At 57.4% G+C, this 57,671-nt stretch carries 51 protein-coding genes and 2 pseudogenes (1 of these 53 running past the window's edge); 22 read left to right on the forward strand and 31 right to left on the reverse strand.

All coding sequences use genetic code 11. The features are described 5' to 3' along the window. A partial coding sequence (locus tag GA0061105_RS27980; RefSeq protein ID WP_141130240.1) for an NAD-dependent epimerase/dehydratase family protein occupies window positions 1–696 on the reverse strand: 696 nt, incomplete at its 3' end. Between the two features lie 213 nt (window positions 697–909). Here GA0061105_RS27980 and GA0061105_RS27985 point away from each other — a divergent pair. Continuing rightward, the gene (locus GA0061105_RS27985) at window positions 910–1,866 is read left to right on the forward strand and encodes an endonuclease/exonuclease/phosphatase family protein (protein WP_092754118.1); all 957 of its coding nucleotides are present in this window, start codon (window positions 910–912) and stop codon (window positions 1,864–1,866) included. Between the two features lie 21 nt (window positions 1,867–1,887). Here the strand turns inward: GA0061105_RS27985 and GA0061105_RS27990 are convergent, their stop codons facing one another. The 3 genes from GA0061105_RS27990 to GA0061105_RS33110 form a co-directional block, all read right to left on the reverse strand. Continuing rightward, window positions 1,888–2,193, reverse strand: coding sequence for a hypothetical protein (locus GA0061105_RS27990; protein ID WP_064695432.1), 306 nt, complete (start codon window positions 2,191–2,193; stop codon window positions 1,888–1,890). 129 nt (window positions 2,194–2,322) lie between these two features. Continuing rightward, the gene (locus GA0061105_RS33105; RefSeq protein ID WP_208601710.1) at window positions 2,323–3,750 is read right to left on the reverse strand and encodes a mannose-1-phosphate guanylyltransferase/mannose-6-phosphate isomerase; all 1,428 of its coding nucleotides are present in this window, start codon (window positions 3,748–3,750) and stop codon (window positions 2,323–2,325) included. Between the two features lie 39 nt (window positions 3,751–3,789). Next, window positions 3,790–5,214, reverse strand: a complete 1,425-nt coding sequence (locus tag GA0061105_RS33110) for a phosphomannomutase (RefSeq protein ID WP_208601711.1) — start codon at window positions 5,212–5,214, stop codon at window positions 3,790–3,792. Between the two features lie 232 nt (window positions 5,215–5,446). Between GA0061105_RS33110 and ung the strand changes: the two genes are divergently transcribed. The 3 genes from ung to GA0061105_RS28010 all read left to right on the forward strand — a co-directional run bounded on the left by ung (window position 5,447) and on the right by GA0061105_RS28010 (window position 7,832). Further along, window positions 5,447–6,148: a uracil-DNA glycosylase gene (gene ung / locus GA0061105_RS28000; RefSeq protein ID WP_092754121.1), complete on the forward strand. Its 702-nt coding sequence runs from the start codon at window positions 5,447–5,449 to the stop codon at window positions 6,146–6,148. Window positions 6,149–6,283: 135 nt separating this feature from the next. After that, a complete protein-coding gene (locus GA0061105_RS28005) occupies window positions 6,284–7,216 on the forward strand; it encodes a VOC family protein (protein WP_092754124.1) in 933 nt (310 codons plus the stop codon). A gap of 10 nt (window positions 7,217–7,226) precedes the next feature. After that, a complete protein-coding gene (locus GA0061105_RS28010) occupies window positions 7,227–7,832 on the forward strand; it encodes an alpha/beta hydrolase (RefSeq protein WP_092754127.1) in 606 nt (201 codons plus the stop codon). A gap of 183 nt (window positions 7,833–8,015) precedes the next feature. Here the strand turns inward: GA0061105_RS28010 and GA0061105_RS28015 are convergent. After that, window positions 8,016–8,259, reverse strand: a pseudogene (locus tag GA0061105_RS28015) (KTSC domain-containing protein). Between the two features lie 393 nt (window positions 8,260–8,652). Here GA0061105_RS28015 and GA0061105_RS33595 point away from each other — a divergent pair. After that, a pseudogene (locus tag GA0061105_RS33595) lies at window positions 8,653–8,860 on the forward strand (TolC family protein); the annotation flags it as partial. Between the two features lie 115 nt (window positions 8,861–8,975). Then, a complete protein-coding gene (locus GA0061105_RS28025; RefSeq protein ID WP_092754133.1) occupies window positions 8,976–9,743 on the forward strand; it encodes a metallophosphoesterase in 768 nt (255 codons plus the stop codon). 212 nt (window positions 9,744–9,955) lie between these two features. Here GA0061105_RS28025 and GA0061105_RS28030 read toward each other — a convergent pair whose 3' ends face one another. Together GA0061105_RS28030 and GA0061105_RS28035 are read right to left on the reverse strand one after the other, a co-directional pair. Next, on the reverse strand, window positions 9,956–11,275 hold the full coding sequence (locus GA0061105_RS28030) for a UDP-glucose dehydrogenase family protein (RefSeq protein WP_064695425.1): 1,320 nt from the start codon (window positions 11,273–11,275) through the stop codon (window positions 9,956–9,958). Between the two features lie 268 nt (window positions 11,276–11,543). Beyond that, window positions 11,544–12,143: a transglutaminase-like cysteine peptidase gene (locus GA0061105_RS28035; protein ID WP_064695424.1), complete on the reverse strand. Its 600-nt coding sequence runs from the start codon at window positions 12,141–12,143 to the stop codon at window positions 11,544–11,546. Window positions 12,144–12,446: 303 nt separating this feature from the next. Here GA0061105_RS28035 and GA0061105_RS28040 point away from each other — a divergent pair, with 303 nt between their 5' ends. The 5 genes from GA0061105_RS28040 (at window position 12,447) to GA0061105_RS28060 (ending at window position 19,204) form a co-directional block, all read left to right on the forward strand. Then, complete coding sequence (locus GA0061105_RS28040; protein ID WP_092754136.1) at window positions 12,447–13,856, forward strand: O-antigen ligase family protein; 1,410 nt, start codon at window positions 12,447–12,449, stop codon at window positions 13,854–13,856. 302 nt (window positions 13,857–14,158) lie between these two features. Beyond that, complete coding sequence (locus GA0061105_RS28045) at window positions 14,159–15,370, forward strand: SLBB domain-containing protein (RefSeq protein ID WP_092754139.1); 1,212 nt, start codon at window positions 14,159–14,161, stop codon at window positions 15,368–15,370. Window positions 15,371–15,452: 82 nt separating this feature from the next. Next, window positions 15,453–16,172 carry a sugar transporter gene (locus tag GA0061105_RS28050; protein WP_092754142.1) on the forward strand — a complete coding sequence of 240 codons (720 nt, stop codon included), beginning with the start codon at window positions 15,453–15,455 and terminating at the stop codon, window positions 16,170–16,172. A gap of 51 nt (window positions 16,173–16,223) precedes the next feature. Then, the gene (locus tag GA0061105_RS28055) at window positions 16,224–18,500 is read left to right on the forward strand and encodes a polysaccharide biosynthesis tyrosine autokinase (RefSeq protein WP_064695420.1); all 2,277 of its coding nucleotides are present in this window, start codon (window positions 16,224–16,226) and stop codon (window positions 18,498–18,500) included. After that, a complete protein-coding gene (locus tag GA0061105_RS28060) occupies window positions 18,500–19,204 on the forward strand; it encodes a hypothetical protein (protein WP_092754145.1) in 705 nt (234 codons plus the stop codon). The genes GA0061105_RS28055 and GA0061105_RS28060 overlap by 1 nt, the downstream gene beginning before the upstream one ends. Window positions 19,205–19,457: 253 nt before the next feature. Here GA0061105_RS28060 and rapA2 read toward each other — a convergent pair whose 3' ends face one another. Then, entirely contained in the window at window positions 19,458–20,165 is a 708-nt protein-coding gene (gene rapA2, locus GA0061105_RS28065) for a calcium-binding lectin RapA2 (RefSeq protein WP_092754148.1), read from the reverse strand. 654 nt (window positions 20,166–20,819) lie between these two features. On the opposite strand from rapA2, the gene GA0061105_RS28070 reads away from it, so the two are divergent. The 4 genes from GA0061105_RS28070 to GA0061105_RS28085 all read left to right on the forward strand — a co-directional run bounded on the left by GA0061105_RS28070 (window position 20,820) and on the right by GA0061105_RS28085 (window position 26,930). Then, window positions 20,820–22,442 (forward strand): right-handed parallel beta-helix repeat-containing protein, encoded by a 1,623-nt coding sequence (locus tag GA0061105_RS28070; RefSeq protein ID WP_064695417.1) that lies wholly within the window; start codon window positions 20,820–20,822, stop codon window positions 22,440–22,442. Between the two features lie 496 nt (window positions 22,443–22,938). Continuing rightward, window positions 22,939–24,705, forward strand: a complete 1,767-nt coding sequence (locus GA0061105_RS28075) for a type I secretion system permease/ATPase (protein WP_064695416.1) — start codon at window positions 22,939–22,941, stop codon at window positions 24,703–24,705. A gap of 15 nt (window positions 24,706–24,720) precedes the next feature. Further along, window positions 24,721–26,028: an HlyD family type I secretion periplasmic adaptor subunit gene (locus GA0061105_RS28080; protein WP_064695415.1), complete on the forward strand. Its 1,308-nt coding sequence runs from the start codon at window positions 24,721–24,723 to the stop codon at window positions 26,026–26,028. A gap of 206 nt (window positions 26,029–26,234) precedes the next feature. After that, window positions 26,235–26,930 (forward strand): SGNH/GDSL hydrolase family protein, encoded by a 696-nt coding sequence (locus tag GA0061105_RS28085; RefSeq protein ID WP_092754151.1) that lies wholly within the window; start codon window positions 26,235–26,237, stop codon window positions 26,928–26,930. 40 nt (window positions 26,931–26,970) lie between these two features. Here GA0061105_RS28085 and GA0061105_RS28090 read toward each other — a convergent pair whose 3' ends face one another. From GA0061105_RS28090 to GA0061105_RS28175, 17 genes are all read right to left on the reverse strand, one after another. Continuing rightward, on the reverse strand, window positions 26,971–27,447 hold the full coding sequence (locus tag GA0061105_RS28090) for a glycosyltransferase (protein ID WP_064695413.1): 477 nt from the start codon (window positions 27,445–27,447) through the stop codon (window positions 26,971–26,973). Further along, complete coding sequence (locus GA0061105_RS28095) at window positions 27,444–27,902, reverse strand: glycosyltransferase family protein (protein ID WP_064695412.1); 459 nt, start codon at window positions 27,900–27,902, stop codon at window positions 27,444–27,446. The genes GA0061105_RS28090 and GA0061105_RS28095 overlap by 4 nt, the downstream gene beginning before the upstream one ends. Window positions 27,903–28,054: 152 nt before the next feature. Further along, a complete protein-coding gene (locus tag GA0061105_RS28100) occupies window positions 28,055–29,095 on the reverse strand; it encodes an acyltransferase family protein (RefSeq protein WP_092754154.1) in 1,041 nt (346 codons plus the stop codon). Between the two features lie 3 nt (window positions 29,096–29,098). Beyond that, window positions 29,099–30,496: an O-antigen ligase family protein gene (locus tag GA0061105_RS28105; protein WP_064695410.1), complete on the reverse strand. Its 1,398-nt coding sequence runs from the start codon at window positions 30,494–30,496 to the stop codon at window positions 29,099–29,101. A 24-nt stretch (window positions 30,497–30,520) separates the two neighbouring features. After that, window positions 30,521–31,504, reverse strand: a complete 984-nt coding sequence (locus GA0061105_RS28110) for a glycosyltransferase family A protein (protein WP_092754157.1) — start codon at window positions 31,502–31,504, stop codon at window positions 30,521–30,523. Then, the gene (locus GA0061105_RS28115; protein WP_064695408.1) at window positions 31,501–32,385 is read right to left on the reverse strand and encodes a glycosyltransferase family 2 protein; all 885 of its coding nucleotides are present in this window, start codon (window positions 32,383–32,385) and stop codon (window positions 31,501–31,503) included. The genes GA0061105_RS28110 and GA0061105_RS28115 overlap by 4 nt, the downstream gene beginning before the upstream one ends. Then, window positions 32,382–33,356 (reverse strand): glycosyltransferase family 2 protein, encoded by a 975-nt coding sequence (locus tag GA0061105_RS28120; RefSeq protein ID WP_092754160.1) that lies wholly within the window; start codon window positions 33,354–33,356, stop codon window positions 32,382–32,384. The genes GA0061105_RS28115 and GA0061105_RS28120 overlap by 4 nt, the downstream gene beginning before the upstream one ends. 91 nt (window positions 33,357–33,447) lie before the next feature. Continuing rightward, a complete protein-coding gene (locus tag GA0061105_RS28125; protein WP_092754162.1) occupies window positions 33,448–34,416 on the reverse strand; it encodes a glycosyltransferase in 969 nt (322 codons plus the stop codon). 171 nt (window positions 34,417–34,587) lie between these two features. Further along, complete coding sequence (locus GA0061105_RS28130) at window positions 34,588–35,532, reverse strand: glycosyltransferase family 2 protein (protein WP_064695525.1); 945 nt, start codon at window positions 35,530–35,532, stop codon at window positions 34,588–34,590. Between the two features lie 82 nt (window positions 35,533–35,614). Further along, window positions 35,615–36,436 carry a galactosyl transferase gene (locus GA0061105_RS28135; RefSeq protein WP_092754165.1) on the reverse strand — a complete coding sequence of 274 codons (822 nt, stop codon included), beginning with the start codon at window positions 36,434–36,436 and terminating at the stop codon, window positions 35,615–35,617. Window positions 36,437–36,447: 11 nt separating this feature from the next. Then, window positions 36,448–37,479 (reverse strand): polysaccharide pyruvyl transferase family protein, encoded by a 1,032-nt coding sequence (locus GA0061105_RS28140; protein WP_092754168.1) that lies wholly within the window; start codon window positions 37,477–37,479, stop codon window positions 36,448–36,450. 30 nt (window positions 37,480–37,509) lie between these two features. Beyond that, complete coding sequence (locus GA0061105_RS28145) at window positions 37,510–39,012, reverse strand: lipopolysaccharide biosynthesis protein (protein WP_092754171.1); 1,503 nt, start codon at window positions 39,010–39,012, stop codon at window positions 37,510–37,512. Between the two features lie 147 nt (window positions 39,013–39,159). After that, window positions 39,160–40,062, reverse strand: a complete 903-nt coding sequence (pssM, locus tag GA0061105_RS28150; RefSeq protein ID WP_092754174.1) for an exopolysaccharide glucosyl ketal-pyruvate-transferase — start codon at window positions 40,060–40,062, stop codon at window positions 39,160–39,162. After that, complete coding sequence (locus GA0061105_RS28155; protein WP_064695401.1) at window positions 40,059–40,565, reverse strand: acyltransferase; 507 nt, start codon at window positions 40,563–40,565, stop codon at window positions 40,059–40,061. Before GA0061105_RS28155 ends, pssM begins: the two co-directional genes overlap by 4 nt. After that, window positions 40,565–41,716, reverse strand: a complete 1,152-nt coding sequence (locus GA0061105_RS28160; RefSeq protein WP_092754177.1) for a glycosyltransferase — start codon at window positions 41,714–41,716, stop codon at window positions 40,565–40,567. Before GA0061105_RS28160 ends, GA0061105_RS28155 begins: the two co-directional genes overlap by 1 nt. A gap of 31 nt (window positions 41,717–41,747) precedes the next feature. After that, on the reverse strand, window positions 41,748–42,821 hold the full coding sequence (locus GA0061105_RS28165) for an endo-1,4-beta-xylanase (RefSeq protein ID WP_092754180.1): 1,074 nt from the start codon (window positions 42,819–42,821) through the stop codon (window positions 41,748–41,750). Between the two features lie 486 nt (window positions 42,822–43,307). Then, window positions 43,308–44,171, reverse strand: a complete 864-nt coding sequence (locus tag GA0061105_RS28175) for a DUF6030 family protein (protein ID WP_092754183.1) — start codon at window positions 44,169–44,171, stop codon at window positions 43,308–43,310. A gap of 533 nt (window positions 44,172–44,704) precedes the next feature. On the opposite strand from GA0061105_RS28175, the gene GA0061105_RS28180 reads away from it, so the two are divergent. The 7 genes from GA0061105_RS28180 to GA0061105_RS28210 all read left to right on the forward strand — a co-directional run bounded on the left by GA0061105_RS28180 (window position 44,705) and on the right by GA0061105_RS28210 (window position 50,376). Next, a complete protein-coding gene (locus GA0061105_RS28180) occupies window positions 44,705–45,337 on the forward strand; it encodes a class I SAM-dependent methyltransferase (protein WP_064695397.1) in 633 nt (210 codons plus the stop codon). Between the two features lie 245 nt (window positions 45,338–45,582). Continuing rightward, the gene (locus tag GA0061105_RS28185) at window positions 45,583–46,008 is read left to right on the forward strand and encodes a helix-turn-helix domain-containing protein (RefSeq protein ID WP_064695396.1); all 426 of its coding nucleotides are present in this window, start codon (window positions 45,583–45,585) and stop codon (window positions 46,006–46,008) included. 9 nt (window positions 46,009–46,017) lie between these two features. Further along, window positions 46,018–47,862: a peptide antibiotic resistance protein gene (locus GA0061105_RS28190; protein WP_092754186.1), complete on the forward strand. Its 1,845-nt coding sequence runs from the start codon at window positions 46,018–46,020 to the stop codon at window positions 47,860–47,862. A gap of 13 nt (window positions 47,863–47,875) precedes the next feature. Further along, on the forward strand, window positions 47,876–48,088 hold the full coding sequence (locus tag GA0061105_RS28195; protein WP_092754189.1) for a hypothetical protein: 213 nt from the start codon (window positions 47,876–47,878) through the stop codon (window positions 48,086–48,088). 42 nt (window positions 48,089–48,130) lie between these two features. Continuing rightward, entirely contained in the window at window positions 48,131–49,321 is a 1,191-nt protein-coding gene (locus GA0061105_RS28200; RefSeq protein ID WP_092754191.1) for a YcaO-like family protein, read from the forward strand. Then, window positions 49,318–50,025 carry a TfuA-like protein gene (locus tag GA0061105_RS28205; protein WP_092754194.1) on the forward strand — a complete coding sequence of 236 codons (708 nt, stop codon included), beginning with the start codon at window positions 49,318–49,320 and terminating at the stop codon, window positions 50,023–50,025. Before GA0061105_RS28200 ends, GA0061105_RS28205 begins: the two co-directional genes overlap by 4 nt. A 102-nt stretch (window positions 50,026–50,127) precedes the next feature. Further along, window positions 50,128–50,376, forward strand: a complete 249-nt coding sequence (locus GA0061105_RS28210) for a hypothetical protein (protein WP_064695391.1) — start codon at window positions 50,128–50,130, stop codon at window positions 50,374–50,376. Window positions 50,377–50,753: 377 nt separating this feature from the next. Here GA0061105_RS28210 and GA0061105_RS28215 read toward each other — a convergent pair whose 3' ends face one another. The 6 genes from GA0061105_RS28215 to GA0061105_RS28240 all read right to left on the reverse strand — a co-directional run. Beyond that, a complete protein-coding gene (locus GA0061105_RS28215; protein ID WP_092754197.1) occupies window positions 50,754–51,557 on the reverse strand; it encodes a DUF6030 family protein in 804 nt (267 codons plus the stop codon). A gap of 637 nt (window positions 51,558–52,194) precedes the next feature. Next, window positions 52,195–52,401, reverse strand: coding sequence for a hypothetical protein (locus GA0061105_RS28220; RefSeq protein ID WP_004676311.1), 207 nt, complete (start codon window positions 52,399–52,401; stop codon window positions 52,195–52,197). Between the two features lie 1,053 nt (window positions 52,402–53,454). Beyond that, window positions 53,455–54,624, reverse strand: a complete 1,170-nt coding sequence (locus GA0061105_RS28225; RefSeq protein WP_092754200.1) for a glycosyltransferase family 2 protein — start codon at window positions 54,622–54,624, stop codon at window positions 53,455–53,457. Further along, window positions 54,621–56,381 carry an ABC transporter ATP-binding protein gene (locus tag GA0061105_RS28230; RefSeq protein ID WP_092754203.1) on the reverse strand — a complete coding sequence of 587 codons (1,761 nt, stop codon included), beginning with the start codon at window positions 56,379–56,381 and terminating at the stop codon, window positions 54,621–54,623. Before GA0061105_RS28230 ends, GA0061105_RS28225 begins: the two co-directional genes overlap by 4 nt. Beyond that, window positions 56,374–57,447, reverse strand: coding sequence for a glycosyltransferase family 2 protein (locus GA0061105_RS28235; RefSeq protein ID WP_092754206.1), 1,074 nt, complete (start codon window positions 57,445–57,447; stop codon window positions 56,374–56,376). The genes GA0061105_RS28230 and GA0061105_RS28235 overlap by 8 nt, the downstream gene beginning before the upstream one ends. Before the next feature lie 7 nt (window positions 57,448–57,454). After that, window positions 57,455–57,671, reverse strand: the end of a protein-coding gene (locus GA0061105_RS28240) for a trifunctional glycosyltransferase/class I SAM-dependent methyltransferase/polysaccharide deacetylase (RefSeq protein WP_092754209.1). It continues 2,786 nt past the right edge of the window; 217 of the gene's 3,003 nt are visible here — the last part of the coding sequence; the start codon falls outside the window, past its right edge; it ends in the stop codon at window positions 57,455–57,457.

A 57,671-nucleotide genomic window follows, 5' to 3' on the forward strand; every position in this document is an offset into this window, starting at 1 on the left:
CGACAACCTGACGATCGCTTCGATGAGATCGTCGATATAGGTGAAGTCACGGCTCATATTGCCTTCGCCGTAGATCTCGATCGGCTGGCCTTCGAGCATGTTCTTGGTGAATTTGAACAGCGCCATATCGGGCCGGCCCCACGGACCGTAAACGGTGAAGAAGCGAAAGGCCGTCGTCGGGATCTTGTGCAGATGGGAATAGCTGTGCGCCATCAGTTCCATCGACTTCTTCGTTGCCGCATAGATGGTCAAGGGCTCGTCGGCGCGATCAGTCTCGTGGAAGGGGACGGTCGCGTTTGCGCCATAGATCGACGATGTTGAGGCCAGCATCAGATGGCGGACTTCGACCCGTCGGGCGATTTCCATGATGTTCCAGGAGCCTTCGACATTCGAATGTATATAGGCTTCGGGATTCTCCAAACTGTAGCGGACCCCGGCTTGTGCCGCGAGGTGGATCAGAATGTCAGGCTTGGCCGCGGAGACTGCCGCCTCCAGTGCCGGGCGGTCCTCAAGCATTGATATGACAGGCCGGAAGGCCGGAAACTGGGAGAGCGCGGCGTGACGCATCTCCTTGAGCTTGACGTTGTAATAGGGAGTGAGGCCATCGAAGCCCGTCACCTCGTGCCCTTCCTGCAGCAGGCGCCTGGCAAGATGAAAACCGATAAAGCCGGCAGTGCCTGTAATGAAGTAGCGCATTCCCACCTTTTCTCGGCTCCCTCCCGACGGCAAAAAGCCGATTCCGTATCAAGTGGTCCCACTTACAGGATAAAAAGAGGGCGAGTCGATAGGTTTTGACAGATAAGGTCTGAGCGCTGCCGCTGCCGTTTGTTTTCAACGTCATGTTGCGTTGCACCATGAGGATCGTCATGTTATGGCCGGCTCGTCGTCTGCGATCGGAACCAAGGATCGATGAGAAACATAATTTATTGGGTTCTCTCGGCGTTTCTGACCTTGGCCATCGCGATCGTGTCGCTGCGCTATGTCACGAACTTCTGGCTGCTATCCTTCATCTACAGCTTTCAGATCCACCTCGGCGCTGCATTCGTCGCCGCCAGCCTCGTTATCCTGGCCGTCAGAAGACATGTTTACGGCTTTGCCCTTCTGCTCGCCGCGCTGCTTCTCACCGCGCACGGCATTGTCATGCTGAAGGAATTTGGCGAGGATAGCAGGGAGACGGGAACGGCGCCGCTTTTCCGTCTGATGTCGTTCAACGTCGCGATCGACAACTGGAAAAATTCGACCGCCATCGCCGACATGGTGATCGCTTCGAATGCCGATGTCGTGAATCTGATGGAAGCCAAGCCGCTGACATTCCATCTGCAGCGATTGTTCAAGGTCTATCCCTACCACATCGGCTGTGACCACGGCAAAGACAGCTGCGATACGCTGGTGCTGTCAAAACGCCCCTTCGTGACCCGGCAGGTCGCGAGCATTGGCAGCTTGAGAAAAGACAGGCTGGTCGCAGCGGGAGTCGCTTTCGGCGGGCAAACCGTCAATTTCGTATCAGCGCACCTGACCAAACCCTATTACGACGATTACCAGGCCGAAGAATTGGAGGATCTCGACAAGGCGCTTGACTCGCTCTCTGGGCCTCTGGTGCTGTCCGGCGATTTCAATTCGTCATCGATTGCCCCCGCCATTCAGGCATTCCTGCGCAGGCAGAAGCTGAAGACTGTGGCGCCGGAACCGACGACATGGCCGATCGCCTTCGGCCGGTTCGGGATCGCCATCGATCACATATTCGCACGCGCTCCGCTTCATCTGACGTCGCTGAAGCGTCTCGACGACAATCTCGGCTCCAACCATTCAGGCCTGATCGCCGAATTCGTTCTGGATAGCGATGGCGGAACTGCGCCGGCACGATAACCGCTGACGACCCGGTCGAAATCAGAATCTGGTTCGCCCGCCCTTCCGGTCGATCATCTGAAAATTCTTGCCGTCGGTCTTCACGCTGACGCAATCGGTCGACTTGTCGGGAAACCGGACGCACACCTGACCATTCTCGATCTTGTAGCCATTCTCGTTGCCCTCGCGATACTCGTAGCCATTGCTGGCTTCTTTCAGCTCCGAGGTGCCGGGCAGATGCTGGCGAATTTCCGCTTCGCTTGCGGCTCGCATGTTCGCCGTTTGGGCATAGGCCATTGCCGGTAGCACGATTGAAAGAAATCCGGCGAGGGCGGGCAGGGTACGCATCAGAAGACATCTCCTGTCAGGTCTGTCGGCACATTCATTCTACGTGAATGCCGGGAGGGAATTCAACAGGGACGTTGGTCATACGGAAGCGCTGGCGGAGCTGGTCCGCCGGCCGTTCCGGCGCCTGCTTTAGGTTCTTCCGAATTCGTCGACGATGCGAATGATATCGTCCTCGCCGAGATAGGAGCCTGTCTGGACTTCGATGAGCTCGAGGACGATTTTGCCGGGGTTGGCGAGGCGATGAACTTCGCCTAGCGGGATATAGACGCTTTCGTTCTCGCGCAACATCTGCACCTTGTCGCCAATCGTTACCTCAGCCGTTCCCTTGACGACGACCCAGTGCTCGGAGCGATGGTGGTGTTTCTGCAGTGAAAGTTTCTTGCCCGGCGTGACGAAAATCCGCTTCACCTGGAAGCGATCGCCGTTGAAGATGGAGGTGTAGCCGCCCCACGGTCGGTAAGAGGTCGGATGGGTTTCGGTGAATTTTGCCGTCGCCGAGGAGGAGGCCAGCATCTTGACCAATTGCCCGACATTCTGGCTGTCCTTGAGCGGTCCGACATAAACGGCGTCCTCGCTCGCGATGACGGCGACATCCTCCATGCCTTGGACGGCAAGGTGCACGCCATGGGTCATGACGAGGGAGTTGCGGGTATTGACGACAGTCGTGTTGGCAGCGGCGACATTGCCGTTATCGTCGCGTTTGCCGGATTTCCATACAGCATCCCAGCTTCCCATGTCCGACCAGCGGAATGGCGAGGGGACGACTGCCGCCTTCGAAGTCTTTTCCATGATCGCATAATCGATCGATATATCGGGGCTCTTGGCGAAATGGTCAGCGTCGAGGCGGGTAAAATCGAGGTCGCGGCTTGCCTTTGAAACAGCCTTGCTTGCAGCCTTCAGCACCTCGGGCGCATATTCCTGCAACTCGGCAAGAAGTTCGTTGACCGGGAACATGAAGATGCCCGAGTTCCAGTAGAAGCCGCCCTCGGCGAGCATCCGCTGGGCTTCCTCCAATGCCGGCTTCTCGACGAAGCGACTCACCTTGTGAGCACCGTTTTCGAGTGCATCGCCGATTTCTATGTAGCCATAACCTGTCGCCGGCTCGATCGGGTTGATGCCGAAGGTGACGAGGCTGCCGCCAGCAGCGGCCTTGCGGGCGATGCCGATGCAGTCGAAATAGCTGTTGTCGGCGAGGATCTCGTGGTCCGAGGCGAGCATTTGGATGATGGTGTCCTTGCCGAAGAGGTCCGCGGCAAGTGTTGCGGCGGCAGCGACCGCCGCGGCCGTATTGCGTGCGACCGGTTCGAGCAAGACAGCGGCGAGCGGGATGGCGAGCTCGCGCGCCTGCTCGGCGACCAGAAAGCGGAACTCCTCGTTGGTGACGACGATCGGGGCCTCATAGAGACCGGAATCGGAAACACGTTCGAGCGTTGCCTGAAACAGCGTCTTGTCGCCCACGAACTGGATGAATTGTTTCGGGGCGGTGGCACGGGAAAGCGGCCAGAGCCGCGTGCCTTTGCCGCCGGCCATGATCACGGGAACGATTTTCTGCGTCATAGGCGGGTTCCTTGAAATAAACGGCTCATTCGTTGCATGTTAGCGGGCGGCTGCCCACCCCCTTATTCTGTCGAGCCCGGCGTGCAGCAGGTCGAGGGCTGCGGATTCGCTCCCGGCTTCCACGTAACAGCGCATCTCCGGCGCATTGCCGGATGGGCGGAAATGGATGATTCGGCCATCCCTCAGCGTCACCCGAAGCCCATCGATATCGGATATCGTCGCTACCGCGCCAATGGGCTGCAGGAAAGAGGCGAGATTTTCATCCGAGCCACGCAGATATTCCATCAGCGCGGCGCTCGTCTCCACCGGGAAATTCTCCAGGCGATCGGCGGCGGCGAAGGGCAGCTCATAGGAGGCGGCAATGGCAGAGAGCGGCTGTCGGCGAGCGGCCGCGAGCGACAGGATCGCGAGCATGGGAATAAAACAATCACGCGTCGGCAGGGCGCGCAGGTTCTGCCCATCGATATGGAAAGTGGTAGCGGTCAGCAAGCCGCCATTGGCTTCAAAGCCCATGACGCGATCGTCACCGGCCGCCACGGCCTCTTCCATGCCTGATATGACGAAGGGAGAGCCGACACGGGTGCGCTTGACGGCGAAGGAGCCTGCGGCCTCGATGCCGGAATTGGAGGTGACGGGTGTCACCACTGTGCGGGCTCCCAAGAAATTGGCTGCCACGAGGCCGAGAAGGTCGCCGCGCAACGGCATACCGGTTTCATCCGCGACAAGCGGGCGGTCGCCGTCGCCATCGGTCGAAACGATCGCGTCGAGTTTGTGCTTGGATACCCAGCGTCTCATCAGCGTGATCGTCTCGCCGGACACGGCTTCGGTGTCGACAGGAATGAAACTTTCCGACCGGCCGAGAGCGATGATCTCGGCACCGTAATGGGTGAGAACGTCAACCATCAGGTCGCGGGCGACGGTGCTGTGCTGGTAGACGCCGATCTTCAAGCCGGACAGCGCGCCTTGTGGAAGCAGGCCGGCATTACGATCGAAAAAGAGCTGCCGGCAGATTGCCTCATGCTCCTCCATCTTGGCCGGCGCCTCGATGGGCGCTTCGCCGCTTCGCTCGATCTCGGCTGCCTCTGCAGTAATCGCTGCCTCGTCCGATTTATCGATTTCACCGTCCGGGCGATAGAATTTGATGCCGTTGCGGTCCGCAGGAATGTGCGAGCCGGTGACCATCAGGCACGCTGCCTTGCGTTCGAGGCCATAAAGAGCAAGGGCCGGAGTGGGCACATTGCCGCAATCGAAGATCCGGAAGCCGAGCGCCGTCAGCGCACCGGCACAATTTGCCGAGATTTCAGGGCTTGAATCGCGAAAGTCGCGTCCGATCAGGATAACGTCGCCGCTCTGCGCCTTGCCGCTCTGCAGCAGATATTTGCCGAATGCGGTGGCGTAGAGGGCGGAGGCGCGCCCCTTGAGATCGACTGAAAGTCCGCGAAGGCCGCTCGTGCCAAATTTCATGTGAAGACATGCCCCCGATTGCCACCATAAGGTTCTACTCACCCCGCCACTCGGCGTAAATACCGAAGCGGCCATATAGTAAACACGGACGATGACGTCTCGAACAAGCTCTGCTGCTTGCTGCGAGGTCTCGATGGGTCGAGCCGCGGCGAGACCAACAGGCATTGCGACGCCAGCCTATTTTGTTAGAACCGTGTGTCCATTGTTTCGTCTTATGCTGAAGGGTTTTCTGATGAGCGATACATCCGTCAGTCTCGATGAGAGCTGGAAGGCCGCGCTGGCGGGGGAGTTTTCAAGTCCCTATATGCAACAGCTCAAATCCTTCCTCGTCGCTCAAAAGCAGGTCGGCAAGCGGATCTTTCCGAAGGGGAGCGAATATTTCCGCGCTCTTGATCTGACGCCGATCGCCAACGTCAAGGCCGTCATCCTCGGCCAGGATCCCTATCACGGGCTTGGGCAGGCACATGGATTATGCTTCAGTGTCCGGCCCGGCGTGCGCGTACCGCCCTCACTGGTCAATATCTACAAGGAGATGGAGACGGATCTCGGCATAACACCGGCGCGCCACGGTTTTCTCGAACATTGGGCAAGGCAGGGCGTGCTCCTGTTGAACAGCGTGCTGACTGTCGAAGAAGGGCAGGCGGCCGCCCATCAGGGGAAGGGGTGGGAGCGTTTCACCGATGCGGTTATCCGCAAGGTCAATGACGAATGCGAATCCGTCGTCTTCATGCTCTGGGGTTCCTATGCCCAGCGCAAGGCCGGCTTTGTCGATCCAGCGCGGCATCTGGTTCTCAGGGCGCCGCATCCCTCGCCGCTTTCGGCCCATAACGGCTTCTTTGGCTGCAAGCATTTTTCCAGGGCGAATGCTTTCCTCCAGTCCCGCGGGCGAGCGCCGATCGACTGGCAATTGCCGGCAGATCCTCACGGCGCCTGAGGTGAACATGAATTGATCTTCGTTCACTAAAAGGAGACAATGCGTTTTGGTCTAGAGGTCTATTCCGGAGGCTGGGCCAGGCGCATCTATGATCCATCACAAGCCCGCGAACGGCGGGCGAGAAAGGGGTCTCACATGCTCGATCAGATCAAGGGTCTACACCACGTCACGTCGATGGCGGAGGATGCCCGCACCAACAATCAGTTTTTCACCCATGCGCTCGGCCTGCGTCGCGTCAAGAAGACTGTCAATTTTGATGCGCCAGACGTCTATCACCTCTACTACGGTGATGAGACCGGGGCACCCGGCACGATCATGACCTATTTCCCGTTCCCGAAGATGGCGCAGGGCCGTCCCGGCACCGGTGAGGTAGGCACGACCGCATTTTCCGTCCCGCATGGCTCACTCAGCTTCTGGAGCGACCGCTTCGCCACGCTCGGTGTCGGCGGACTGAAAGCCGAGGAAAGCTTCGGCGAAAAGCGTCTGAACTTCTCCGGCCCGGATGGGGACGGCTTTGCGCTCGTGGAAGTCAAGGACGATGGACGCCAGCCGTGGACGCATGGCGGCATCAGCGAGGATCACGCTATTCGCGGCTTCCACTCCGTTGCCATGCGGCTGAGGGATGAAGGTGCCACGGCCGAACTGCTGAAGTTCATGGGCTACGACGTCGCCGAGGAACGGGACGGGGTCAAACGGCTTGTCAGACCGGACGGCAACGGCGCGCATCTCATCGACCTCGAAACCATGCCGAACATTGCCCGCTCGCTTCCCGGCGCCGGCTCCGTCCACCATGTCGCCTTTGCCGTCGAAAACCGCGAAAAGCAGCTCGAAGTGCGCAAGGCGCTGATGGACACAGGCTATCAGGTGACGCCGGTGATCGACCGAGATTATTTCTGGGCGATCTATTTCCGCACGCCGGGGGGTGTCTTGTTCGAGGTCGCGACCAATGAGCCCGGCTTCGACCGCGATGAAGACACGGCCCATCTTGGCGAAGCGCTGAAACTTCCGCCGCAGCACTCTCACCTTCGCGCCTTGCTCGAGCAGCATCTGCAGCCGCTCGAAGCTTAGGGAGGACGATATGCTCGAAATGGGATATGTGCACCGACTGCATGCCGGCGCACCTGACAAACCTGTTCTGCTCGTGCTGCACGGTACTGGCGGCGATGAAAACCAGTTCTTCGATTTCGGCCGTCGGCTGCTGCCCGAAGCAACGATTCTTTCGCCGCGCGGCGACGTTTCCGAACATGGCGCCGCCCGATTTTTCCGTCGCACCGGGGAAGGGGTCTACGACATGTGCGACCTGTCGCGGGCGACGGAGAAGATGGCGGCCTACGTCCAGTCTTTTGCCGACGAATACCAGGCTTCGCAAATTCTCGGCCTGGGTTTCTCGAACGGCGCAAATATCCTTGCCAATGTGCTCATCGAAAAGGGTGTCTTCGACGCCGCGGTTTTGATGCATCCGCTCATTCCGTTTCAGCCCGAAGCCCATTCGTCGCTAGCGGGAAGAAAGGTGCTGGTTACGGCCGGACGGCGGGATCCGATCGCTCCGGTCGCTATGACCGAGGCGCTCTCTGCGCACCTGGAGGGCCGCGGCGCGGAGGTCAGGACGGTCTGGCATCCCGGCGGCCACGAGATCGCCCCGCTTGAGATCGATGCGGTTCGCGAGCTCCTCGGCAATTATTGACGCGTGCGGGGCGATGGCCAAGACGTTGAGCGGGACCGGTCAACACCGGTCCCGCCCCATTGCTGGAACGACGATTAAATCGCCGTTGATTGGCTAGATATCCAAGAGGTCTCGGTTCTTCAGAGACGTTCGCACTTAATTCCGATGTGCGGTCGTCAGACCGCCGGACAGCCTGCGCGGCAGCTATGGGCGAAGAGGATATTTGCCCCTTATTGCCTTCATATAAAAATTCCCCGGTGATTCCGCCATCGTCAAACCGACGACGACCCCTTTGGGGACACCTTCATATTCTCGCCTCTGACCGTTCGTCAGATAGACCCGTAGATGCCGGCTGTCTTCGTCGTAGCTGATCGCCTCGATAAGTTTCGAATCAACCGCAGTTTCCACTTTGCACCCCGCAATTTCTGGATCTGAGATTCTTGATCAAGAATGGTCATTCACGCTCGCAACGCGCCATCTTTAAGTGGCGTCGCAAGCCCGTCAAGCATGATCTGCTTTAACGTTCATTTTTTCCTGGGGCCTCTCGCTTTAGTTGATTTATACAGCTTTTTCGGAGCTTTCACCTGTGGAAAGTCTAAGGTCTTCAGTTCTTCCAGGCGGGGCAATAATGGGTGATGCAGCTAAGGAAGAGAGAATTGCAACAATAAACGCAGGCTTAACCGGAGATTAACCACTTTTCATTAGGATACAGCTTTAATATTCATCGCGCTAACTCCTCAACTATGGATAAGTATGAAGCGCCGTCCGTTGCGATGGGCAATATTGTCTTTGCCGAGGTGCTGCTTTATTCGCGCATCGCCCTTCAGTGGCTCCATTTTGGACCGTTCTGGCGCTTCGCGCCCTGGTGAACACCGCGAAGGAGGCTCTTGCGCTTTCGATCAGGAGCTACAAGGATGGACAATCCTCATTGCTTGATGTGTTGAACCCACAGCGTTCGGTCCGCCACCGCCAAGGTGAGCCTGGCGCAGGCGGTTCAGCAAACGGCGAAGGAATATGTCGTTCTGAATGTGGCAATAGGTTTCGGCTAGGATGTCGACGCCGCGATCAGGCCAACTTCTTATGGACAGTGAGCTTCGCGCCGTTGCAGCGATGGATGAGAAATGGGTCAACCCGCCACTCGGTCGGGTCTCATAAATGGGTTAAATGTTTGATTATCTAGGACCGTGGCGACAACTGGCTGGCAACCGTAAGAAGCGCGCTCGGCTGACATTTGCCGAGGGCGACTTCGCCGCGGTCTATGCAATGAGCGATGTTCACGGATGTTATACCGAACTCGTCGAGGCGCATCGCCGTATCGTGGAGGATGCAGCGCGCATTCCAGGGCCGAAACTCATCGTCATGCTCGGCGATTATGTCGATCGTGGACCGGATTCGAGTGCGGTTCTGGAGTTCCTGAGCAAGAATCCGCCGCCCGGATTTCAGCGGTTGGTCCTTTGCGGCAATCACGATGCGGAACTCGCGAAGCTCTATCGCAAACCGGCGGGTCTTCTCGAATGGCTGGGTTTTGCCGGGACGGAGACGCTGCACTCATATGGTATCGATATCGAGCATCTCCTGCAGTCGGCGGGAAACGAAACGATCACTCGCGTGATACGCAACATGATACCCGAGCGGCATATCCAGTTCCTGGAATCGCTGCCGATCATGCTGCGGATGGGTAGGGTGGTGTTTGTGCATGCAGGCGTCAGACCCGGAATCGATCTCAAAAAACAGAAAGACAGCGACCTCATGTGGATCCGCCAGCCCTTCCTCGACGAAGGACCCCAGCTTCCTGTCCTCGTGATCCACGGACATACGCCCGGTCGAGCCCCGACATTCGGTCCGCAGCGCATCGGCATCGACACCGCGGTTTCGGCGACGGGCCGGCTGACCGTGCTGACGATCAAGGGGACGCGGGTGGGGCTTCTTTAGAGGTTCCTTTTAGGCGTCCGACGTACGGCGCTCTAACGCTATCAATCCACGCATCGTGCTTTCCGAAAAGCGATCCCGAAACACGAGCCGACGCGCTGGGCAAAGAGAGCGTTCATCGAAAAAGTGCTTCGATTTCGGCGGCACGCTCCAAAACAAACGCCGCGGGATTCATGCCCGCGGCGTCAGAACGTTCACATATTTGCCAGGCGCTATCAGGCGTCCTGGTAAAGATTGGTACCGATACCGGTATAGATAAAGCCGTGTTTGCGGATTTCGTCGCTGCGGTAGATGTTGCGCAGATCGACCAAAACCGGAGCGCGCATCGACTGCTTCAGGCGATTGAAATCGAGCGCGCGGAACTGATTCCATTCGGTGACGATGACGAGGGCATCGGCGCCAGCGGCGGCTTCGTAAGGGCCGTTCGCGTATTCGATGTTCTCGATCACCTTGCGGGCATTTTCCATGCCTTCCGGATCGTAGCCGACCACCTGAGCGCCGTTGTCCTGCAGCGTCTGGATGATGGCGATGGCCGGGCTGTCGCGCATGTCGTCAGTGTTCGGCTTGAAGGTCAGTCCGAGGATGGCGATCTTCTTGCCGCGAATGTCTCCGCCGACCGCCGAAATGACCTTCCGTCCCATTGCGCGCTTGCGGTTGTCGTTGATTGAGATCGTCGTCTCGATCAGACGGATCGGGGCGTCGTGATCCTGCGCGGTCTTGGCAAGGGCAAGCGTGTCCTTCGGGAAGCACGAGCCGCCGTAACCCGGACCTGCATGCAGGAACTTCGAGCCAATACGACCGTCGAGGCCGATACCGCGCGAGACGTCCTGGACGTTTGCGTCGACCCGCTCGCAGAGATCGGCGATCTCGTTGATGAAGGTGATCTTCATCGCAAGAAAGGCGTTAGCGGCATATTTGATCAGTTCGGAGGTGCGGCGGGTGGTGAAAACCAGCGGAGCCTGATTGAGGTAAAGGGGACGATAGACTTCGGTCATGGCCTCGCGTGCCCGGTCGTCGTTCAGGCCGACGACGATACGGTCGGGACGCTTGAAATCTTCGATCGCAGCACCTTCGCGCAGGAACTCGGGGTTGGAAACGACGGCGATATCCGCTGCAGGATTGGTTTCCCGCATGATACGCTCGACCTCATCGCCGGTGCCGACCGGCACCGTCGATTTGGTGACGATGACCGTGAAGCCTTCCACATAGGTGGCAATCTCGCGCGCAGCCGCGTAGACGTAGGAGAGGTCGGCATGGCCGTCGCCGCGCCGGGACGGCGTGCCGACCGCGATGAACACGACGTCGGCGCCACGAACGCTTTCGCCGACATCCGTCGAAAACGACAGACGGCCGGTGCTGGTGTTTTCGGCGACCAGCTGATCGAGACCTGGCTCGTAGATCGGAATGCGGCCTTCGCGAAGGGCCTCGATCTTGCTCAGATCCTTATCGACGCAGATGACGTCGTGGCCGAAATCCGCAAAGCAAACGCCTGAAACGAGGCCTACATAGCCTGATCCAATCATCGTGATGCGCATATTTCCCTCAAATCATTAGAGTAGAACGTCATGCTGCGTCGCAGCATGGCGTTCGTCATACTGAATCTGGGCCAAAAGACAATATCGAAGATCGCTTGATACCCACATCGGAAGTCGTAATCGAGGTGCCTCTGCTCGTTGCCGGCTACCCCCTCGACAGCAAAAACATAGGTTTGTGTGCGCGATATGACAAGTCGAGCCGTTCGTCAGAGCCGGCTCGACTTCAATTCCGGAGTGGGACGTATTGCTCTTTGGGCTGCCTGGGTTGCTACAGACGGTACCAGACGTAGGGATCCGTTCCCGATTGGATCTTGTCCCAGCGCAGATCTGTATCGCGCCAGTTCTTGATGCTGCTTTGCCGGTTGTCGAGCACCAGGTCGCCCTTGTCGGTTCTGACCACGAGGACCGCATGTCCTTCACCGGAGGGTGTATACGCCGTTGCGATTCGCAAAGCGCGCGACGACCAGCCCATCGCGATCAGCCGGCTGCGCTTGGTCAATGCGAAATCCTCGCAGTCGCCGCTGCGCACATTCACCTTCCAGACGTCGCCGTTCAGTTCGTTGCGGGGATCGCTCCGGCCGACAATCGTTCGGTTGACGGCGCTGTTCACATTCTTCAGCTGCAGCATTTCCTCGTCCGTCAGCGCGACGACGGCCGAACCGTTATTGTCGCGGCACTCGGCCGGATTCTGTGCGCAGAACAACACCTGGGCGAAGGGCGGAATGATCTTGCTTTTTTCAGAGATATAACTGACCGCCGAATTGCTGTTCAGTTCGCGGGCAAGACCTGAGGGGCTGGCGGCGAATGCCGAACAGGCATTGCCTGCCGCAACAGCCAGTGCCAGAAGTGTAACAAAGGTTTTCTTCATCTCTTAAATCCCCGTCAGGGCAACCGATCAAGATCAGGCTTGCCTTTTGGCACAGTCAATGGCATGGCGATTTTAACGATCCGCCAAGTATAGGGCACAGAACGTCTATCCCGTTTCTGCCTTTGAAGGAGCATAATCGGGGCTTGTCTCGATCGGCTTAAGCCATTCGAGACAATTTTAAACGATGTGGAATTCTGTTGCACTTTAACACGCAAGGGCTTGGTATGCAACTTATGTTAGTACGAGTATATTAACCGTGGTGGTTGTAATTCTCGCGGTGCTGCTGCTGGTAAGTGAAGTCAAATGTTATCCAACCTCATCAACAGGCAGGTCTTGCGGGAGGTTGTTCTCCTTGCCTTCATCGGCCTGGTGATATTGACGCTCGTTCCCTTCGGAAGCGTCACGCCATTTCCATTCGCCTTCGCCGCGATCGGAATGTTTACTCTCGCCGTCCTTTCGGGATTGCTGTTCGCGCAGCCGAGACAAAGCAGGAGGGTGTTCAACATCGCCTTGTCTTTACTCGTCGTGCTGACGAGCTGGATGTTTATCCAGACGATCGAACTGCCGGCTCATTGGCTGGCAAACCCTGCCTGGGGCGCTGCGCGGGATCTGGCTGGCGTCCGATATGCGGCGATTTCCGTCGAACCGGCCGATACGCTTGCCTCGATACTGTGGGTGGCTCTGCCTTTCGTGACGTTTCTGACCGGCCTGATCTTGTGCGATACCGACCAACGAGCGCGGAAAGTGCTGGCCAGCCTGGGGCTAACCGCGGGCATCATCGCCGTTTTCGGTCTGCTGCAATTTTCGATGTTTCCCAATATCCTGATCGTCATCGAAAAACACGCCTACCTCGACAGCCTCACGGCCGTCTTCGTCAACCGCAATACCGCCGCGACCTTCCTCGGGATGGGAACGTTGCTCATGCTGACGCTGGTTAGGGACATTGCCCGTTCCTATTCGACCCACCCGCCTGGCGAACCTGGCCGAAACCTTCTGCTGTTGAGAACGTGGATCTACATTCTGCTTCTGTGCTCATGTTTCACCGCGTTGATGTTGAGCCGATCACGCGCCGGAATATTTGCGACCTTTGTTGCCGCGCTCATCTATTTTCCCTGGCTTGTCATCAATTGGAACAGCTCGAGGCGATATTTAACACCGGCGCCGAGGTGGCGCTCGGTATTGAAGTTTCTCTCGGCGGTCATTTTCGTCGTCCTGTTGCTGAGCATGTTTGCAGGGCAGGCGATTTTGCGCGCGCAGGAACGCCGGCTCCAGGACGATGATCGTTTCTGTATTCTGCCGGGCATATGGCGTGCCATTTCGGATCATTGGTTAACCGGGACGGGCCTTGGAACCTTCCGCACGGTGTTTTCTCCCTACCGCGATCCGGCCTGCGGCATCTTCGGAATTTTTGACCGTGCACATAATTTCTACCTCGAAGGATTTCTGGGCCTGGGAGTTATGTTTCCGGTTGCGGCATTTCTTACTTTCGCAGTGCTTGCGAAGGTTTTCCGGCGCGGGCTCTCCGACAGGCGGCGCCTGCGACACTATGTGCTCCTCGGCATAGCCGGGACGGTTCTGGTCGCCCTGCATGCCGCGGTCGACTTCTCGCTGCAAATCCCTGGTTTCGCGGTATTTTTCTCCGCATTCTTGAGCGCCGTCGTTGCGATCAGCCTCGGCCGCAGCCACGGCGCAACGGATCGCCAATATGGGTGACCGGACCGCACATAAAGGTTTAAATGAATGGAATTTATGAAGGTTTTTCGAAAATGCCGATTGATTGAGGGCTGCGGGTTGACTCTTAAACGCAAGAAATTTTATAGCGGACCCAGCCTTTAGATTATTGCCGGCGTCAGAGAGCCGGGCTGAGGCCGTTCGTTTGCTGAGAGGCTCGGCGTTGCCGGGCTGCCACAGTTAGAGAATCATAAACGGCATTCGGTAATTATTGATCAGGGATTGTCTTGTAATTTGTCCGATTGCGGAGCAGTAGCTTCAAGGGCGTCAACACGGGTTATTCTATGGGTTGTTTTCCTGTCGGTAGTACACGCGTCGCCATTGTTGTAGCGCTAACGAGTATATTGGCAAGCTGCACGTCCTTGCCAAGATCCGGTCCCGATCACAAAGATGTTGATCGAGGGGCGGCGGTGAAGGTAACAACGAAGGAGCGTCGCGTCGGTATCGACTACGCCCTGATCGATCTCAGCAAGAACGTCCTGCCGCACTTTACCGCTGCACAGCCTAGCTCCTTCAAGGGCTTTGGCGGTGGTCGTGGCGGGGTGCCCGAGATTCCGCTTGGTTATGGCGACGTCGTCCAGGTCGCGATCTTCGAAGCTCAATCCGGCGGTCTCTTCATTCCCTCCGACGCCGGCAGCCGTCCTGGCAATTATATCTCCCTGCCGGAGCAGACCATCGATAGAAACGGAACGATCACGATCCCCTATGCGGGTCGCGTGCCGGCTGCCGGTCGCCTGAAGGAGACCGTCGAGCAGGACGTCGAGGATCGTCTGGCGAGCCGCGCAATCGAGCCGCAGGTGGTTATCACCACGACGACCAGCCGCTCCAGTCAGGTGGCCGTGCTCGGCGACGTCAACAATCCTCAGCGCATTCAAGTCAGCCCCGCCGGTGAGCGCGTTCTTGATGTCATCTCCGCCGCGGGTGGTTTGACGACCAACAATATCGAAACGAATGTGACGCTGCAGCGCCGCGGCAGGACGGCAACCGTCGCCTACAATACGCTGTTGAAAAACCCGGCGGAGAATATCTATGTCGCGCCGGACGATACGATCTCGGTCGATCATGAGCGCCGCACTTATCTCGCGCTCGGCGCCGCCGGCGTTAGCGGCCGGTTCGATTTCGAAGAGTCGGACCTGACCCTCGGCGAGGCGATCGCCAAGGCGGGCGGCCTGCGTGACGACCGTGCGGATCCGGCCCAGGTCCTGCTCTATCGTCTTGTCCCGAAGAAGACGGTTGCAGCGATGCATGTGGATACGACGAGGTTTGCGGGCGATACGGTTCCGGTGATTATCCGCGCCAATCTCCGTGATCCCGCAACCCTGTTCGCCGCTCAGCAGTTCAAGATGGAAGACAAGGATATTATCTATATTTCCAATTCGGACTCTATCGAATTGGTCAAGTTCCTTGACATCGTAAACTCGGTATCGTCCACTGTTGCCGGCGTGACGGACGACGCACGCGATACCCGCAGTGCGGTGCGAGAGCTCGGGCGATAATTGGGGAATAGCCGGCGCCGATTGCGAATGATCGGCACCGGCGGCCTGTTTTCGATAGTGGATTTGATGAAGGAAGCCACTTATGGCAAGGTTTAGTGTTGATCGTAAACTTGCATATGGCGGAATTGCCGCGGCAATGTTTGTCGGCATGACTTCGAGCGCCTTTGCGGCTGCTTGCCTGGGGCCTGCAAATCTCACACCCGTCGACGTCAGCGGATTCACTGCCAATCCCGCCGTACTGCTCGACATGTCCGATCCGCTCGTTTTGTCATCACGTGTTCGAGCGTTGGTGGGGAGCAGCAACGACGCCCTGCTGCCGGCGATCGAGCAGGCCAAGAAGGCCAGCGCTACGCAGATGGCGGCGATCGGATCCGGTCTTGGGCGAGCCGCAAACAGTTGCCAGGTCTCGGACCCCCAGTTCAAACTGGCGATCGAAAAAGCTGTTGCCGAGGCGGCCAGTGCCGATCCCAATCTTGTGCCGCTGCTGACAGCCTTTGCAAAAGTTCTCGCTGAAGGCGCGACCGCGGCGCTTGGTGCGAGCACAGCTGGGCCTGCCGCAGCATCCGGTATCGGCAACACTGGCTCAATCGGGCAGACAGGGCCGGGGGCGGATGACGGTACGCAGTTTGATGGCAGCGCCACGACTGCCGGCACGCTGAGAGTTTCGGATGCTGGCGACGAGGACAGCTCGTCCACGAGTTCGACGACCTCGACGACGATTGCCATCAGCACGGGAGGAGCGGGGCAGTCGTCCTCTGAAACGACGGAGTCGACGAGTCAGAGCGTCCCCGTCACACAATAGCTGGAATTGCCTGTAGATCTTAGCGCTTGACGCCTTTGTTGGAGATCGAAATTGCTGTCGCCAGATAAACTTACGCCGCGTATCGACGCTTCCCGCGATACGGGAAACGAAGCTGATTTCATCGATTTCGACAAGCTCATCGCAATCGTCCGTCGGCAGTGGCGGATCGTAGCGGTGTGCGCTTTCGCCTTTGCCATTCTTGGCGTCGTCTATGTTCTGACTGCGGTGCCGGTCTACACAGCCGAGACCAAAGTGCTGATCGACCGCAGCGACAATCAGATGATCAATCAGCTGGCGGCTTTCGGCCAGCTGGACGATGACGAGGGCACGGTCCTCAGCCAGGTCGAGCTGTTGAAGTCCGACACGATCGCCTATGCGGTGGTCGACAAGCTGAAGCTTGTCGACGATCCGGTGTTCACGGCACAGAAAAACTCGCTTTTTTCCGTCGCAACGCTGAAATCTCTGCTGAATTTTCGCTCCTGGTTTGCCGATGACGGGGCCGTTGCCCCCGATCCGGAACTGAAACGGCGATGGGCTGCGGAAACCGTCGCCGGAAATATCGATGTCGAGCGTGTCGGCAAATCCTACGTCCTCGACGTCACCTATACCTCGCAGTCGCCGGATCTGGCGCGTGAAATCGCCGCCGCCATCGCCGATGTTTATCTGGTCGATAAGCTCAATTCAAAATATGACGCGACACGCCGGGCCGGCGAATGGCTGCAGGAGCGCATCGAAGAACTCCGGCAGCAGGCGCTGGATACCGACCTTGCAGTGCAGAAATTCCGGAGCGAGCATGGACTCGTCGAGGCAGGATCGGGCAACCTGCTGAGTGAGCAGCAGCTTTCCGAACTGAACAGCCAGTTGATCAAGGCTCAGGCGGAAACGGCGCAGGCCGAAGCGAAATATACCCGCATCAAGTCGATTATCGAAGCCAAGCAGACCGACGCTATCGTCACCGATGTGCTTGATAGCTCGATTTCAAACGATCTTCGCAAGAAATATCTGGAAGCTTCCAAGCTTGAGGCCGAAATCGAAGCGCGGCTTGGTCCGGACCACGTCCAGGCAGTCCGGCTTCGCGCGGAAATGGCGGAATACGAACGGCTCATGTTCGATGAACTGAATCGGATCGCCGAGAGCTATCAGAGCGAACTGACGGTTGCGCAGTCCCGCGAAAAATCGCTGCGTGACAGCGTTGATAAGGCGACGGGCGTGGCCGCAACGGCGGGTGAGACGCAGGTACAGCTGCGCGAGCTCGAGCGGACGCGGGATACTTACAAGAATCTCTATCAGAGCTTCCTGGCCCGCTATCAAGAAGCGATCCAGCAGCAGAGCTTCCCGATTACCGCCGCACGTATCATCACGACTGCGGAGACGCCGACGAAGCCGAGTGCACCGAAAAGAAGCCTCGTCATCGCTTTCGCCATGTTCCTGGGATGCGCGTTCGGTAGCGGCATTGGAGCTTTCCGTGAGTTCCGCGATCGCTTCTTCCGTACAGGTGACGATGTCAGGGATATGCTCGACGTCGAATCTCTGGGCGTCATGCCGCTGATTGAGAACAACGTCGAGGATCCGACGCTCGTCGATCCGGGGAATCCGCGAAGCATCGCCAGGGGCGGCAAGACCACGACTTATGTCGAGGAGCATCCGCTGTCCGCATTCGCCGAGACGCTTCGTAGCGCAAAAATCGCGATCGATATCAGTGCGTCCGACCAGCGCTGCAAGGTGATCGGTGTGGTGTCGAGCTTGCCCGGTGAAGGCAAATCGACGACGGCTATCAATTTTGCCAAGCTTTTGGCGATGCAAGGCGCACGGTGCCTGCTTATCGACGGCGATATGCGCAATCCGGGAGCGACGCGGGCCATCGGGCGCCACGCGGAAGCCGGCTTGCTTGAAGCAATCGTGGACAACCGTCCGCTGAAGGATCTCATTCTCCTCGACCCCAAGACAAAGCTTGCGTTCTTACCGACCGTGGCGCGATATCGCGTTCCGCATTCGTCGGAGCTGCTCGCGTCGCGCGGTATGGATCAGCTTCTGGAAATCGCGCGTCAAAGTTTCGATTACATCATCGTCGACTTGCCTCCTCTGGCTCCGGTGGTGGATGCACGCGCCATTAACCCGAAGCTTGACGCGGTCGTGTTCGTGATCGAGTGGGGCAAGACATCGCGGAAGGTGGTTCAATCGACACTGTTGTCGGAGCCGGATCTCTATACCAAGTGCGTCGGCGCCATATTGACCAAGGTTGATCCGGCGCAGATGAAGCTTTACCGGACGTTCGGTTCGAGCGAATATTATTATAAGCGGTATTCGCGGTATTACACTGAAAGCTGATGCTCGGCGTCCTCTCAGTTTCGCCGACGAGAATCGTTTTCCTTATCGTCGCCGTGATCTTTACGGTGCTGGCCGGCCGGGAGCTCTATGCTTCGATAAGGACGGCCAGCATATCGATCGTTGCCGAAAGGATCGAGCGCGGCGAAACCGTTTCGAATGATCTCGCGGCCAGATATGCGGCGCGAACCATCGAGGTGGTCGACGGACGCTACTGCCGATCTGACATTGTCGCCGCCGGTGTTACGCTCGTTCTGGCGCAGCTTGATCGACAGAACGTCAATATCAACTACGAGGCCTGGGTTGCTGCGGCCTCGGATGCCCGCCGCTATCTCCAACATGCGCTCTCGTGCATGCCGACAAACAGCAATTTCTGGCTTCGACTTGCCGCAGTTCAGGCTGCAATTGCCGAGGAGCCGCTTCAGGTCGCAGGCATGATGAAACGTTCGGTTGCCCTCGCGCCCTACGACGAGTCGATCATTCTGACCCGCTTCTATTTCTGGAACGATCTCACCCGTGCAACGCTTTCAGCTGCGAGCAGCGCGGTTGATAGCGACCTTACGACGATGCTGAAACGCGGCGACCGCTGCAGGGTCAATGCCACGATAAAAGCGGTCAGCCCGCAGCTCCGCCCGGTCTTCGATCGGATCTGGGCGAGTGTTGGGGAAGGAGCCACGGCGCGGTTTCGACAGCGCTGTAGCCGGTGATTACCGTGCTTTCAGCATTGGGATTTCCAGCGGCCGACGAGTTCACCCTCCCAATCAGGAGCGCAGAGAGCTCCCGCGGTCAGCGGTGGCTTCAAAGAGAGCTGTGTGGCCAGACTGAAGGCGGACGCGTTGACGATGCAGCACCGGTTCAGTCAGTCAAAAATGCTGCCAAGGTACTCGTAAACGCCTGGTCAGAGACGACAACGCCCGCAGCCTGTGCCGCGGGCGTCGGTTCTTGAACGGATTTTGGCGATCAGACCTCGACGCCGCCGGAAACGACCTCGGTGCCAGTAATGTTGAGCGTAAGAACGCCCGCATCCGTGTGGCCTTCGCCGTCGGAGATCTTGTAGTACTCGATGATTTCGGTGACCTGAGTGCCTGGAGCGATATCCTGCGTCAGTTCATAGGTGAATTCTCCGTTCGCCTGGACATGGAACGTGCCATGGGTACCGAGAACTTCGGTTACGGCGCCGCTGCTGGCGTTGACGTTCGAGCCGTCGAACTGGCGGAGGAAAAGGTGACCATTGTCGCCGGGAATGTCGTTGTCCAGAAGGTTGCCGCCGACAGCGTCACCTTCGTTGAAGCTGTAACGGTCATCGACCGCGACGGGATTGACCTGGCTGACGCCCTGAATGTTCAGGGTGAACAGGCCAACGTCAGTGTGGCCGGCGCCGTCGGAGATCTTGTACGAAACCTTCTCCTGGAGCAGCTCGCCGTTGGTGAAGCCGATCTTGGCGGCATCGCTCAGCACATAGGTGTAGCTGCCGTCGGCCTTGACGTAGAAGGTGCCGTAGTCGCCCTGGATTTCGGTGACCTGGCCGGGCTGCTTGGCGCCGACGCTCTGTTGATCGAAGAAGCGGAGGAAAAGGTTGCCGTCGGATGAGTCGTTGCTGAGCAGGTTCCCGGAAATAATGTCGGTTTCCAGAAATGTCGCAGTATCGTCGGTTGCGTGTATAGCCATTATTGTCTCTCCTTGAAATTGATCTTCGCGGGTCATTTTTGACCTTCAGCGAGCCGCCTGATTAACGATATCTCAATACAGGGAGTCAAGGGCATAGTTAACGATAATTGAATATCAATGAGTGTAGTTTTCAGTATTGCTGCACGCGTAATGTGCATAAGATCATGAAAGAATTGAATATTATTGCATTAAAAATATGTGAACTACGAAATTTATGCGGCTTAGTCATATTTTCCTCACGCTGAAATAATGTTTATTCATAGGCAATTATAAATTAGCGCAGGTGACGGCATGCTCTAAGATAAAATGTGGTTATAATCATTTCGAATTACGTGTTTGATCTTTTGGTTTCTCACTAGTTCCTTGGGTTGCCGCTGCGCATCTGCGAGGATAGTGCATTACTAACAGGTTCTATCGAGGAACACTGCACGGGCGTGCAACGCGCGAAGAATAATCTCCCGCCACGATAATGGCTAGTGGTCGTTTGCAGGTGGCGCCTCGCCCCTTGCTGCGACGAAAAATGCAGAGGAAGCAAGTTATTCCGCTACGAATACAAGAAATATTGCACGATATCGCGCATTTTAGTGTTTCATTTTAGCAGGCGGAGAGAGATCGGCGGTTACAGATTTTCCATTACATTTGGGAGATCGCGGCATGACCGTCTATTATGTGAATTCGGTTACAGGATCCAATTACAATAACGGAACCAGCGAGAGTTCAGCTTTCGCGACATTGTCTGCCGTCGAATCCCTGAGACTAAACCCGGGTGACAGCGTGCTGCTTGCTGCCGGAAGCGTGTTCAACGAGCAGTTCGATCTGAAATATTCCGGCAGCGTCAGCGCTCCCATCACCATCGGCAGCTATGGCATCGGTGATGCGCCCGTCATTCGCAGCAGCAATGACGGAATTCACGGTTCCAAGGCTTCGAATATTGTCATCGAGAACATCAAGATCGCCGATACAGGCGCTAACGCGATCTATGCTGGTAACGTCTCGAACTGGACCGTCCGCAACGTCGAAGTATCGAATACCGGCCTGTCCGGCAAACCCGGCTCCGTCAGCTTCCAGAGCAGTCAAAACATCACCATCGAGAACAGCACGCTGACGGGTGTACGTTCCGACGGTATCTGGATGGATAAGGTCAATGGCGTCACGCTCATCAACAATACTGTCACCAACAGTCAGGGCAGTGCTGCAGACGCCATTCAGCTCAACGACAGCAGCAATATTCTGGTCAAGGACAACCATCTGGAGCAGAGTGAAACCAACAGCGCCAAGGGTGTTCTGGTGCTGATCAGGGCTCAGGATGCAGTAGTCGAGGGCAACACGCTGGTTGGGGGCGGTTTCGGGCTGAGCGCGCAGGCCGGCACGAACATTGCGATCCACGACAACGACATCTCGGGCTATGGCGGTTATAGCTGGTCCTACGGCATCGGGCTCGGCGATCAGGGTAACGCGACGAATTACGATATTAGCGGCAATTATTTGCATGACGGTGTGTACGGCGTACTGATCAGCGCCATAGGCAATCCCGCGTATGTCCGCGAGAACATCGCCATCCATGACAATGTCTTCGACGACCTGTCCTCGTCGGCACTGAAGATCGACAGGTCTGCATCCGGCTCCTTCTATGACAATATCATAGACAGTTCGGTGGCGACGCTGACGATGCCCGCCGCAATCGCTGCGCAGAACACATTTTCCATCGGTGAAAGCAAGACGCTCGAACAAGCGCAGGCCGAGATTGATGGCGCGGCTGGCGGCACGAGCGGCGATACGTCGCCGAGCAACGAGCAGACGCCTGTCACACCAGTCTCCGAAACCGTGGACCTGCCGGCGCCGCCTCAGGTCAGTTCGCCGGCGCCAAGCGTGGAAACGCCGGCGGCGACCGTCCCTGCCGTCGTCGTTCCGAAAATTGTCGCCGTCCATGACAGCTTGAAAATTTCAACTGATACCGGCAGCGCCTATCTCGGAAATCTTCTTGAAAACGACAATGCGAGCAACGGCACGGTGCTGCTTCGCCGCTTCGGTGACAGTGCGGTGGATAAGCATGGCCTGACACTCACCGGGAAATACGGTATCATCCACGTCGAAAGCGACGGCGATTACAGCTACACGGTCGATACGGCCAAACTCGCCGGACTGAGCGGCAAGGTCAGCGAATTCTTCCAATACAAAATCTCCGACGGCGCTTCCCATATCGATACCGACAGCTTGAGCGTCTCCATCAATGTCGACGCATTTAATAGCAGCCACGCCTCACAAATTCTGGCTTGAGGCCGAACCGGATACCGGGGCATTCCACGAGCCTCGGAACGGCTTCTATTTCAACGCCGCTGAAGGTCGCCGCCCCGATGAGGCTGAAGATCGCGCGATTCCTGATGAAGAAATGTTCCGCTGGCTCCAGATAAACAAACTATAGATTGTATTTATAGTTAATGCCCTAGTAAACATCGGACCTGGCCGCGCCACATGTTCGCCGCTTTGCGCCGTTATTGGGCGGTTTGCGATTTTCACTTGCTTCGGCCGGTATAATTATCGTAGCGTTAAAGTTAGGTCCTCTGAAATTGTTCGTGATAAATTTGTATTTTCGGTCACTTTTCAGTGGGATTCAGGGGCTAAGTTATAGGCTTGCAAGCGGAGCGTCGGCACCGGCACCGGTGCCGGAGATCCGAGGGCAGCCATGTCAATGATCGGGCTCGATGGGCTCGCAACTGCAGTGTGTATCCGCGTGTTTCGTTGGTGCGCGATGCGGGATGAGAGGGATTGTTTCGTGTTTCAAAGTTCAGCAGCTGACGTCAATGAACCGTCCAAGGCCTTGCGGAAATGCAAAGGGGGATTGATCTTCATTGGCATAGCAAGCGCGCTTGTGAATATCCTCTATCTTACAAGTTCATTTTTTATGCTTGAGGTGTATGATCGGGTCATCCCCAGCAAAAGCATACCGACGCTGGCAGCCTTGGCAATACTTGCGTTGGTTCTTTACGCGTTTCAGGGGGCGTTCGAAGTTCTCAGGAGCAGAATGCTCGTTCGCGTCGCCGGTGCGCTCGACGAGATGATGAATGCGCGGGTGTTTCGGGCGCTCATCAAAGCGCCGCTGAAGGTCAAGATCGGCGGCGATGGACTTCAGCCCCTGCGTGATTTCGATCAGATAAGAACGTTCCTGTCCGGCATGGGCCCCACGGCGATGTTCGATCTGCCTTGGCTTCCCTTCTATATCGTGATCTGTTTCCTGTTCCATCCGGCGATCGGATATATCGCGATCGGCGGAGCGTTGGTTCTCGCCATTCTGACATTCCTGACCAATCACGGCACGCGTACGCTCTCCAAACAGCAATCGGAAAGCGCCAATATGCGCAACGCCTTTGCGCAGAGCTCGATCCGCAACTCCGAGGTCATCCATGCGATGGGCATGGCAGGCACCATGGCTGACATCTGGGATCGCAAGAATGGCGAATACCGGAGCATCACCCGGCAGGCATCGGATGTCGGCAACGGATATGCGACCCTCTCGAAGATTTTCCGTATCGCCCTGCAATCGGGCACGTTGGCGACCGGCGCCATCCTCGTCATCCAAGGACAGGCCTCTTCGGGTATCATCATCGCAGGTTCCATCCTGACATCACGCGCTCTGGCGCCTGTGGAGGCGGCGATCGGAAATTGGCGCGGTTTCGTTTCCGCCCAGCAGAGCTGGGCGCGGCTTTCGAACCTCCTGAAGACAATTCCGGAGATCCCGACCCCGCTGGCGCTTGCCGCACCTTCCAAGCAGGTCACGGTCGAAGGGGTCGCCAGCGGACCGCCGGCCGGCCAGCGGCTGGTTATCTCCGATATCAGCTTCGGCCTGAGGGCAGGGAGCGCACTCGGGATCATCGGCTACAGCGCCTCGGGCAAGTCGTCGTTGGCGCGGGCAATGATGGGCATTTGGCCGACGGTCAGAGGATCTATTCGCCTGGATGGCGCCGCACTTGACCAGTGGGATGGCGACGCACTAGGCCGGCATATCGGTTATCTCCCGCAGGATGTGGAGCTTTTCTCCGGAACCGTCGCACAGAATATCTGCCGCTTCGCGAAAGACATGTCGCCGGAGGCAGTGGTTGCCGCGGCGAGGGCGGCGCGTGTTCACGATCTCATTCTGCGTTTGCCGAACGGCTACGAGACGGAAATCGGCGAAGGTGGTGCTGCACTGTCGGCGGGCCAGAGACAGCGTATCGCGCTTGCGAGAGCGCTTTACGGCGAACCATTCCTCGTCGTGCTCGATGAACCGAATTCCAATCTCGATGAGGAAGGCGAGCGGGCGCTGAGTGCTGCGATCATGAGCGTGCGTGCACGTGGCGGCATCGTCGTCGTCATTGCTCATCGCTCCGGAGTTCTGGCAGCGTGTGATTTCGTGCTGATGATGCAGGAGGGCAGAATGATCGCATTCGGTCCCAAGGAAGAAGTTCTGGCGCGGGTCAGCCGACCGGAGGCGGCCCGTACCCCGATTGCCGAGCGTGTGGCTCAGCTCAAGGTCGTGGTCGACGGCATTAATGCGGCGGAATAGGCCGGAAGGAAGATTGTGAGAAAAGTCGTTAGTGAATCGAAACGGTCCCTCAACCGTCATGTCGCCGTTGTCGGCGTGCTGTCCATTGCGCTGGTGTGCGGCATTGGCGGCTGGGCGGCCACGACGGAGCTTTCCAGCGCCGTCATCGGCGAGGGCGTTGTCATCGTCGATGGCGATGTCAAGAAGGTCCAGCATCTGACGGGCGGTATTGTCTCGGAGCTTCTCGTCTCCGAAAACGACCATGTCTCGGCCGGGCAGGTTTTGATACGACTTGACGGAACGGCGACGAGAGCACAGCTGTCGATTGTCGAGAGCACGCTTGCTCAGCTCTATGCGCGCCGTGCCCGCCTGAAGGCGGAGCGGATCGGCGCGGAGTCGTTCGAGGTCGAAGAAAACCTCAGCGATCTGACGTCCAGCACCGCGGCTCAGCAGTTGCTCGACGGCGAGCGGAAGTTGTTTGACAGCCGCAGGTCGGCTCTCATCGGAATGAAGAGCCAGCTGGAATCGCGCAAGGATCAATTGGCCGAGCAGATCAAAGGGTTGGTCGTGCAGATCAACGCCACCGGCGATTCTCTCGGCTTGATCGAACAGGAGCTCGAGGCCGTCGATGTTCTCTACAAAAAGGGTCTGGTCACGCTTCAGCGTTTGAATACGCTCAAACGCGCCCGCGCCGATCTCCAGGGCAACAGCGGTCAGGAAATCGCTGCAAAGGCGGAGGCCGAGGGCAAGGCGATCGAAATCGACCGACAATCGATTCAGCTGGATGAAGATCGTCGTTCAGAGATCGCCAAAGACCTGACCGATGTCGAAGCTCAGATCGCCGAAAATGAGGAGCGCCGCGGCACTGCGCTTGATCAACTCCGCCGTCTCGACATTACCGCGCCGCTCAGCGGCCGCGTACACGAATTGGCGGTTCATACTGTCAATGGTGTTATCGAAGCCGGTCAGACGCTGATGCTCGTCGTTCCCGAAAACGACGATCTCACCGTCCAGGCGAAGGTCGCTACACGTGATATTGACCAGCTCCATGTCGGCCAATCCGTCGATGTGCGTTTCAGCGCCTTTGATCAGCGCACGACGCCGGATGTGAAGGCCGTGATCACCTCAATTGCGCCTGATATCGTCAAGGATGAGCGGACGGGGATCAACTATTATCCGCTGCGCGTCAAGCCGGAGGCTCAAAGTATCGCCAAGCTGAAATCGATAAAGCTCTATCCCGGCATGCCGGCCGAAGTCTTTATCAAGATCGCCGACCGGACCGTCATCTCTTATCTCACAAAGCCGCTGACCGACCAGATGCAGCACGTATTTCGTGAGGAGTGATCGGCGGCTGCTCCGCGCCGCTGCAGCATATCAGGGCAGCGCTAGCCGCGGTTGACGCAAGGCTCTGCGCCCTGAAACGGGCGTGACAACCTGTCTTGATGATATTGTCTCCGCTTGCTGCGGGGTGGCTCCGCGAAGAGCCGCCGGTCATTCCAAAGGAGTTGCTGCGGGGTGACGTATAGCTCTCGCCGAGATATGCTCTTTCCATGATATGTTTGCAGCTTTGGCGGGCGGCGCCGACCGAGAGGCGGCTGGCATGGGGTCTGGTTCTGTTTTTGACCTGCCTCATGATGGTTTCAGTGCCCGGGAAGAGTGATGCCGAGAACTTTCCGGCAGTGAAAATAGTGGCTTTCGGAACATCGCTGACAGCGCGCGGCGGATGGCAGTCCGGCCTCCAGACAAGCCTTGCCGCCTGCCTGCAGAGACCGGTACGAATCGAGAGCGTCGCAAAAAGCGGCGAGACGTCGACATGGGCTTTGACCCAGCTGGATCGCGTCGTTGCCGAGCAGCCGGATATCATTCTGATCGAGCTCTATGCCAACGACGCGACATTGCACCGGTTCGTGTCGCTGGCGCAAAGCCGAAGGAATATCGGCGATATTCTTGATCAGCTCCAACAACGCCTGCCGCGGGCGCGGATCATCCTCATGGCGATGAATCCGTTTTCAGGACTGCGGGGGTTGATCCGTCCTTTCGTCGATAGCTATATCTCGGCTCATCAGGAGGAGGCACAGAAACGGGGACTGGAGTTTGTCGATCATCGGCTCGGCTGGGAGCGGCTGGCCCCGGATGATTTGGCCACCGCAATTCCTGACGGCGCGCATCCGCGGGCCGAAGTTGCTTCGCAAATCATCGTACCCGAACTCGTCGGACGTATCGCCGGCCGCGATTGCGGAGAATGAATCTCTACCTTCCCGAGGGCGTCTGCGCTTGTTTGCGGGTTTAACCTGCTGCGAGATAACCCTTCAAATAGTTGACCAGCGATGTCCGGCCGGCATCTGACGGGTCCTCCTGAGAGGGACTGTCCAGGTCCTGGAGGAGAAAATCTTTGAGTTCGTCATCGCTCTGCGCGACATAGATGCCCGGCCGGCCGACGAGCTGACTGACCGTGGCAAGCTGGTGGTCGTTTCGGTGCTCGCCAAGGGCCGCCTTCCGCGGAACAAGAATGATCGGTTTGCCGAAACGTTTCGCCGTCAGGACGGTGCCAATTCCCGCGTGGGAGACGATGACGTTCGCATCGCGAAAGACCTGATCGAAGTCCGCAGGTTCGATATTCTTGATCCATTTCATGTTCTGTGGAGTATAGGTGCCCTTGCCGATCTGCGCCAGAACCGGCCTGGTGAGGTCCTTGGCGAATGTGTCGACGGCCTTGACAAGGCGATCAAACGGCAGCTGCGTTCCGACGGTGACAAGGATCAAAGGACAGCTCCTGCGTAATGGGGACCATCCGGCCGCGACAGATGTTGCCATTGCGTGAGCCAGAGCGTCGCAATACGACCGGCCAATTTTCCCGACAAGGACAGTTTCTCGACATTGGCGACACTATCGATCCAGATGGTGCGCTTGCCCGTCATTCTGCCGGCAAGCAGACAAAAGAGCCCAGGCGCGGCACCCGTCGAGATGATGACGTCGGGCCTGTGCCTGATGACGATGGCGAAGGCGCTGAAAAAGCACCGGATCGACATGGTTATCGAGTCACGGCTGCAATCGGGAAGGACCAGGCCGTCTCGAATCTCGTATTTGGAAAGTAGCCCCGGGATGGTCGTTGCAAAAATGATGTCGCAGCCCTCGAACGCGCTGCGCATGGCCATCAGCTGTTCCCAGTGACCGCCTCCCGACGAAGCAGCGAGAACTTTCAATTTCTTCTCAGCCATAGACAGGCATCTCCTATGTTCGACCGATGACGAGAGGACAAGACCGTTCCACTGAAACCGTGGCTGTATCGCGGCGGTTCAATGGAATCCTAACATTATTAACCGGCGCGTCGAGGCTCGCGGATCGTGAACTCTCAGTTTGGGACAATCTTTCACCTGACATACTTATAGATCGGTCCTGCCATCGGGACTGCCTGAAGCGTCATTTTTGCAAGAATCGGCAATAACGTGCCGGCAATCATCAATATAACGATCATGAACGCGAACCATGGGCCGTGATATGGCAGGATCTTCACATAAACTCCCTTGGCTATTCCAATGAAGATCGTATTGAACAGATAGATCACCATCGAATTCTGGCCGAGCCAGAGAAGGATCTTGTCATTTTCGAAAAACGGCAATCTGACAAGAGCGTGCAGAAAAGGAATTGACGCCGCCCCGCAAAAAAGAAGCCAATAGGGAAAGCTCCGGCCGATATAAAGTGCGGCTGCGAAAACGACCAGCCAAAGGAGAATATATTTGGTGAATATAGTGAGAGCGTATTCGGAATATTTGCAGATCAGCATTCCCGCGACGAAAAAAACGAAATAGCTCAAAATTCGCGCGACATAAAACCTCTCCGAAGCGGGAATGAAGAAAATCGCCAACGAGAAAAGGAAAAGAATGCCGATCTGCCGGCTGCTCAGCCGCCACAGGAGCGGTGTCAGCACCGAATAGACGAAAAGCACCAAGAGATACCAGATCGAAATGGTCGGGTTGTTCGGGCTGTTCGAAATCACCGCCCATGGCCCCTGCCAAAAGCCGCTGACGCCGTCATCGACATGAACGAACGTCTCGGCGATCTGCTTGCCGAAGACATTGATCAGGCACATCACGATAAAGGGGATCAGCAGCCGATCAAATCTCTTGGCGAAGAACTGGCCGAAGTTGCGATCAAGGGCATTATGCGCGCCCGTGAAAAAGAACACGAATCCACTGAGATACATGAAGAAGGGCATGTGGAACGTGTAGATCGCGGATTTCGTCGCCTGATACCATGCCTGCTCGCCAAGCGTACCTTGCATCACAAGGTGACCGTAGACGACCAGGAGGATGCCGAGGCCTTTGCCGCGTTCGATATCCAACAGTTTTTCGCGTTCAACGCTGACCGCGGCTCTTTTCGATTCGGGCACGGCCATTGGGGCGCTGGTCATTGCCTATTCTCCTGAAGCGGGTTGTGGATAACGGAGGCTGCGCCGCCCGGCCGGTCCCGTTGAAAGGGACCGCCGCCGACGTGGCGGGGGGACAACAGGTTCCGTTCTCATTGGCAAGACAGAGACGAGGACCGGCCATAGACCAATCGGCGCCAGCATCATTCCCGCTTCGGTCATTGCGCCGATCATGACGAGAAGGATCAGAGCAACCTCTTTGGCCTGCACGGCCTGAAGCTGATGGCTCCTGTAGACTGCGGCTATCTTCTTGAAAATTCGCGTCAACAGGAAGCCGATCCAGCAAAGAAAGCCCGGAATACCGATGTTGAGGCAAATCTCGAGATAGGTGTTGTGCAGGGAGCGTACGGTGTGGCCGAGACGGACATATTCCTCGACGATGTCCGCCTGCCGGAACGTGGCGAAGCCATAGCCGAAGATGGGCCGATCATAAATCAGCGGGATTACCTGCTCCCAGATATCGGACCGGCCCGACAGCGTCAGGTCCTTTCCGAAAGCTTCGGCGACAGCCTGTGCGACGCCGAGATAGGCGATCGAGCCGGCAAAGCCGATCAGGAGGCAGAGAAACAAGACGATGAAAGCGCGGGCCATGCTGTGCCGGATGTTCTCCATCATCTTCAGGCCGAAGATCGTGGCAAGGCCAATCGCCACCATGACGACCGCCGTTGACGACAAGGAGACAACGATAAGGACCAGGGTCAGCATGATTGCGATGGTTTTCAGCAAGCCGCTGTAGCGAAGCCGGGGGGAGGGCAGCCGATGGGATATGAGCACGATAAAGCAAATCGCGCTGAACTGTCCCATTGTATTTTTGTGATAAAACAATCCCTTCACCGCCCCCGCCAGCGAACCACCCATGATGCCGAACCGCGGGAAAGCAGCCGTGTAAAGGACGTTTGCGAAAGCGGAGAAAATGGCGAAATTGGCCAGGAGACGCAAGGTTTCCTCGTTGCCGTAACGCAGTCGAAAGAGCAGGGGGCCAAGGGCCAGCAGACCGACGGCCGCGGCGCCGCGAACAGAGGCGCCAAAATCGAGCGAGCCGAAGAATGACACCACTATAGAAAAGATGACGATGCCTACGAGGGGCGAAATGCCGCGGAAAAAGGCGAGGAAGCGGTTTGGCTCAAGGATGCCGTAGAAGCCGATCAACGGGATCAGCGAATAAAGCATCAGCTTCTGCGGCAGCGGATCAACGCTTGCCCCATCATCGAAGTTCGAAGGATACCCATACCACATGCCGGTTGCCCGCAGCAGGGCGAGGTAAAAAATGCCCGTCAGGAGCAGGCGAACGAGCGTTTCCTTTCTGATGCCATGGCGTGGCCGTGCACGGACGGACGGCCGCAGGCCGATATCTCCGTCTCGAACATAGGTGGGGCCAAAACTCATGCGAAGGCGCTCCTGCAAATGGTATCAGAGGGCGGCATTGGGTCTATATTCCTGGTATGCATGTCCAAGGATCCCGTTGACCATGCCGGCGCCACGCAGAACATGGGTGAGTGCTCGCATGCCCCAATAGGGTGAAATCAGGATTGCCGGCAGCATGGCCAGCCCAAGGATCACCCTCGTGGCGCCATAGGCCGCGCGGTAGAGCCGGCGCTTGAGGTTACCGTGCAGGACCTCGCTGACGGCGAAGGTATTGCCGAGCCGGTATTGCCGCTGCAACACCCACTTCCAGGTCATGCGGCTGGCGGGAACGATATCATAGACGAGCGCCTTGTCAGCCCAGAAAACCTGCATGCCACGACGAATTGCCTGATTGAAGAAGAGATAGTCTGTGCCCCCGGTGAAGCGCATCTTCTCTTCGAAGCGAAGATTCCATGAGCGGATGAGGGGATAATCGAACATGACGTTGTTCGAAGCCGCATAGGAAATGCGCTGACCGTCCTTGTTCTTCTTGCGCTCGAAAACCCTCGCCTTGATGAAATATTCCGGCGGGTTGTCGGGATAGACCGGCTGGACCGGGCCGTAGACGCAATCGGCACGGTTTCTCTCGCGGGTCTCCAGCATTGCATCGAGCCAGCCATCGACAGGCCATTCGTCGTCGTCGAGAAAGCAGAAGAGGTCGGTCCCGGCAGGGGCTGAATCAAGAGCGCGATTGCGTGCAAAGGGTATGCCTTGGTTCGGCTCGACGACATAGATCAGATCATAGGCGCCCGTCTGGCCGAAGTTCTCGACGGTGGCTCTTGCGCTGCCGGCGGCATCATTGTCGACGATCACCATCGTCAGATGATAGGGGCGAGCCGGATTCCTCGCCTGGCGTGTCATCACGTCGAGCAGCTTGGCGATCCCGTCGAGCCGCCGATAAGTCAATACGCCGACGGCAATGTACAGCTGCGACGCGCCTTGCGGCTCAGCTCTGTCAGATGGCGGTTGAAAGTTGTCTTGCTGGTTCATGACTGTCCTTTGCGCAGCATATTTCCCAAACGCTTGCGCGCGGCCATCAAGGCCACTTCGTTTACGGCATCGTCCCCGAACGGGCCACCCGCCACGGTGCTGCGAGCTTCGCTCCTGAGCTTCAAGAGCGAAGTCGTTTCTGCAATGCCGCCGGCCACAAGGCTCTTGCCGAGTGCATGCAGCCCATCATAGCGGCGTGCCAATTCCAATCCTGTCGCGATCATGATCCGCGGGCGCAGCGTTTTCGCCCTGCTGGTGCCCGTATAGCGGTTCGAGTCATGAATGCGCTGAAAGGTCAGCGGCGTTTCGACTATGGCGCCGCGACCCAGATAGGCGGCTGCGAATTTGATGTAATTGTCGCTGAGGACGACGTCTTTCGCCACAGACATCGGCAGGATCTGGGACAACAGGTGGCGGCGGAAACTCAAGCCGGAGGTCGGCACCGGAAGCGAGGGGAAGCCGCCCCTGCGCAGCGTGTCCCGCTTGTCGAACAGCGTCACCTGCAGCTCCGTGGGGGGCTGCCCGCCTTCATCGGTCGTCACGCGGTCGAAGCACCAGTCAATCTCGTTGCGGTCGTAGATCTCGGCGATGCGCGCAAGTTTGCCGGGCAGAAACGCATCATCGGCATCGAGGAGAAACAGGATATCGCCGCTTGCGGCCGCAAAACCGGCATTGAAGCTCGAGGCCTGGCCGCCATTTTCCTTCAACACGGTCAGGATTCGCTCGCCGTAGGAGGCAAGGACCTCCCTGGAATTATCCGTGGAACCATCGTCGACGACGATCACTTCGAAATCCGGATAGGCCTGCGACAGAACGCTGTCGATGCATGGACGCAGATATTGGCCGTAATTGAAATTGTTGATGAGCACCGATAATTTCACCGCACGACCTCCTGCACCAGTCGACCAGAACGATTTCCTGCCGGAGCGTATCGGCGCAGCCCGGCGCGGTAGCCACGCATGTAGTAGTGCTTCCAGATTGCCCAGAACCGCTTCTTTGACGGCGGCAAAGGATAAAGAAGGGCTGCCCGAGCTGCCCAGTTGGCGCTCTCGATCCAGGTTCTTAAGGGAACTCCCCCGATCCTGACACCTTTGGGAATGTCTTCGGCGAAGAGCGCCGGCATTCCATAGCCAAGACGCTCCCCACGCTTCTGTACCCAGGCCTCTGTCACGCTGGAGGCTGGAATCCAATGATGGACAATGGCCTCAGCGCACCGATATGTTTTCACGCCGCTTCGGGATAGGCGGCTGACGATTTCGGTATCCTCTCCCATCGCGAAAAGATCCCCTGGAAGCGGCCCGATGTCTTCACGGAATCGTACATTGCCGCCAAGCAGTTCACGACGCACGCTCGTGTTCGGACCCCAAATTTTTGTCGGGTCGCATGGGCCACTGGATTCCTCGTCGGCTATAGCGAAGGTGGATCCCATGGGAATCCAGTCCAGAAGCGGATCTCCATGGGGGTAATTCTCCCAATTCGGAAGAATGCGGCCGCCGATTACGCCATAATTCGGATTCGCCTCTGCGCACGCGGCAATCGAACTCAACCAGTTCACATCTGCCTCGATATCGTCGTCCGTGAAAACGATCAGCGCTCCGCGAGCGATCGCCAAAGCGGCGTTCATAGCTCCTGATTTGCCTGGGCGGGCATGATCGACAACAATCATCGGGAGCTTCTTCGCATATTGATCGAGAAGCCGCTCTGTTCCGTCTTTACTGTTATTGTTGACGGCAATCAGTTCCCATTGTTCGGCCGAAAGGTTTTGGCTGAGCATCGAATCCAGCATCTGTTGAAGCCGTCTACTAGCGCCGTTGAAGGACGAAAAGATGACACTAATTTTTAGATCCGTCATCGAAACCACTCGCCTCCTGACGCGCGAAAATCCTGCCCTCTGCCACCGTAGCAGAAGCGCTTCCTGTCGATGCCGCGGTTTAGGACTGTCGTCATTTGGCACCAAGTTGAGAATAGATGGTTTCATTCGTCGCAGATCGCTGCTTGAGAAATTGGCGCAGGATGCCCTGTCTCACCGACTGCGCCCACAGCAATCTGAAGCGAACGCCGCTTAAGGGGAATCGCTTGACGGCGACGCTGGCCGGCGCCATCAGAAGCCATCTGAGGGCGCTGCCGACGGGCAGACCGGCGATTTTCGTTTTGCGCTCGAAGAGGTCCGGCCGAATGATAACCAGACCCATGCCATAGCGCTCGCCGCGCCGCAAAACCCATCCTTCATTCAGATAGCCCTGCCTTACAATGTGCCGAACCCGGGGGTGCCGCGAATGAAAAGCCCTGGCTCCATTCTTCTCCAGCCTCAGAGCGAAAGCAGTATCCTCACCCATGGGGAACTGAGCGACAGTGGCATCCGGACCCAGGCCGTCGTGAACGATATAACCAGGCCCTAAAATGGAGCGGCGGAAAGCCGAATTCGGCCCTGATATCAACGCCGCCGAAATTGGGCCCTCAGGAAGATCGTCATTTAGAGCATAAAGAATTCCCAGGTGCCCATACTTCACTAACCACGGCGCAGGCCTTTCCTCCCATTCGGGCGTGATCAAGCCGCCGAATATCGCAAACTGTGGCTGCTCATCCGCCAAGGTGAGAAACTGCTCGATCCAATCCGGCGCGGGAATGACATCGTCATCGGTTAAAATGACGAGTTCGCCCTCGAGATGGCGGAAGCCCGAAGTCAATGCATGCTGCTTGCCTTGTTTTGGCTCAAAGTAAACTTCCAGCGGAAGCCGCTCCTTATAGGAATTCAGGACTGCTGCAGTGTTGTCGTTGCTGTTGTTGTCTATCGCGACGATTTTCCATTCTTCTTTCGGCAAGGTGGAGTCGCAGAGTGCGTCAAGCATCGTTGGCAGAGTCTTCTCTCCGTTGTAAGTCGAGAAAACTATTGTGACCTTGACTTTGCTCATTTTCTGCTCCGGCCCCCGTTTCGGTCGGATCGCCTCCCAGTACGGATTCGGCTCACGCCTTACCGATGACCTGGGCCTGCGATAGAACGCTGTCGATGCGTGGACGCAAATACTGCCGTAAATGACTGGTGAGCACCGATAGTCTCAAATTACTGCCTCCCGGGCAATCAATCACTGTGCCATTGTCTGGGACACATACCGGCGAATTCCGGCGCGATAGCCACGCATGTAGTAATATTTCCAGATTGCCCAGAACCGTTTCTTCGATTGCGGCAGGAGATAAAGCATTGCTGCCCGGAAAGCCCATTGCGCACTTTCGATCCAGGTCGGAAGCGGAACCCCGCTTAACCTTACTCCCCCAGGCACCTCGTCGGGAAAGAGCGCGGGCATGCCGTAGCCAAGCCGTTCGCCTCTTTTCTGTACCCAATCTTCCGTCACGCTCGACGCCGGAATCCAGTGATGAACCACGGCTTCGGCGCATCGATAGGATTTGGCGCCATTGGCCGCCAGGCGAATGATGATTTCCGCATCTTCACCCATGGCAAAAATCTTCCCGGGAAGAGGACCGATATCTTCGCGGTAGCGCACGCTCGTTCCGAGCAGTTCGCGTCTGACGATGGTATTCGGGCCCCAGACCTTTGTCGGGTCACATGGTCCGCTTTGGGTTTCATCGACGATCGCAAAGGTGGATCCCATCGGAATCCACTGAATGAACCGGTCGTTTGGCTCTTTCTCCCAATCAGGGACGATTCTGCCGCCGAAGACGCCATAACTCGGATGGGCCGCGGCGCAGTCGACGATCGCTTTTAGCCAGTTCGGCTCGGCGCGAACATCGTCATCCGTAAAGACGATGAGTTCCCCCTTCACCCGATCCAAGGCCATATTCAGGGCGCCGGACTTTCCCGGCTTGCGCTGCTGCAGGATGGTGATGGGAAGCTTGTCACTATAGGACTTCAAAAGGTCAAACGTGCCGTCATTGCTATTGTTGTCGACGGCAATCAATTCCCACCGATCATGGGGGAGTTCCTGGCGCACCAAGGAATCCAAAGTATAGCGCAGGCGGCGGCTGGCGCCATTATAGGATGAAAAGAGCACGCTGACGGAAAGATCCGACATCATTGACCAACCCTTTTGGTGAAGTCGAAAGAGAAAAGCCCCATAATTTGACTGCCTTCGCGATAGTGTGCCGATCGGAGTCCTATGCCGGATTCGATCGCGCCCCGCCGAAAAATTCGCGCCGGTAACCGTGGCCGAGAACCCTCAGCTTGCGAAAATTGCGCAACAACCGTCGCGGCTTCAGAAGCACGCCGCGATTGAGAAAATACTGCCGCAACAGGCTCGGCGCTCGGCTGTGCGATCCGCCATGGGCGACCCGGTAGACCGCCCCCCGAAACGGCAGTTTGGCCAGCGGCGCCCCGCGTTGGGCAAGGATATCTCCAATCCGGACGTGGCTGCCCAGCATCGACTTGATCCAGTCGAGCGAAGCGTCCTCGAACCGCTGTGGCAGTTCATAAAGATCGGCCCGAATGATCAGCGACGTCCCGCAGAGATGGCTGAAGTCATCATGACCGAGCAGGAAATTGCCGCCATCGTCCCAAATGTAGCCGTGGTCGATCGTCCAGCCGTTGGCGTTCTGGTTTTCGGAAACGTACTGGACGATCCGCGAGCTGACGAAATCATCGTCGTCGACAATCATGAAGAAGCGGCTGTCGGCGGCGGCCAGCATGCCGCTCAGGACGCGCCGGCCCTTGTCGGCGCGGAACGCGTCGAGGAAGTCCTCCTTGCTGCCTTTGCCAAGCTCATGCATGTCGTTCGGCGGAAAGCTCACGCGCACAGCGGAGAATTTCTCCGGCAGGTCAGGCAGATCGGCCCCTTCGTTGGCGACGATGATACCGCGCCAATCTCCATTGGTCTGGTTGGAGATGGAAGCTACGGTCTGGCCGAGATTTGCCTTCAGCTTGCTCCAATCGCGCGCGTTGTCCTGATGTCGGACCGGGATGATGAAGGTGACAAGTGGCATCGAAATCTCCCTCAAGCCCGCAGGCCCACAGCTTCTTTCTCAGCGACACGCCCGTTGGAAGCCTGGTGACGCGCCCACTCGATCCCGTCTTCGAGCGAGGTCGCCTTATAGGAAAGGTCGGTTCCGCCGGAGAAAGCATTCATGAAGCGGCGGATTTTGCCATAGCTGTTGTCGAGCACCGCATGCGGACGGCCGAGCAGCAGCGAGCAGATATGGACGTGCAGGCGATCGGTCACGATCGCGCGGGCGCGCGAAATCTGACTGATGCCACGCTCGAAGCGGTTATGAGCCGCCGCGTCCAGCCTGCGCAAGGCAACTTCACTCGGTTTCAACGCGAGATAGGCCGAAGCTACGCCCAGTTTCTTGGCGATGTCCACCTTCCGCTTGGACTCGGTAATCCAGTCTTCCACAGGAATATCGGAAGGAATCTTACGATCGGTGCCGCCGACACGTTCCGCATCCTCCCGCAACATGGCGAGAACGGGGATCTGTGTCGCCCTTTCGGCAAGCGGGCCGATGGCGAAGGCCATGTCGGGGCAGAGCCGCACGGTGCAGTCGAAGTGTTTTTCGGAAAACTCCTTCGATTCTTCGTCGCGCACGAGCAGCACGAAATTCTTATGGCGCCCGATGGCCCGTTTGGACTGCTCGATGCGCTCAGCCGAACTGTAGTGGATCGACTGCGGAAACTGGATGATCTGCCGATCCGGGAAACGTTCCATGATCATCTCGCGGAAGTCCTGGTGGGCCACCCAGATATCGCCGAAATTACCGCCGCCGTGGATGAAAATCGGGCCTGTGGGAACCCGCCGTTTCAGTTCGTCGGTGGAAAAATCGTGAAGCCTGGAAACATAGTCCGGGCGCTTGCCGAAGCGATCCTTGAGATAGGCCATCTCTCCCAGCCAGATCGCCGAGTCGCCGCAATTACGAATGTCGGGGAAATCGAGAATCGCAAGCGGTTCATCGCGCGAGACATAGTCCTTCAGGCAATCATGGATCATGCCGTTGAGTTTTGCGATCAGCTCCGATCTGGATTGGCTGGTCATTCTGCCTCTCTTGTTGATGTTCGTTTAGCTTTAAGCCGATTTGGGTACGGCAATACGTTTTGCTTTTGACAGGAACTTGACAATGATGCGGTGAACTTCGGTTTCCGGGCCGTCCGGCTTCTTCATCGCAAGCCAAAGAACGAGGCTCGATCCGGCATAGATGATGCCGCCGGCGACGACCAGGACGGCCAAATGAAGGGCCAAGTGCAGCTTGTCGGTCGGCATGCTGAGAATATGCGACAATCCCAACACGCCCGCGGCCATCAAGGCGACGCTGGCAAGCGCGCGGAAGTTGGCTGCAAGCTGCTGGAAGAATGGCAGGTTGATCAAGCGCTTGACGAGAAGCATGTTGACCACGGTAGAAATCAGGCCCGTCAACACCCGCGCATAAACGACGCCCGGAAGCCCGGCCATCACAAGGCCGGCGATGATGATGGGAATGCGGACCACCAGCATCTGCGTGTCGCGGATGAACAACATCTTTGTGTGACCCTTCGCCATGCCGAGCGGCTGGACGAGCGAGCCGAGGGTCTGAAGGGCAAAGACCGATGCGAGCGCCTGCACGATGAAGATGGCGGGAACCCACTTCTCTCCCAGGGCAAGCCGCATCATTGGCTCGGCCACGACTGCCATGCCGATTCCCGCCGGGAGCGCCACGGCCGCCAAAAGCGCCTGTGCACGCTGATAGGCTGCGATAAGCCGGACCGGATCGTTGCGGACCTTGGAAAAGCCCGGATAAATCGTCTGGTTCAACGGCGCCGTCGCTTCGCGCGTCGGTAGCGTCGAAAGGGTGTTGCCGACCGTATAATGGCCGAGCTGTGTAGCGCCCAGCAGCTTGCCGATCAGCAGATATTCGATGCGCCAATTCAGCGTGTTGACGATCTGTCCGGCCGTCAGCCACACTGAGAACGAAAACAATTCGCGTGCATGCCGAAAGGTGATACGCGGCCAGAACGGCAGGACGGTATAGGAAACGATGATATTGGTCACCTGATAGGCGAGGGTGCCAATCACGAGGGCCCAATAACTCTGATAGATGGCTGCAATCGCCACGGTCACGACAAATCCGACCAGCTTTTGCGAGACGTTGAGGACAAACTCCTGCCAGAAAATCAGATCGCGCTGGAGCATGACACGGCGCGGATTGGCGAGACCGCTCAGGAGCAAGCTGAAACTCAAGGCGAGCATCACGCTCGTCAGCCGAGGCTCGTTATAGAATTCGGCTATCGGATAGGACGCGGCGGCAAACAGCAGCGCCAATATAGCGCTTCTCGTCACGCTCAAGGTCCAGACCGCGCTGAAATGAGTTTCGCTGGGCGATTCATGGCGGATAAGTGCCTGATTGAGCGAGAGTTCAGTGACCGAACTCAGGATCACCTGGATCGTCGTTGCAATGGCGACAAGACCGAAATCGGCCGGCACCAGATACCAGGCGAGCACGAAGGTGCTGAGCGCGGAGAGCGCGTTGACGATGGCGCGGGAGAGGCTCAGCCATATGCTGCCCCGAATCAGGCGGTCGGTAACACTGCTCATGGGCGAACGGCTCCCGAGGTCTGGGACATCGACCTTTTAAACGAGCTGCGGGCCCATCCGGAGTGCTTCTTGCCCTTGCGGGAGCTGAGAACGTTGGCGGAATTACAAAGCATCATGCCTTATTGCCTCGTCACGGGGTCTGCGACATCAAAGGGCGCTGGCCGTCTTCTTGGAAAAATCCTGCTTCAGCCGATCCAGTTCGGCCAGCATTTTCTCGTGCGCTCTTACGATAGCCGTATCGGAGCTGAGCTGTCCCGGCTTTTCAGCCACCCGCTGCAGCGTCTTGACCGTCGACCCGAAGACATAGTTGCCGGTCAGCTGCCGGATGCGGCGGTGGCGGAACGTGATGTTCTTCAACAGATATGTGTTCTTCCGCACCAGCGACGCGCCTGCTTCTACGAGGTTGGACGGGCCGATCGGGTCGAAATCGATCTCCAGATCGAGCGCACTCGCCCAATCATACCACTTGGCGCGGTTGCCCGGTGCAATCGGCCGGATCGCCCGCCAAGGAACGCGCAGCGCATCGGAGATGATGCAGCCATGCATTGCCTCGGAGACGATCTTATGCGACGCGCTGATCTCTGTCAGAACTTTCTCCACCGACCAGCGCGGGTCGATATAATGTATACCGGCGAGATCGCAGACCTTGTCCCAGCTGCCATACATGGCGCTTTCATAATGCGGCATGAAGGAGACCGGATAACGCTTCTCAACGGTCTTTGCGTCCCAGCAGCTGCGCGTGAGGATGCCCGAGTCGCCGATGGCGTAACTTGAGTCAATGCCAAGGACTTCCGCGGTCTTTTTTCCGCGCACGAAATAGAAGGTCCAGTTGCCGTCGACTTTCGGCGGATTGGTGTATCCGCCATAGCCCGATCCGAAGACAATCTTCTGCATGTTCGGATCGAAATTATCGTAGAGAATCGAGCCGATGCCCAAAAAGAGCTGGCTCTCATCATCGTCGAAGAAGCCGGGCAGCAGACGCTCCCAGAGCCAATGGTTCAGCTCGTCGCCAAAATTCTCATGTTTCCCACGATAGGCAAACATCTTCATCGTGCTTCTCCAGTCGGCAAGTGCGTCACGAGCTGCGTGACCGTATCGTCCTCGCGGGCCATGCGTCCGTAACGCGAAATGATCTTGATATCGCTGCGGATTATCTTTGCCGGGTTGCCGGCGACGAGCGAGCGCGGCGGCACGCTCTTGGTCACTACCGAGCCGGAGCCGATGACGCATTCATCACCGATCTCTACGCCTGGCAGGATGATGCTGCGGGCGCCGATGAAGCAGCGTTTGCCGATCCTCGTGTGAAGGTAGAGCCCTCGTGTAAGGTCATGGGTCAGGATGGCGGCTTCAAAGGCGACGTAAGTTTCGGCGCCGATGTGCAATCCTTTCGGGTTGGTCTTGTCGAAGCGCACGCTCAGCGAAAAGCTGGCCGTGGGATCGATGTCCATACCCCAGAATTTCGTGTAATAGAGCCACTTGGCCTTAACGATCCCGTTCCGCAGCGGCCGAAATACGTTCAGTCCCCACTTCGGCTTCTTTCCTGTCTGCACCATCAAGTCCGACCCCGGCTGGAAAATTGGTCTAGTACGGAACTGTAATAGTCCTCTAGCATCCCCGTTTGACGACGTATGTCGAAGCGCTCGGCCACCAGAAGCGGTGAGCGCGCGCTGAAGGCTGTCCACAGGCCCTGGTCGTTGAGCAGCCTTCCGACCGCTTCCGCCATGCCCGCGACATCCCGCTCCTCCACGAGATAACCAGTTTTCCCCTCTTCGATCGCTTCGCCCACGCCTCCCGAGCGGAATGCGACGACCGGAGTACCGACGGCTTCGGCCTCCAGATTGGCGAGGCCGAAGGCTTCCGCGTGACCATTGTCGAGGGTCACGCTGCCATGAAGATAGAGCTCCGCACTGGCGAGCAGATCCCTTATCTCTGTCTGCGACAGATTTTCATGGATCGTGACGCTTGGCAAGGAACGACGCGCCAAGGCTTCGATTTCCTCCTTCAACGGTCCCTGTCCGACCATGACGAATTCAACCGGGGTGCCGGCGGCCGCCACGCGTGAAAGCGCGTCGATCATGAAGCGGTGGCCCTTATAGTCGACGAAACGGGCAATGGAAACCACCAGCCCCTTTTTTCGTGGACGCGGTTCCATTTTGAAGAGATCGAGATCGATGCCGATGTGATGGCGAAAGACGCGGTCGGCGCGGAAGCCGAGCGCGAGCAGCCGGTCTCGGATGAAATCAGAAACCGCGATGTTCCAGCTATTCCAGCCCGCCATCTCACTCCGGCCCTTGGCGAAGAAGCGCACCTGGTTGAAGCCGCCCGGTTTTTTCGGATCGCCGCGATAGGTGGCATCGAAGCCGTGAAATGTCGTGACGAGCGGCTTGCCGGCGGCCCGCGCCAGGGGACCGATGACGTAGCCGTTCTTGCCGAAATGCGCGTGGACGAGATCGGCTTTGCCGACGGCGGGAAAGAGGAAAGGCAAGCCGACCTGCGGAATTTTCAGAAGCAGCTCGCCGGCCCGCGCAACAGGAGATCGACGAATGTCGTGAACCGGAACAGTCGATTTTTTCGTGTGGGCGGAAGAAATTCGCGAACCGGCAAGAATTTCAGCTTCGAAGGAACGAAATGCCACCGCCTGGTTGAGAACAAATGCCTGGCTGGCAGGCAAAAATTTTTCCACGTAAATAACGGCTTTTCTCATGAATCTGTTCGCGTCTCCGCTGTCTTGGCGATCACATTGCCTCTATTGCCCGCTTGATGCCATCAACCGAACTTCTCGGATCGTTGTTTTCGTCGTAAAGATTAACGCGCTTCGTGCATGCCGCGCCGGGATTGGTGTCCTTCTCGTCAAGCTCGCCATATTTCTCCGACATGCCCCAAACGGAGGCGCCTTTCAAGTCACCACGCTCGGCAGCGACGGTGATCACGTCACCGAAAATCTCGGCATAGGAGACTGGCGTGAAGCCCTGGTCGCGGTTGAGGAAGTGGCAGGACGCATCGAGTTCCGTGATGAAAACGCCGACACCCATATCCTTCAGCCTTGCACAGAAACGGCCCATCCCCTCCGGATCGATCCGATCGAGCCCCGGGCGGAAATGCGATTGCAGCCCGACGGCGCCGATCGGCGTCTTTCTGGCGACGAGATCCTCGACAATCTTCAGGATGCGCGCGCGCTTTTGTTCGAATATGTCGGATTTTTTCTCCAGATGCGTCTCGTTGAGAACCAGCATTGCGTCTGGATTGGCTTCGTGTGCCATGTCGAAGCTCATACGGATATAGTCGTCGCCAAGCAGGCGTCGGAAAACGCAATTCCGCAGATCCGGCGCATCATATTCCAACGGCTCGTTCACCACGTCCCAAGCATCGATCGACTTCTTATAGCGAGTGACAACCTGTTTTATATGACGGTTCATCGCCACGCGAATGGTCTCGGCTTCGGTGATAGCGGACACCCAATCGGGCGTGCGATACCAGACGAGCGTGTGTCCATAAACCCTCATGTTGTTTTTGCGTGCAAACGCAACAAGTCGATCGGCTGGGCCGAAGGAAAAGACGCCGGGTCTTTTTTCCGTTGCATTCCACTTAAGCTCGTTTCGCGGCGTTATCGAATTGACGTTATCGATGTATAGCTGCGACGCGATCGGATTGTTGACATCCTTCGCATCGATGGCCGAACCAAATCGAAACGATTTTCTGTCGGCAAGGGCGCGCAGCCCGGCGGACGGCGGCACTTGCGCCAAAGTCTGACCGGCGCGCGCATATAAAAGGGCGAGCGGGAAGGAGGCGAGGAAACGTCTTCTATTCATTCTTTCTCTCACCGTTAGCTGTGTTTCACGCGTGCGACGTAATTGAAGGGTCAGGCCTACGGACAGCGACCCATCGCGGATTCGATTTAAAATCAATCAGTAATGCAACTTCCGATGTATTTTCAGCGGCGTGGATGGGTACGGTTGCAAGATATAAACCGCTGCGGAGGAAGCTCGTTAAGGTAGAGTTGGTTTAACTATTTGATGAGCTATTTTTTTATGACATTTCAAAATGCCGCTTTTTTTATGGCGACTGTCCAAAACCCCTTATCGTGGCGCTCTCAGAACCTCGTCGCGGTTGCGCGATCGGCATGCGTCGTTCGCTTGCTCGGCGACGAACTTGCGCAGGCCACTCAGGACCTCAATGTAGAGCGACTCTGGGGTCTGGGCCGGCGCCTGACGGAGCGTTACAGGATCCTGTCCAGCTATGACGGTGATGCAAGTCGCATAGCCTGAAGCGAGCCGCATGCGGCTGGAGAGCTCAGACTAGTTGCGATGTTCTGCCGGCGGTTCTTGACGGAGAAGTTCCGGTTGCGTGCGGCTGGCCGCAAAGGCGGGCTCCGGCGCGGGAAGCCATGCTCTGCCGGAAAAAAAATTTCTCGTCCGTTTCTGCGGGCCCGACGTTGCATTCAGGGAGAGGGTAAAATTGTAACGCTCCGGATTGAGGACTTCGTGAGTGAAGCTAATGTTGGCTCCGAAGCCGTCTTCCTTGACATCCTTTAGGTTTTTTATCGCGTTCAAGGTTTCATGAAAATCCAGCCATTGCGGTTGACGCAGCATGGTTTCGAAAATGCGCAGAACGGCTGGGTCGAGCTGGCCATTCTGATCCATTCCGGGATTGACGATCTTTGCGCGCATATTGCTGATTGCGCCGGCGGCGTCGCCGCGAACGATGACGAAGATGGAATTCGTGAGCTGATCCTTCTCGCGCTTGCCGCTATGCTCGTAAAAACACTCGAAGGTGTCGGCGTTAAAGCTGGCCGCTGCCCATTCGCTGGTCTGAATGCCCGCCTGGCGCAATGCCGCGCACATTGCAGGCCCGGATAGGCGCCATGTGCGCAGAAAAGCTGAAGCGGTCTGTGCCACTGGTGCATCGATGGCGTGCGGCGGCAGCTTGTAAGTCGCCGGTGGGGCCGGGCGGGGAAGCGCTTTGGGTGGTAGGGTCTTAAGTTGAGGGGGAAAAGGATCGAAGCCGAAATAATGGCTGACCGCCTTCAAGTGTCTCATATCGTTGGAAAGAAGCACCGTTCCGATGACCAGCGAGAGCGACATCGTTAGCAGCAACCAGAAGATCACAGGAATACGCGGTTTTCCTGCCGGCTGTTTCGCATATGACGAATTATCGAGCAAGCTGTCTTCTCCGGCACGCGGGAAGGTTTCGTTGGTTTGTCCAGATCCAGCAGTATACATGATCCGTTAAATATCTTTGGTCTCGTGTCTGCAACCAAGCGCCATAATCCGCGCCTTCATTGAAAAGCAGGCGGCTGATTCCGCCGAAACGCTTCAAACAGCATTGCAGCTGAAAATTTTCGATACAGCGGTCGGCAAACGCGGGAGGGATAACCGCTGATCTTGCTGCTTCTGTGACCGTATCAACAGGTGTCGCTGTGATTGTATTTGAAATAATTTGGCTGTTTTGAAAATATTTGTTGAATTGACATAAATATTTTCAGCCGACGGTCGAGAGAACGGTGAAAACTGACAAATACAACCGGAGTTTCTTGAATATTCTGTTTTATTTTCGCGCATAGGATTGAAATTTATTCAATAAAACCGCGGATCATTATCCATTGTTATTTTGCAATCACAGACTTTTTGCAGGTTATATCAAATTTTCGACGTATTGATCGATAGGGTGCGTTGCAACCACGAAAGGAGATGACATGTCCATCGAGCTAGACGCAACCACTTACGTTCACGCCAAACCGACAACGGCGCACTCCTATATTTTGCCCAAGGTTTTCGATGTGCTGGGGGATCATTTCGATGGTTCTGCCGAAAACGACGTCTTCGATTTGGGATGCGGCACCGGGGGAGCCGCCGCGGCACTTGCGAAAGCAGGATATGATGTCGTCGGCGTCGATCCCTCCAGCGACGGGATCGGCAAGGCCAATATACGTTATCCCGGACTGGCGCTGAGCGTCGGCTCGGCCTATGACGATCTGTGCAGCGAATATGGCAGCTTCAATGCCGTTATCAGCCTGGAGGTCGTCGAGCATGTCTACGATCCCAAGACCTTTACCTCGACGATGTTTGATCTTGTCAAGCCGGGTGGGATCGCGGTGATGTCTACACCCTATCACGGCTATCTGAAGAACCTTGCGCTGGCTGTGACGGGAAAAATGGACGATCACTTCATGCCGCTGAAGGATCACGGACATATCAAATTCTGGTCGAAAAACACGCTGCGCACACTGTTGCTGGAGACCGGCTTCGATAATGTCCGTTTCGAATATGTTGGAAGAATTAGCGCCTTTGCCAAATCAATGATCGCCGTCGCAGAAAAGCCGCTCTAGGCAAGTGTGGAAGCGGCAGGTCGATTTCTCTAGCATTATCCCGCTGCCGCGTCTTCATCCTGCCGCTCCTGTAGCGCGGATGCAGGCGGCGGGAGATGGCGTCGTTCGCCGCAGTAGTCCATAGGTTGTTTCTACTGGATGCGGCGCTGAAAAAAACCGTTACGAAATATTTACTTTTAGTTGCATTCTTGCTTAAACTCTCCATTATACAGCGGGCGTGCCGATAAAGCGGGAGACTTATTCACATGAAGGCCAAATCGCCGAACTCCATCGACGTCTATGTTGGCAACCGCGTGAGAGTTCGACGAAAGACGCTCGGGATGACCCAGCATGGTTTGGCCGAACTTCTGGGCATTACCTTCCAGCAGATTCAAAAATACGAAAAAGGAACGAACCGGATCGGCGCCAGCCGTCTTCAGCGCATTTCCGAGATCCTTCGCGTGCCGATCGGCTTCTTCTTCGAAAACGGCGGTTCTGGGCCGATCGAAGGCGAAACGAGCGAATTGAACAAGTTTTTGTCCTCGAAGGAGGGCTTGGCGCTCAACAAGGCGTTCATCGCGATCGAGGATCCGAATATCAGGCAAAAACTGGTGGCATTGGCCAAAAGTCTGGCGGTTGCGGGATTGCCGGACATCGACAGCGAGTTGCAAGATTCGGCTGTCAACAACTGAGGACGGATCGTGCTTCATCTGCAGACATACGGCGATCTGCGGTTGACCGAGACGAATGGCGAGCCGGTTCGCTATCCGATCAAAGGTCTGATGATGATGGCCTATATCTATGCGAGTGTGAGCCATGAGCTCAGCCGTTATGAATTGGCCCAGTTTCTATGGAGCGACGTCGAACCGGAGTTGGCGCGGCTCAATCTGCGCAAAATGCTGTCTCGCATCCGTGAGATGGACGCCGGACGCGTCGAAATAGCTTTCGATTTCACGGCCACGACGGTTTGCCTCAACAGGCAGGCGGTTTCCAGCGATCTGGATGTCTTTCGGGCCGGCGGCACGCCGCTGGATCGGCTGCAGGCGATCGCCGAGTTAACCCAGCGGGGTTTCATCGGAAATATCAAGCCGGCGACAAAGGCGATAGACGCTTGGATCAGGGCGCAGCGGGACGCCCATGCGCTGCAATTGCGCCAAGCATTGCTGGAGGCATTACCCGATGTGCAAAAGCCCGGCGCGGCTCGCATCATCTCCAATGCCGCCCTGCAAATCCTCGAGCGGGATCCGAATGATGAGCAGGTCAGGCTATTGCTGCATCGGCTACCCGGCGGCTCGTCGTTCGGCGAGGGATTGCCAAGTGGCGATGCCTATACCAGGGTGGAGGTGAAGCGTGCCGAACCCGCAAGCCAGTCGACCGCCATCGACCGCGTATCGCCGACGCCGCTGATTCTGCCCCGTCTGGTGCTGCTTCCCCCGACATCGAAACATGCCGATGCCGGACTTGCCCTCGCGAACGCTCTGATCGAAGATGTCACGATTGAACTTTGTGCGCTTCGACATATTTCCATCGTCGCTCCGCATACGGCCGGACAAATCCGCCGCGACTCCGAAAAGGCGGCCGTGGTCGCCAGGCATTCGATCGCCTATCTCCTGGATACCCGGCTTTCCGAAGAGGGATTGTTCGCCCAGCTGATCTATTTCCCTACGGATGAGATCATCTGGGCCAATCGTTTCAGGATGACTCCCGATATATTGCCGCGTCATAGGCGGGCTCTCGCCCAGCAGTTGACCGTGTCGGTGGCGCGTGAGCTGGCTGAAAACGAGGAGGAGCGGTTACGCTTCGAAGCCAATCCCGAGGCTTATCACGCCTATCTCGTCGGCTCGAGCCTGATGAGCAAGCTGACATTGCCGCATATTCGCCGGGCGAGGAAGGCGTTCAAGCAGTCGCTGGCGCATCGGTCGGATTTCTCCCCGTCATTTACCGGCCTGGCAAGAACTTTCACCAGCGAGTGGCTCGTGACGGCGCAGGGAAACGATGAGCTGCTGCATCTGGCGGAGCAGCATGCGCTTCGCGCGATCGAGCGAGATCCGGGATCGGCGGCGGGCCACCGTGAGCTCGGCGTCACCAAACTTTATCTCGGTGATGTGGATGCCAGCGTCGCAGCCCTTCATCTGGCGGAAGAGCTCAGCCCGCATTTTGCCGATGTCATCTACAGCCATGCCGACACGCTCGTGCATGCATCCCGCCCGGGCGACGCGCTCGCCAAGATCAGGAAGGCAATTTCGCTTAATCCGATCGCGCCCGACGCCTATCTTTGGTGTGCCGCCGGAGCAAGTTTTTTCCTGGAACAGTATGAGGACGCCATCGCCTATGTCGAGACGATGAAAGACAAAGCGCCGGCCCATCGTATCGCCGCGGCCAGTTGCGCAATGATCGGCGATCGAAAACGGGCACTCTTCCATCGGCAGCGCGCCGAAAGCATCAACCCGGTGTTCGATGTCGAGAAGTGGCTCGCCATCGTTCCCTTCAAGGAACACTGGCAAAAAGAGCTATATCGGGAGGGCCTGTTGAAGGCTGGTTTTTAAAGAGGGGCATTACATGGCGAAAGCCGTTATTTTAGGAATACCGGGCGAGGAAGGTCTTTGGCTCGTCGATCTCGACGCAGGCACCGTCAAACCGCTCAATCCGACGGGGGAATTGGCGACCGCGAGCAGCCTGCGCAAAGCCGGCGGCATATTCGTGAAAGCCATCGATTTGGCCGTCGCCGTGTCGTCGGCGCAGGTCGCTCTTTCCGGTCACGTCGACGGCTGAGCGGGCATTCTGACGGGTCAGTCCATATATTCCGACAGGATCATATCGCCGCGGGAAACTCTTTCCCGCGTCGAGCCTTTTTTGACTCGGTTCGGCATAACCAGAGTTGCGCGACATACCGGGCTCGATGATATCGGAATTCCTGTCTGGTGCGCCTATACTCCGAATTCGCGTTCAATCGTGATTGCTCAGGGAAAGGGCCTGACCGATGTCGACGCTGAAGTGTCCACAGTCATGGAAGCCCTGGAACGGGCAGTCGCAGGCGAACCTTTCGTCGATCTCGTGCGTAGCACCTCGTCCGCTCTGCAGGCGGTCGGACACAAGACCGATACGCTGAACTGCCTGATCGCCATGCATAAACCCGATCTTGGACCGGACGAGGAGACGGAATGGGTGGCCGGCATCAATATCCTCACCGGCGAGAAGATTTATATCCCTTTTGAAGCGGTGGTGCTCGATCGCACTCGCGACGCGCGATACTGGATGTCATCCGACGGCCTGGCATCTGGGAACAATGTCGACGAGGCCGTTTTTCATGGTGTGCTCGAGCGCATCGAGCGGGACGCGCATGTGCTGTGGCAGGTCGGCGCGGAAGAGGATCGTTATGCCGGCTGCGTCGACCCCCGTGGCTTTCAGGACCGCGCCCTGACCGGCTTGATCGACAAGGTCGAGACGTCAGGATTGGCACTCAGGCTCTTCGATATTACCAGCGACATCGCCATTCCGTGTTTCTCCGCCATTCTAGGTCCGAGGGAGTGCGTTCCAGGCAGCCAGCGGGATCACCACGGCGGCAGGGGCATTCGCCTCATCGAGGTGACCGGCGGCACGGGAGCCCATCCGTCTCCCGTGCGCGCGGCCATCCGGGCGATAACGGAAGCAGCGCAATCCAGGCTCACTTATATCAGCGGAGCCAGGGATGATATTTCTCCCGAGGTCTTCTCAAGACCCTTGCCGCCGCTGGTGCGACGAGCCTTCGACGCAGTTCCCGTGCCGCCGGCTGCCGGTCCTGTCTGCGATCGGGCGCCGGGATATCGGGATCTGGCGGATTTGCTGCAGCATGTGCTGGACGCCTTGCGAAAAAAAGGGATCAGGTCGGTTATCGCCGTACGCCTCAGCGACGACACGCTTCCATTTGGCGTCGTTAAGGTCGTCATCCCCGAGCTCGAAAATCCGGAGGGGCAGCGTGCTCGCCGGTTTGGAACGAGGGCGCTCGCTAGGGCGATAGGCTTTTGAAGGTCATTTTCGCAGGTCCCAGTCTTCCCGACGCGGCCTCACTTGCCGGCGGGGCAATACGTGTCCTGCCGCCAGCCACGCAGGGCGATGTTCGGGCTGCAGTGGAACAGGGTGCCAATGTCATCGGCCTGATCGACGGCGGTTTCGAATACGCCGCCCCGGTCTGGCACAAGGAAATTCTCTATGCTCTTTCTCTTGGCGTGACGGTTCTGGGGGCGGCAAGTATGGGCGCGCTCCGCGCCGCGGAATGTCAGTCGTTCGGGATGATCGGGATCGGCCGCATTTTCGAAGACTACCGCACGGGCCGGCTGATCGATGATGCCGCCGTCGCGCTCGTCCACGCGCCGCGCGCACTCGGCGGCAAGCCGTTGACGATACCGTTCGTCAATGTCAGCGCCACGCTCGATGCCATGGAAAGCAAGGAATTGCTCCCAGGCGGGTTGCGCCAAGTCATCGAAGATGCCGCGAACGCGATATTCTTCAAGAGTCGGACCTGGCGGGCAATCGTCGAGCAATGCGCCGGCATAGCCGAGCAGGATCGCCCGCACCTTCTGGCCACCCTTGTCTCGCATTCCGTCGATCAAAAACGCATCGATGCCCTGGAATTGCTGAAAGCGGTGCAAGCAGCCGGCGATCTTCGCGTGAATGCCGATTTGTCCTGGAAACTGCAAGAAACCTCATTCTCCACACGGCCTGCATTGTGAAGCGAAGACGACGACGGTCACCGAGAGTTGTGTCACGCTTTTTTCACGGGCTCCGCCACGTCGGCTCGCGTATCATTCCTTCAATTCGTTGGAGAAATGGGCATGGGCGTGACATCGGCTGCTAAAGTAAATGGAGATCTAGGGGCGGAAGAGGGTCTGGACGAACTGGTCGCGCTGGCGCGGATGATCGCATATGCGCGACAGGTTGCCCAGGATGTCAAACTGCAATTCGCCACGAATTGCCTCGATCTTGCTCTTGAGGCGGTGAAGCAGGAAGTCGGGGAGGGGCTGACCAGAGACTTGGCTGAATTGAGCTCGCCGGTTCCTCTGGTGAGCATAAGAAGCCATTAGGTGTGAGCTTTCGGGCGGTCGTCATTGGGAGCGGATCGGAGACTGGAGCTGCCACAGCTCAGGTCAGAAGGATCGCCGCGAATGAACATTCATAAGAATGCCTGACTGACGCGGTTGCGCCGGAAAGAAATGGCTCTTGTGGTTATCGAGGGGCATCTGACCTCAGCTCCGGCAGCACAGGCCTGTGGCGTCTCGGTCAAAATCGTCAATAGACTTAAGCAGTTCGCGCGCAGTGCCCGGTAAGACGTCAGTAGTCGCCCATTCAAGCACTCCGTTCACCCGCTCGTCGAGACGCTTTCATCGCTGGCGATCGCCGGAGCTGTCGATGTACAGTGGCAGTTTCAGCTCGATCTCGGATTGTGAGTGGTGCTTGCACGTCATTGAGCGCAATTGGCTGTTAGGGACGTGACCAGGGGAGTTCTCGCAACCAGCCATCGGTCTGTCGAAAAATAGGTCCTAGTCCTTATCTGCGAACCTGAGGTCGCCTTAACACCAAGAGCAAAATTGAAGTTATTTTCGCTGCCGGCGTCGCGGGTGAAGGAGAGATAAGCGCCGAATCGTTCGTATTCGACATCGCGAAGGTTTTGGATCGGCGTAAGCGCATCCTCAAAATCCGGCCAGCACGCCTGCTTCACAATGATCTCAAATATGCGCAGAACGGCCGGGGAGAGACGTCCCTGTGCATCTGTCTTCGGGCCAACGACCTTGGCCTGAATTTCGAGAATATCACCATTTTCATTTCCACGAACCCTAACGAAGGTCGAACTGATCGGTCGTACCTCGTCTCGTTCGTAGATGCGCTGAAAATAACATTCGTAATTGCGATTGCGCATCGATGCGGCCTTCCATTCGCTCATCTCGATGCCGGCATCTCGAAGAGCGCCGCAAATATTAGACCCCGAGACCAGCCACATCCGCAGAAACTGACTTGTCAGCTCCAGCTTAGGGGGCTCGGTCAGATGCCGCGATGGAGATATCGGCGGGAAAGGAGGAGGAGCCACAGTGTCGCGTCGGCCGGCTATGCCGGATGCTCGGGCAACCTTGTTAAGAGTTCGGTGTTCGCGGACCGCGACAGGATCTTCGACGTGGCGGATTTCACGGTAATAAACAACGATACCTGCGAGAAGCAAAACGAGTACCAAAAGCGCTGTCCAGAGCAGCCAGCCGTAGTTGCCCGGCATTGGGAACTTCCAATGCCAGCGTTGGCTGTCGCGAGAAGGACCGACTGATGATAACACTTTGCCCACGGCGTTACCTCGCAAGCTGGCGACTACGGGTGTCGGTCGGCGCGTGGCCAATCACCCTTTCGGCAAGTCCTTCTGAGGCGAGTAGCGATGTGAAAGCGGTACAGTCGACTCTCACCTTCGAGGCAGCGATTGTGATGTCGAGCGCATCAAGCGTCAAGCAGAGCTCGGTGCAAGGCTGTTCGCGTTAGCTGTGAGCTTTCGAGGTTGTCGATTGGGAGCGGATCGACGAGCCTGGAGCTACCCACTTTAGATCACCTCCAAGTGAGGTGCGAAGCTATTTTCCGTCTGGAATTGCATAACCCCAAGACGTGGAGCGGTTCTGCGCGTCCCTGAAAAGCTGAACCGCTCTAGCTAGTGGAACCAGATCGGTTCAAGCGACGGACTGCCAAGTCGAAATATGAGCCTTCCCTAGGGGACTGCCGCTTATTCAGAACTTATTCGGATGTCCAAGCATCAGGGAGGCCCAAAAAGAATGGTAAGCGGTTTCATTGACGTTGTCTCTGGGCAAGGAGACGGCGGCTATTTTGGTTTGCGGTTGTCTGACGATCGGCCGGGCCGACCGATCCCGATCTCAATGGGTCAAATTGCGCTTCTGGGCCAGCAGTAAAATGTAATCGTCGGCAATGTCCGCGATGGCCATTGCGACTTCCGCCGGATCGCACCCCTCGACCTTCGTGTTTGCAATGAACTGATAAACCGCCTTCTCGATCTGCTTCCGGCAGATCATCACGCGTTCATCATAACCAAATTCCGGAATTTGCGATGCCATATCACTCATCAGGTCGGCTCCTCACTACTTACAGTGACCATGACACAAATTATAAGTTGAGCAAGCAAATGCTTTATGAAGGGTTAATTCGATGGAGAGGTGCGACCATTTCGACACAGGTTTGGTAGTGGGGACTCTTGAGTGAGACCAAGTCGGTGGTGCGGGAGGACTCGTTGTTTCATGCCGGGACTTCTTCGCGCCTAGGTGAGCTTCTCTTGCGCTGAGTGTCGTCGCTTGGACGTCTAGGACCATCCGGCGAACTGGCCATGACCGATCGAAGGCTATCTCCGTATGAACAGGTATAATTCTTTGATTTGTCGGCGTATTAGAGTGCCATTCCCCGCCGGTCATCATATCTCCCGATACCGAATTGCGTGGCCAGGTGTTGATGCCGACGCCTTCTCGCGTTGTTGGGTCATTGCTCGTGAGGGCCTCTTCTATAGGGGCGGTGTGGTCACGGTGCTGCCAGGAAAGCAAAGCAGGAAGTAAAGCGATTATTTATATTCCTGGCGAGCATTGACGCCGCCATCTCTGCGAAAAGAAATTCGATGGTCTACAGAATAAAGTAAAAATTTATCAAAAGGTAAAATACATGTTTCAGACAGGGGTTGTATTTCAATATCACTTGCGGGGTGAGCTAATTATTTCTCATAATTATCGGCGGCTGTGTTTTGTCTTTAGAGAATACCAGATGTCGATATATACCTGACAGCAATATCGTCTGCATGACGGCTCGAATCTCATCGAAGCGCGAGATCCTTACTTGCCGATAGTGGGTTATCTCATCGCGTCCATTTCGACGAGGCACTATCGAGGTCCGACGCAGGATTTATCTATCCGATGCAGCAACCAATTGTCACCGCTGCGCCAACGTGTCGCCTGAAGAGGTGAGGACCCGCCGGGGTGGGTGACGGGTCCTCGTGTAGGATTGCCTGCACAGTACGAAGATATGATTGCAGTTAAATTCGGTATTGTCCCGTATTATTTTTGGGGTTATCGCGTTTCCCACAACTTGTGTCTTTTTTGCGTAGCAATATTTGCGTTTCTGCTTCATTTGTACTGTTAGCTGATGGCATCGTTGCCAATGGAGTGAAGGCTCCGGCCTTCAAAGCACTCTTTTTTCGAGGTCGCAGCGAAAGTTCCACCGCACCGATCGATTTCCGACAAGCGCCTGAACAAGGCCTTCGTTCGAAAACGTGACCATCCGCCGACAAGCGGGATAAGTGGGTCCAATTCCTCGAACTTCTTACAATATTTTCGCTTTGGTTGTCTGACCGGCCGCGCTTTGGCCAATACCCTGCTTGCGGCTCTGATGGCTTTTGAAAAGACCAGTTTGACAATGACGGCCGCAGCAAGCGGCGGGCTGTGCTGGTAGATGTGCTTGAGCGAGGTCGCGGCGTTGCGCCATTCTCTCAAAGCTGCAAATTTTGAGAAGGCATAAAGGTGAGCCGAGGCGTGCGCGCAACTGATGACGAAAGCGGGAAGCTTCGGGTTACGGGCGACGCATTGCTCGGTCACTGCCAGGAGCGATCGCGCCATTCGGGACCTGTCAGTTGACATGGCTGCGGGATGAACGCGATAGCCCACCAGACCAAGTGGCACCGCCTCGATCTTGAAATGCTCGGCGGTGCGGAGTTCGAAGTCGAAGTCTTCGCATCCTCCAATTCCCTGATTGGCATAGCTCGGATCGTAGCCGCCGATCTTGTCGATGACGGCGCGGCGCACCATGAAGCCGCTGCCATTGCCGACGAAGCGGAACACGAGATGGCGAACGAGAATGGAGTCCCGGGCGCTGAGGGACGAGCCGGACTTCGTGCAATATCCCTCGGAATCGACCAAGCGGTGAAGCGCATAGACCGCGCCCCAGTCGTCGGGCAGGGGATGGAGCGCTGATAGCATTCTTTCGACATAGGTGTGATGCCAGAGGTCATCGGCGTCCAGGAAGGCGATATAGTCTGCCGTCGATGCTTCGATCCCCGTATTGCGCGCCGCGGCAACGCCGCGGTTTTCCGTCGACAGAAGTTGGATCCTCGGGTCGGCGGCGGCGAAGCGGCGGCAGATGGACGCCGTGTCGTCCGTCGAGCCGTCGTCGACGACAATGATCTCCAGCGCCTTGTGGGTTTGGTCGATGACCGACTGAAGTGTCTCGGCAATGTATTCCCTGGCATTATAAGCGGGGATTACCACCGTCACCAGAACCGCTGACATGGGCGACATCTCCATCGACGTCACCCGAGCTTGGAGGTGGGTGTGAGTGTCGGCGGGCGAAGAACGATCTGGTTCTTCATTAGCCTGGCAACAGCAGGGCGATGGCTGACGACGATCAACGTTCTGCCGGCATCCTCCTTTATCGCCGAAAGCACCCGCATCTCGGTATTTTCATCAAGCGCGCTCGTGGCTTCGTCCAACAGCAGGATTTGCGGTCTGCCGGCGAGTGCGCGCGCCAGGCCGATACGTTGGCGCTGCCCGCCCGAAAGCCGCACCGCCTCGTCGCCCAGCCATTCGTCGAAGCCTTCGGGCAGATTTTCGATGAACTCCGTGGCGCAGGCGACATCGGCGGCCCAACGAACGTCCTGCTCGGAGATATCGCGCCGGAAGCGGATGTTGTCGAAGACAGTACCCTCCATCAGCTCGACGTCCTGGCCCGAGACGGAGAGCAGGTGCAGCCAGCTCGTGCGGTCAAGGGTTGCCAAGTCCCGGCCGTCGATCGTGATCATGCCTCGCGTCGGCCGATTGAGGTCGAGAATCATGTTCAGAATTGTCGTTTTGCCAGAGCCGCTCGGTCCCGTCAGAGCGGTCGTTTCACCTGCTTTGATCGAAAAGTTGAGGTTGTGAACGGCCGGTGTGGTCGCATGCGCATAGGTGAACGACACATCATGGAAGACAATGGCTTCCGCCAGGCGCCCGACCGGCGCCCCTTGCGAGACCTGCTTGGGGTCATCCTTTTCAGAAAGCAGCGCCAGCACGTTCTGCAAGGATGCTTCCATTTCGTAAAGACGCAGGATCTGAGAGTCGAAGCCCTTGATATGCGGCTGAAGTCTGTAAAGAAGGATGGTGGCCGAGAGTGCCGCCTTGAAATCCACCGGTAGGAATTCCGACGACAGAATGATCGTCAGGATGACCCCGAAGGTCAGGATTTCGCTCAGCAGCGAGGTCGCCGCTCCCATCCAGTCCGAGCGGCGCCAGGTCCGGCCGACATCGCTAGAAAGTGTCTCGAACAGCTGCTGGTGGCGCTCCTCGAGACCGAAGCTTTTGACTGCCTTCAATGTCTGCAGCGTTGTCCAGCTCAACTGCGTCAACGCTTCCACAGCCGCCAGCGCCGAAGCACCGAGACGGCGGTAGGCGCCGGCAAAGAAGCCCAATGCGAAATTGTGGATGAAGCCGAAGGCGATAGCGAGGAGGGCGATCGGCCAGGCCATGACAAGCATGCCGATGCCGAAGATGACGATCGTGCCGAAATTGACACCGAGACGCACCAGGCTCGCCTGCGCCGAGGATACCGCATAGGCTTCGGTTGCGATCACGTTGATCAGATCGCTGCGCTCGTAGTCCTGAAAGCGCTGGAAGGGAATGGTCAAGACTTTGGCATAGAGTCGGTCGCGCATGCGGTCGCTGATCTTGTGGTTGACCGCGCTTGATATCAGCGAATTGGCACATCCCAAGAGAATTCGCAGGAGGATGGAGGCGATGAGGATGCCGATCAGAGCCGGCTTCGAAAGACTGAGGTCGATGCCGCCGAAAAAAGCCGGAAGCCCTGCAACGGCGGAGCCGGAAACCGGGCCCTGCTGACCGAGAAGAAAGACGAGGCTCACCAGAAAGGTAATGCCGACCATCTCCGAGAATCCGGTGAGGATGCCGAGGAGGATCATCACTGTCATCTTCATCCGCAGCGCTGGCACGAGCTGCAGAAGCTCGCGGTACCGGGCCGCAATGACCATGTTGTATGCGCGGGCGGGCCGGGAGGAAGCGGATTTCCGAAACCTATTCATTGTCGGGCATCCGCGGAGACGTTGGGCTGAGCGCTCCCCCGACCGAGATGAAACGATCGCTGAACGCTGTGCCGGGTTGCGGAATGGCCGCCGCCGCGAGACGGGCATTCGGCCGGGCGAATGACTTTCCGAGGAGGCGTTTCGCAATGCGGATGCCATGGCGTTTGGCCTGGCGAAAGCGTTGCCGCATGCCATGGACGACTAGCTGCGGGGAATATTGCCGCGCCATCATCGGCGCCAGCTTCTTGAGCTGGGCGTAGTCACGGTCGGCAAGAGCTCTGTTGAAATACCAGCGCGCTGTGTTGAATTTGGCTGTCTCAATATCACGCGCCAGATGCGGATAGCGCGTGATGATCGGCGCCATCACAAGGGCGTGGGATTTCAGCATCCGATAGGCGTTGCTCGACATGTTTCCCCTGGTGAAGCGATAACCGGTGAGAAAATCGGGAACGAGGGCGAAGGGCAGGTGCTCGGCCAGGGCCAGATAGAGCTTCAGATCTTCGCAGCCTTCGGCGCCGCTGTCGCGCAGGCCGGCGTCGTAACCGCCGCAGCGCAGAACTTCCGCTCGCGGCATCAGCGGCGTGCTGCCGTTGCCGATGAAATTCTCCCTCAGCAGCGGTTCGAAGATGTTACCTTCGTGCAAGACCGGGCGTGAATGTCCGAAAATGACGCCGTTTTCGTCAATCGCCGCATACCAGTTGTAGGCGACCCCTTGTCCGTCGGGGAATTTTCTCAGCGCCTGAAGCTGACGCTCGATCTTTTCCGGATGCCAGACATCGTCGGCATCGATGGGCGCGACATAGACCCCATGCGCCTCCCTGATGCCGTGGTTGCGGGCGCGCGCTACGCCGCCGTTAGGCTGCCGGAGAACGCGAACACGGCGATCGGTAAGGCTATAGTCGCTCGCAAGCGCGAAGGTGCCGTCGCGCGATCCGTCGTCGACCACAAGGATTTCGAGCTTGCCATAGGATTGGCTCGAGACGCTTTTCAAGGTTTCAACGAGCGTCTTCTCGGCATTGTAGGCCGGTATGACGATGGTGATGAGAGGAGCCGCTGCAGCAGTCATGGCGTTGTCATCCGATAAAGGCTCCCGGCAGGCCCATCAGTTCGGGGAAGGCTTGAAGCGGCCGGTCGCCGCGAACTTCGAGGCGCGGCAGGCCGAAGAAGTTGTCGGACAAAGTGGCTTTTTCGGGTCGTGTGGTGAAACCGAGCGCGTAGCCGGCAAGCGCCAGAATGCCGGGAACCCTGAAGTCCGTGGCGCCATAGGGCAGCGCGATGGATTCGGCGGCG

Origin of the sequence: Rhizobium aethiopicum (genome assembly GCF_900094625.1) — a bacterium.
Taxonomy (GTDB): Bacteria; Pseudomonadota; Alphaproteobacteria; order Rhizobiales; family Rhizobiaceae; genus Rhizobium; species Rhizobium aethiopicum.

What these genes read in the sequence shown, in the direction of transcription:
- GA0061105_RS27985 (WP_092754118.1), top strand. Translation starts at nt 910, where the DNA reads ATGAGAAACATAATTTATTGGGTTCTCTCGGCGTTTCTGACCTTGGCC.
- GA0061105_RS27990 (WP_064695432.1), bottom strand. Translation starts at nt 2,193, where the DNA reads ATGCGTACCCTGCCCGCCCTCGCCGGATTTCTTTCAATCGTGCTACCG.
- GA0061105_RS33105 (WP_208601710.1), bottom strand. Translation starts at nt 3,750, where the DNA reads ATGACGCAGAAAATCGTTCCCGTGATCATGGCCGGCGGCAAAGGCACG.
- GA0061105_RS33110 (WP_208601711.1), bottom strand. Translation starts at nt 5,214, where the DNA reads ATGAAATTTGGCACGAGCGGCCTTCGCGGACTTTCAGTCGATCTCAAG.
- ung (WP_092754121.1), top strand. Translation starts at nt 5,447, where the DNA reads ATGAGCGATACATCCGTCAGTCTCGATGAGAGCTGGAAGGCCGCGCTG.
- GA0061105_RS28005 (WP_092754124.1), top strand. Translation starts at nt 6,284, where the DNA reads ATGCTCGATCAGATCAAGGGTCTACACCACGTCACGTCGATGGCGGAG.
- GA0061105_RS28010 (WP_092754127.1), top strand. Translation starts at nt 7,227, where the DNA reads ATGCTCGAAATGGGATATGTGCACCGACTGCATGCCGGCGCACCTGAC.
- GA0061105_RS28025 (WP_092754133.1), top strand. Translation starts at nt 8,976, where the DNA reads ATGTTTGATTATCTAGGACCGTGGCGACAACTGGCTGGCAACCGTAAG.
- GA0061105_RS28030 (WP_064695425.1), bottom strand. Translation starts at nt 11,275, where the DNA reads ATGCGCATCACGATGATTGGATCAGGCTATGTAGGCCTCGTTTCAGGC.
- GA0061105_RS28035 (WP_064695424.1), bottom strand. Translation starts at nt 12,143, where the DNA reads ATGAAGAAAACCTTTGTTACACTTCTGGCACTGGCTGTTGCGGCAGGC.
- GA0061105_RS28040 (WP_092754136.1), top strand. Translation starts at nt 12,447, where the DNA reads ATGTTATCCAACCTCATCAACAGGCAGGTCTTGCGGGAGGTTGTTCTC.
- GA0061105_RS28045 (WP_092754139.1), top strand. Translation starts at nt 14,159, where the DNA reads ATGGGTTGTTTTCCTGTCGGTAGTACACGCGTCGCCATTGTTGTAGCG.
- GA0061105_RS28050 (WP_092754142.1), top strand. Translation starts at nt 15,453, where the DNA reads ATGGCAAGGTTTAGTGTTGATCGTAAACTTGCATATGGCGGAATTGCC.
- GA0061105_RS28060 (WP_092754145.1), top strand. Translation starts at nt 18,500, where the DNA reads ATGCTCGGCGTCCTCTCAGTTTCGCCGACGAGAATCGTTTTCCTTATC.
- rapA2 (WP_092754148.1), bottom strand. Translation starts at nt 20,165, where the DNA reads ATGGCTATACACGCAACCGACGATACTGCGACATTTCTGGAAACCGAC.
- GA0061105_RS28070 (WP_064695417.1), top strand. Translation starts at nt 20,820, where the DNA reads ATGACCGTCTATTATGTGAATTCGGTTACAGGATCCAATTACAATAAC.
- GA0061105_RS28085 (WP_092754151.1), top strand. Translation starts at nt 26,235, where the DNA reads ATGATATGTTTGCAGCTTTGGCGGGCGGCGCCGACCGAGAGGCGGCTG.
- GA0061105_RS28095 (WP_064695412.1), bottom strand. Translation starts at nt 27,902, where the DNA reads ATGGCTGAGAAGAAATTGAAAGTTCTCGCTGCTTCGTCGGGAGGCGGT.
- GA0061105_RS28100 (WP_092754154.1), bottom strand. Translation starts at nt 29,095, where the DNA reads ATGACCAGCGCCCCAATGGCCGTGCCCGAATCGAAAAGAGCCGCGGTC.
- GA0061105_RS28105 (WP_064695410.1), bottom strand. Translation starts at nt 30,496, where the DNA reads ATGAGTTTTGGCCCCACCTATGTTCGAGACGGAGATATCGGCCTGCGG.
- GA0061105_RS28110 (WP_092754157.1), bottom strand. Translation starts at nt 31,504, where the DNA reads ATGAACCAGCAAGACAACTTTCAACCGCCATCTGACAGAGCTGAGCCG.
- GA0061105_RS28120 (WP_092754160.1), bottom strand. Translation starts at nt 33,356, where the DNA reads ATGACGGATCTAAAAATTAGTGTCATCTTTTCGTCCTTCAACGGCGCT.
- GA0061105_RS28125 (WP_092754162.1), bottom strand. Translation starts at nt 34,416, where the DNA reads ATGAGCAAAGTCAAGGTCACAATAGTTTTCTCGACTTACAACGGAGAG.
- GA0061105_RS28130 (WP_064695525.1), bottom strand. Translation starts at nt 35,532, where the DNA reads ATGTCGGATCTTTCCGTCAGCGTGCTCTTTTCATCCTATAATGGCGCC.
- GA0061105_RS28135 (WP_092754165.1), bottom strand. Translation starts at nt 36,436, where the DNA reads ATGCCACTTGTCACCTTCATCATCCCGGTCCGACATCAGGACAACGCG.
- GA0061105_RS28140 (WP_092754168.1), bottom strand. Translation starts at nt 37,479, where the DNA reads ATGACCAGCCAATCCAGATCGGAGCTGATCGCAAAACTCAACGGCATG.
- GA0061105_RS28145 (WP_092754171.1), bottom strand. Translation starts at nt 39,012, where the DNA reads ATGAGCAGTGTTACCGACCGCCTGATTCGGGGCAGCATATGGCTGAGC.
- pssM (WP_092754174.1), bottom strand. Translation starts at nt 40,062, where the DNA reads ATGAAGATGTTTGCCTATCGTGGGAAACATGAGAATTTTGGCGACGAG.
- GA0061105_RS28155 (WP_064695401.1), bottom strand. Translation starts at nt 40,565, where the DNA reads ATGGTGCAGACAGGAAAGAAGCCGAAGTGGGGACTGAACGTATTTCGG.
- GA0061105_RS28160 (WP_092754177.1), bottom strand. Translation starts at nt 41,716, where the DNA reads ATGAGAAAAGCCGTTATTTACGTGGAAAAATTTTTGCCTGCCAGCCAG.
- GA0061105_RS28165 (WP_092754180.1), bottom strand. Translation starts at nt 42,821, where the DNA reads ATGAATAGAAGACGTTTCCTCGCCTCCTTCCCGCTCGCCCTTTTATAT.
- GA0061105_RS28180 (WP_064695397.1), top strand. Translation starts at nt 44,705, where the DNA reads ATGTCCATCGAGCTAGACGCAACCACTTACGTTCACGCCAAACCGACA.
- GA0061105_RS28185 (WP_064695396.1), top strand. Translation starts at nt 45,583, where the DNA reads ATGAAGGCCAAATCGCCGAACTCCATCGACGTCTATGTTGGCAACCGC.
- GA0061105_RS28195 (WP_092754189.1), top strand. Translation starts at nt 47,876, where the DNA reads ATGGCGAAAGCCGTTATTTTAGGAATACCGGGCGAGGAAGGTCTTTGG.
- GA0061105_RS28210 (WP_064695391.1), top strand. Translation starts at nt 50,128, where the DNA reads ATGGGCGTGACATCGGCTGCTAAAGTAAATGGAGATCTAGGGGCGGAA.
- GA0061105_RS28215 (WP_092754197.1), bottom strand. Translation starts at nt 51,557, where the DNA reads ATGCCGGGCAACTACGGCTGGCTGCTCTGGACAGCGCTTTTGGTACTC.
- GA0061105_RS28220 (WP_004676311.1), bottom strand. Translation starts at nt 52,401, where the DNA reads ATGAGTGATATGGCATCGCAAATTCCGGAATTTGGTTATGATGAACGC.
- GA0061105_RS28230 (WP_092754203.1), bottom strand. Translation starts at nt 56,381, where the DNA reads ATGAATAGGTTTCGGAAATCCGCTTCCTCCCGGCCCGCCCGCGCATAC.
- GA0061105_RS28235 (WP_092754206.1), bottom strand. Translation starts at nt 57,447, where the DNA reads ATGACTGCTGCAGCGGCTCCTCTCATCACCATCGTCATACCGGCCTAC.